This is a genomic window from Martinezella dioscoreae, from assembly GCF_009176305.1.
Lineage (GTDB): Bacteria > Pseudomonadota > Alphaproteobacteria > Rhizobiales > Rhizobiaceae > Rhizobium > Rhizobium dioscoreae.
This window is the reverse complement of sequence record NZ_BLAJ01000016.1, coordinates 1-54808: the sequence shown is the minus strand read 5'-3', so window position 1 is coordinate 54808 and position 54808 is coordinate 1. Positions and strand designations below refer to the sequence as shown.

General features: G+C 60.7%; 60 protein-coding genes (1 of these 60 cut by a window edge). 18 read left to right on the top strand and 42 right to left on the bottom strand.

The genetic code is table 11. From position 1 onward, the window contains the following. From GDN47_RS29395 to sdhC, 19 genes are all read right to left on the bottom strand, one after another. On the bottom strand, positions 1-1191 hold the beginning of the coding sequence (locus tag GDN47_RS29395; RefSeq protein ID WP_152094810.1) for a M16 family metallopeptidase. Its footprint begins 1671 nt before the window's first position; 1191 of the gene's 2862 nt are visible here — the first part of the coding sequence; it begins with the start codon at positions 1189-1191; its stop codon lies beyond the left edge, outside the window. Between the two features lie 112 nt (positions 1192-1303). Then, on the bottom strand, positions 1304-2710 hold the full coding sequence (gene lpdA, locus GDN47_RS29390) for a dihydrolipoyl dehydrogenase (protein ID WP_145636105.1): 1407 nt from the start codon (positions 2708-2710) through the stop codon (positions 1304-1306). 27 nt (positions 2711-2737) lie between these two features. After that, on the bottom strand, positions 2738-3376 hold the full coding sequence (locus GDN47_RS29385; protein WP_145636103.1) for a LysE family translocator: 639 nt from the start codon (positions 3374-3376) through the stop codon (positions 2738-2740). A 17-nt stretch (positions 3377-3393) separates the two neighbouring features. Then, positions 3394-4149, bottom strand: coding sequence for an SDR family oxidoreductase (locus GDN47_RS29380; RefSeq protein ID WP_145636101.1), 756 nt, complete (start codon positions 4147-4149; stop codon positions 3394-3396). Next, positions 4146-4673, bottom strand: coding sequence for a hypothetical protein (locus GDN47_RS29375; protein WP_233790188.1), 528 nt, complete (start codon positions 4671-4673; stop codon positions 4146-4148). Before GDN47_RS29375 ends, GDN47_RS29380 begins: the two co-directional genes overlap by 4 nt. Further along, positions 4670-5419, bottom strand: coding sequence for a DUF4241 domain-containing protein (locus GDN47_RS29370; RefSeq protein WP_145636099.1), 750 nt, complete (start codon positions 5417-5419; stop codon positions 4670-4672). Before GDN47_RS29370 ends, GDN47_RS29375 begins: the two co-directional genes overlap by 4 nt. A gap of 15 nt (positions 5420-5434) precedes the next feature. Next, complete coding sequence (gene odhB / locus GDN47_RS29365) at positions 5435-6670, bottom strand: 2-oxoglutarate dehydrogenase complex dihydrolipoyllysine-residue succinyltransferase (RefSeq protein ID WP_152094809.1); 1236 nt, start codon at positions 6668-6670, stop codon at positions 5435-5437. Positions 6671-6694: 24 nt separating this feature from the next. Beyond that, entirely contained in the window at positions 6695-7021 is a 327-nt protein-coding gene (locus GDN47_RS29360) for a YciI family protein (RefSeq protein ID WP_113330699.1), read from the bottom strand. A gap of 11 nt (positions 7022-7032) precedes the next feature. Next, positions 7033-10017 carry a 2-oxoglutarate dehydrogenase E1 component gene (locus tag GDN47_RS29355; RefSeq protein ID WP_145636094.1) on the bottom strand — a complete coding sequence of 995 codons (2985 nt, stop codon included), beginning with the start codon at positions 10015-10017 and terminating at the stop codon, positions 7033-7035. 175 nt (positions 10018-10192) lie between these two features. Further along, the gene (sucD, locus tag GDN47_RS29350) at positions 10193-11095 is read right to left on the bottom strand and encodes a succinate--CoA ligase subunit alpha (protein ID WP_095432963.1); all 903 of its coding nucleotides are present in this window, start codon (positions 11093-11095) and stop codon (positions 10193-10195) included. A 12-nt stretch (positions 11096-11107) separates the two neighbouring features. Beyond that, entirely contained in the window at positions 11108-11599 is a 492-nt protein-coding gene (locus GDN47_RS29345; RefSeq protein WP_113330701.1) for a DUF1579 family protein, read from the bottom strand. A gap of 5 nt (positions 11600-11604) precedes the next feature. After that, positions 11605-12798, bottom strand: coding sequence for an ADP-forming succinate--CoA ligase subunit beta (gene sucC / locus GDN47_RS29340; protein WP_113330702.1), 1194 nt, complete (start codon positions 12796-12798; stop codon positions 11605-11607). Between the two features lie 27 nt (positions 12799-12825). Continuing rightward, complete coding sequence (gene mdh, locus GDN47_RS29335; RefSeq protein ID WP_069613384.1) at positions 12826-13788, bottom strand: malate dehydrogenase; 963 nt, start codon at positions 13786-13788, stop codon at positions 12826-12828. A 180-nt stretch (positions 13789-13968) separates the two neighbouring features. Next, positions 13969-15132, bottom strand: a complete 1164-nt coding sequence (gene zapE, locus GDN47_RS29330) for a cell division protein ZapE (protein WP_152094808.1) — start codon at positions 15130-15132, stop codon at positions 13969-13971. A gap of 66 nt (positions 15133-15198) precedes the next feature. Next, a complete protein-coding gene (locus GDN47_RS29325) occupies positions 15199-15726 on the bottom strand; it encodes a protease inhibitor Inh/omp19 family protein (protein WP_069613433.1) in 528 nt (175 codons plus the stop codon). Positions 15727-16062: 336 nt separating this feature from the next. Beyond that, positions 16063-16842, bottom strand: a complete 780-nt coding sequence (locus GDN47_RS29320; RefSeq protein ID WP_075853671.1) for a succinate dehydrogenase iron-sulfur subunit — start codon at positions 16840-16842, stop codon at positions 16063-16065. 17 nt (positions 16843-16859) lie between these two features. Then, entirely contained in the window at positions 16860-18716 is a 1857-nt protein-coding gene (gene sdhA / locus GDN47_RS29315) for a succinate dehydrogenase flavoprotein subunit (protein ID WP_112341366.1), read from the bottom strand. A 7-nt stretch (positions 18717-18723) separates the two neighbouring features. Next, entirely contained in the window at positions 18724-19104 is a 381-nt protein-coding gene (sdhD, locus tag GDN47_RS29310; protein ID WP_113330705.1) for a succinate dehydrogenase, hydrophobic membrane anchor protein, read from the bottom strand. A 65-nt stretch (positions 19105-19169) separates the two neighbouring features. Then, positions 19170-19568 carry a succinate dehydrogenase, cytochrome b556 subunit gene (gene sdhC / locus GDN47_RS29305; RefSeq protein WP_113354319.1) on the bottom strand — a complete coding sequence of 133 codons (399 nt, stop codon included), beginning with the start codon at positions 19566-19568 and terminating at the stop codon, positions 19170-19172. 302 nt (positions 19569-19870) lie between these two features. Here sdhC and GDN47_RS29300 point away from each other — a divergent pair, with 302 nt between their 5' ends. Next, the gene (locus tag GDN47_RS29300) at positions 19871-20266 is read left to right on the top strand and encodes a hypothetical protein (protein WP_145636090.1); all 396 of its coding nucleotides are present in this window, start codon (positions 19871-19873) and stop codon (positions 20264-20266) included. Positions 20267-20272: 6 nt separating this feature from the next. On the opposite strand, the gene GDN47_RS29295 is transcribed toward GDN47_RS29300, so the two are convergent. The 5 genes from GDN47_RS29295 to tsaD are packed head-to-tail and all read right to left on the bottom strand — an operon-like array spanning position 20273 to position 23807. After that, the gene (locus GDN47_RS29295; protein WP_145636088.1) at positions 20273-20923 is read right to left on the bottom strand and encodes a class I SAM-dependent methyltransferase; all 651 of its coding nucleotides are present in this window, start codon (positions 20921-20923) and stop codon (positions 20273-20275) included. Positions 20924-20953: 30 nt separating this feature from the next. Further along, positions 20954-21385 (bottom strand): EVE domain-containing protein, encoded by a 432-nt coding sequence (locus tag GDN47_RS29290; RefSeq protein WP_145636086.1) that lies wholly within the window; start codon positions 21383-21385, stop codon positions 20954-20956. 3 nt (positions 21386-21388) lie between these two features. Continuing rightward, positions 21389-21682, bottom strand: coding sequence for a YciI-like protein (locus GDN47_RS29285; RefSeq protein ID WP_145636084.1), 294 nt, complete (start codon positions 21680-21682; stop codon positions 21389-21391). Between the two features lie 41 nt (positions 21683-21723). Further along, a complete protein-coding gene (locus GDN47_RS29280) occupies positions 21724-22713 on the bottom strand; it encodes an NAD(P)H-dependent glycerol-3-phosphate dehydrogenase (protein WP_145636081.1) in 990 nt (329 codons plus the stop codon). Beyond that, on the bottom strand, positions 22710-23807 hold the full coding sequence (tsaD, locus tag GDN47_RS29275; RefSeq protein ID WP_145636079.1) for a tRNA (adenosine(37)-N6)-threonylcarbamoyltransferase complex transferase subunit TsaD: 1098 nt from the start codon (positions 23805-23807) through the stop codon (positions 22710-22712). Before tsaD ends, GDN47_RS29280 begins: the two co-directional genes overlap by 4 nt. Before the next feature lie 84 nt (positions 23808-23891). Here tsaD and hemC point away from each other — a divergent pair, with 84 nt between their 5' ends. The 6 genes from hemC to GDN47_RS29245 all read left to right on the top strand — a co-directional run bounded on the left by hemC (position 23892) and on the right by GDN47_RS29245 (position 29858). Further along, positions 23892-24821 (top strand): hydroxymethylbilane synthase, encoded by a 930-nt coding sequence (gene hemC, locus GDN47_RS29270; RefSeq protein ID WP_145636077.1) that lies wholly within the window; start codon positions 23892-23894, stop codon positions 24819-24821. A 6-nt stretch (positions 24822-24827) separates the two neighbouring features. Further along, a complete protein-coding gene (locus GDN47_RS29265) occupies positions 24828-25556 on the top strand; it encodes a uroporphyrinogen-III synthase (protein WP_145636075.1) in 729 nt (242 codons plus the stop codon). An 80-nt stretch (positions 25557-25636) separates the two neighbouring features. Then, entirely contained in the window at positions 25637-26917 is a 1281-nt protein-coding gene (locus tag GDN47_RS29260; RefSeq protein WP_145636073.1) for a COG4223 family protein, read from the top strand. A 15-nt stretch (positions 26918-26932) separates the two neighbouring features. Then, positions 26933-28540 carry a heme biosynthesis protein HemY gene (locus GDN47_RS29255; RefSeq protein WP_145636071.1) on the top strand — a complete coding sequence of 536 codons (1608 nt, stop codon included), beginning with the start codon at positions 26933-26935 and terminating at the stop codon, positions 28538-28540. 114 nt (positions 28541-28654) lie between these two features. Continuing rightward, positions 28655-29140 (top strand): tellurite resistance TerB family protein, encoded by a 486-nt coding sequence (locus tag GDN47_RS29250; protein WP_069613367.1) that lies wholly within the window; start codon positions 28655-28657, stop codon positions 29138-29140. Beyond that, on the top strand, positions 29133-29858 hold the full coding sequence (locus tag GDN47_RS29245; protein WP_152094813.1) for a glutamine amidotransferase: 726 nt from the start codon (positions 29133-29135) through the stop codon (positions 29856-29858). Before GDN47_RS29250 ends, GDN47_RS29245 begins: the two co-directional genes overlap by 8 nt. Here the strand turns inward: GDN47_RS29245 and GDN47_RS29240 are convergent. Together GDN47_RS29240 and GDN47_RS29235 are read right to left on the bottom strand one after the other, a co-directional pair. Further along, on the bottom strand, positions 29855-30484 hold the full coding sequence (locus GDN47_RS29240; protein WP_145636068.1) for a poly-gamma-glutamate hydrolase family protein: 630 nt from the start codon (positions 30482-30484) through the stop codon (positions 29855-29857). The genes GDN47_RS29245 and GDN47_RS29240 overlap by 4 nt on opposite strands. Positions 30485-30494: 10 nt before the next feature. Next, positions 30495-31751, bottom strand: coding sequence for an MFS transporter (locus GDN47_RS29235; protein WP_145636066.1), 1257 nt, complete (start codon positions 31749-31751; stop codon positions 30495-30497). Positions 31752-31857: 106 nt separating this feature from the next. On the opposite strand from GDN47_RS29235, the gene GDN47_RS29230 reads away from it, so the two are divergent. Continuing rightward, the gene (locus GDN47_RS29230) at positions 31858-32181 is read left to right on the top strand and encodes a YggT family protein (protein WP_113330717.1); all 324 of its coding nucleotides are present in this window, start codon (positions 31858-31860) and stop codon (positions 32179-32181) included. After that, the gene (locus GDN47_RS29225) at positions 32178-32495 is read left to right on the top strand and encodes a DUF167 domain-containing protein (RefSeq protein ID WP_145636064.1); all 318 of its coding nucleotides are present in this window, start codon (positions 32178-32180) and stop codon (positions 32493-32495) included. Before GDN47_RS29230 ends, GDN47_RS29225 begins: the two co-directional genes overlap by 4 nt. Before the next feature lie 5 nt (positions 32496-32500). On the opposite strand, the gene ppa is transcribed toward GDN47_RS29225, so the two are convergent. From ppa to GDN47_RS29205, 4 genes are all read right to left on the bottom strand, one after another. Next, entirely contained in the window at positions 32501-33037 is a 537-nt protein-coding gene (gene ppa / locus GDN47_RS29220) for an inorganic diphosphatase (protein ID WP_069613363.1), read from the bottom strand. Between the two features lie 133 nt (positions 33038-33170). After that, positions 33171-33677, bottom strand: coding sequence for a GNAT family N-acetyltransferase (locus GDN47_RS29215; RefSeq protein WP_069613362.1), 507 nt, complete (start codon positions 33675-33677; stop codon positions 33171-33173). Positions 33678-33877: 200 nt separating this feature from the next. Beyond that, a complete protein-coding gene (typA, locus tag GDN47_RS29210; RefSeq protein WP_069613361.1) occupies positions 33878-35695 on the bottom strand; it encodes a translational GTPase TypA in 1818 nt (605 codons plus the stop codon). A gap of 233 nt (positions 35696-35928) precedes the next feature. Beyond that, positions 35929-36612, bottom strand: a complete 684-nt coding sequence (locus GDN47_RS29205; protein ID WP_152094807.1) for a glutathione S-transferase family protein — start codon at positions 36610-36612, stop codon at positions 35929-35931. A 90-nt stretch (positions 36613-36702) separates the two neighbouring features. Here GDN47_RS29205 and GDN47_RS29200 point away from each other — a divergent pair, with 90 nt between their 5' ends. Then, positions 36703-37167: a MarR family winged helix-turn-helix transcriptional regulator gene (locus GDN47_RS29200; protein WP_152094812.1), complete on the top strand. Its 465-nt coding sequence runs from the start codon at positions 36703-36705 to the stop codon at positions 37165-37167. A gap of 74 nt (positions 37168-37241) precedes the next feature. Here the strand turns inward: GDN47_RS29200 and GDN47_RS29195 are convergent, their stop codons facing one another. Together GDN47_RS29195 and GDN47_RS29190 are read right to left on the bottom strand one after the other, a co-directional pair. Continuing rightward, positions 37242-39305, bottom strand: coding sequence for a M3 family metallopeptidase (locus GDN47_RS29195; RefSeq protein WP_152094806.1), 2064 nt, complete (start codon positions 39303-39305; stop codon positions 37242-37244). A 97-nt stretch (positions 39306-39402) separates the two neighbouring features. Continuing rightward, entirely contained in the window at positions 39403-40044 is a 642-nt protein-coding gene (locus tag GDN47_RS29190; RefSeq protein WP_113330723.1) for a LysE family translocator, read from the bottom strand. 160 nt (positions 40045-40204) lie between these two features. Between GDN47_RS29190 and GDN47_RS29185 the strand changes: the two genes are divergently transcribed. Beyond that, on the top strand, positions 40205-40687 hold the full coding sequence (locus GDN47_RS29185) for a MarR family winged helix-turn-helix transcriptional regulator (protein WP_113354335.1): 483 nt from the start codon (positions 40205-40207) through the stop codon (positions 40685-40687). A 73-nt stretch (positions 40688-40760) separates the two neighbouring features. Here GDN47_RS29185 and GDN47_RS29180 read toward each other — a convergent pair whose 3' ends face one another. The 3 genes from GDN47_RS29180 to GDN47_RS29170 form a co-directional block, all read right to left on the bottom strand. After that, positions 40761-41984, bottom strand: a complete 1224-nt coding sequence (locus GDN47_RS29180) for an argininosuccinate synthase (RefSeq protein ID WP_152094805.1) — start codon at positions 41982-41984, stop codon at positions 40761-40763. A 109-nt stretch (positions 41985-42093) separates the two neighbouring features. After that, the gene (locus tag GDN47_RS29175) at positions 42094-42384 is read right to left on the bottom strand and encodes a type II toxin-antitoxin system RelE/ParE family toxin (protein ID WP_152094804.1); all 291 of its coding nucleotides are present in this window, start codon (positions 42382-42384) and stop codon (positions 42094-42096) included. Beyond that, entirely contained in the window at positions 42381-42614 is a 234-nt protein-coding gene (locus GDN47_RS29170; RefSeq protein ID WP_233790187.1) for a type II toxin-antitoxin system ParD family antitoxin, read from the bottom strand. The genes GDN47_RS29175 and GDN47_RS29170 overlap by 4 nt, the downstream gene beginning before the upstream one ends. A 97-nt stretch (positions 42615-42711) precedes the next feature. On the opposite strand from GDN47_RS29170, the gene GDN47_RS29165 reads away from it, so the two are divergent. Further along, positions 42712-43566: an SDR family NAD(P)-dependent oxidoreductase gene (locus GDN47_RS29165; protein WP_145636051.1), complete on the top strand. Its 855-nt coding sequence runs from the start codon at positions 42712-42714 to the stop codon at positions 43564-43566. 68 nt (positions 43567-43634) lie between these two features. After that, on the top strand, positions 43635-44276 hold the full coding sequence (locus tag GDN47_RS29160; RefSeq protein WP_113330727.1) for a LysE family translocator: 642 nt from the start codon (positions 43635-43637) through the stop codon (positions 44274-44276). Here GDN47_RS29160 and GDN47_RS29155 read toward each other — a convergent pair. The 5 genes from GDN47_RS29155 to GDN47_RS29135 all read right to left on the bottom strand — a co-directional run bounded on the left by GDN47_RS29155 (position 44260) and on the right by GDN47_RS29135 (position 47858). After that, positions 44260-44688, bottom strand: a complete 429-nt coding sequence (locus tag GDN47_RS29155; RefSeq protein ID WP_152094802.1) for a hypothetical protein — start codon at positions 44686-44688, stop codon at positions 44260-44262. The two genes, GDN47_RS29160 and GDN47_RS29155, sit on opposite strands and share 17 nt — an antisense overlap. A gap of 5 nt (positions 44689-44693) precedes the next feature. Next, positions 44694-45929 carry a dual-specificity RNA methyltransferase RlmN gene (rlmN, locus tag GDN47_RS29150; protein WP_152094801.1) on the bottom strand — a complete coding sequence of 412 codons (1236 nt, stop codon included), beginning with the start codon at positions 45927-45929 and terminating at the stop codon, positions 44694-44696. Between the two features lie 286 nt (positions 45930-46215). Then, positions 46216-46764 carry an invasion associated locus B family protein gene (locus tag GDN47_RS29145; protein WP_095432995.1) on the bottom strand — a complete coding sequence of 183 codons (549 nt, stop codon included), beginning with the start codon at positions 46762-46764 and terminating at the stop codon, positions 46216-46218. A gap of 332 nt (positions 46765-47096) precedes the next feature. Beyond that, positions 47097-47486: a YkvA family protein gene (locus GDN47_RS29140; RefSeq protein ID WP_145636042.1), complete on the bottom strand. Its 390-nt coding sequence runs from the start codon at positions 47484-47486 to the stop codon at positions 47097-47099. Between the two features lie 66 nt (positions 47487-47552). Continuing rightward, a complete protein-coding gene (locus tag GDN47_RS29135; protein ID WP_145636040.1) occupies positions 47553-47858 on the bottom strand; it encodes a 4a-hydroxytetrahydrobiopterin dehydratase in 306 nt (101 codons plus the stop codon). A gap of 137 nt (positions 47859-47995) precedes the next feature. On the opposite strand from GDN47_RS29135, the gene GDN47_RS29130 reads away from it, so the two are divergent. After that, complete coding sequence (locus GDN47_RS29130) at positions 47996-48478, top strand: low molecular weight protein-tyrosine-phosphatase (protein WP_145636038.1); 483 nt, start codon at positions 47996-47998, stop codon at positions 48476-48478. Here the strand turns inward: GDN47_RS29130 and thpR are convergent. Then, positions 48409-49005 carry an RNA 2',3'-cyclic phosphodiesterase gene (thpR, locus tag GDN47_RS29125; protein WP_069613347.1) on the bottom strand — a complete coding sequence of 199 codons (597 nt, stop codon included), beginning with the start codon at positions 49003-49005 and terminating at the stop codon, positions 48409-48411. The two genes, GDN47_RS29130 and thpR, sit on opposite strands and share 70 nt — an antisense overlap. A 68-nt stretch (positions 49006-49073) precedes the next feature. Beyond that, positions 49074-49724: an arylesterase gene (locus GDN47_RS29120; protein WP_152094800.1), complete on the bottom strand. Its 651-nt coding sequence runs from the start codon at positions 49722-49724 to the stop codon at positions 49074-49076. An 82-nt stretch (positions 49725-49806) separates the two neighbouring features. On the opposite strand from GDN47_RS29120, the gene GDN47_RS29115 reads away from it, so the two are divergent. The 4 genes from GDN47_RS29115 (at position 49807) to GDN47_RS29100 (ending at position 54672) form a co-directional block, all read left to right on the top strand. Continuing rightward, complete coding sequence (locus GDN47_RS29115) at positions 49807-50517, top strand: ABC transporter ATP-binding protein (RefSeq protein WP_145636036.1); 711 nt, start codon at positions 49807-49809, stop codon at positions 50515-50517. Further along, the gene (locus GDN47_RS29110; protein WP_152094799.1) at positions 50514-53060 is read left to right on the top strand and encodes an ABC transporter permease; all 2547 of its coding nucleotides are present in this window, start codon (positions 50514-50516) and stop codon (positions 53058-53060) included. Before GDN47_RS29115 ends, GDN47_RS29110 begins: the two co-directional genes overlap by 4 nt. Positions 53061-53255: 195 nt before the next feature. Next, entirely contained in the window at positions 53256-53996 is a 741-nt protein-coding gene (locus GDN47_RS29105) for a Bax inhibitor-1/YccA family protein (RefSeq protein ID WP_113330736.1), read from the top strand. Positions 53997-54114: 118 nt separating this feature from the next. Continuing rightward, positions 54115-54672: a GNAT family N-acetyltransferase gene (locus GDN47_RS29100; protein WP_145636033.1), complete on the top strand. Its 558-nt coding sequence runs from the start codon at positions 54115-54117 to the stop codon at positions 54670-54672. Positions 54673-54808 lie beyond the last annotated feature (136 nt).

Here is a 54808-nt window from a genome sequence, read left to right as displayed (position 1 = left end):
CTCGCTCTGGTTGGCACCGAACTGCGCAATGCGGCGCTGCTCCTGATCGATAGCGGCCAGGGCAGCCTGCCACTTCGCGGGATCGCTATCGGCGGAAACCATCGCCACATGGGCCGATTTCAGCAGATCCTGCGCACCGGCCTGCGCGCTGACGAAGGGCGGATTGGGCTGCTGTGCCAAAACTGACAGGCGCCGGTTGAGAACGGCGAGGCCGATATCCTCCACCAGCTGCGAGCGGCGCTTGGCAGCCGTATCCGGCGATGCGTCGTAGGCCCGTGTCCAGGCAAGCTGCACGCGGGTCGCGCCACCCGGCACGATGACCGTCCCGACGCGCTCTCCATGGCTTTGGAGAGTGCCGAGATCAGGGTCTGCGGGTGCAGGTGCGGCGGGGACCCAATTGCCGAAGCGGTTACGGATATCGGCTTCGATGGCGGCCGCATCGATATCGCCGACGACAATTAGGGTGGCGCGATCGGGGCGATAATAGCTGCGGTAGAAATCCCGCAGCAGATCGACCGGAGCGTTGCTGATAATATCGGTCTTGCCGATGGGCGGACGCTGCGGCACACGCTGCCCTGGCAGCAGCTGCGCAAGCAAACCGGTCCCGCCACGGTATTGCGGCGTGTCGCGCAGCTTCTCTTCCGAAAGGATGACGCCGCGCTCGCGGTCGAAGGCGCCGGCATCGAGCGTCAGTTCGCTCGCCGTCTCGCGCATCAGCATCAGGCCGGTCGAAACCGTCTCCGGATTGGCTTCCGGCAGATCCAGCGCATAAACAGTTTCGCCATAGCTCGTCGACGCATTGGTATCCGCGCCGAAGGCAAGACCGAGACGCTGAAGGGTGCGCACCATTTCGCCTTCCGGCACATGGGTCGAGCCCTTGAAGGCCATATGCTCGAGGAAGTGCGCCAGACCCTGCTGGTCGTCGCGCTCCTGCAACGAGCCGGCACCGATGCGGAAGCGGATCGCCACCTGGCCGGCGGGTGTCGCATTGTGCATGACGGCATAGCGCATGCCGTTCGGCAAAGTCCCAAAGCGAATCCCCTGCTCCGCCGGCAGATCGCTTGCCGCCTGAGGCCAGCTGGCGACAGGCGTTTCCGCATAGGCGGGAGCCGCAACGGTAACGAGGAGTGCGAGCGCTGTCGCAACGAAAAGTTTCAGGGATAGGCGGCCGGCTGGGTTTTGACGTGACATGCTTGCTTTGTTGGTGAGAACGTTTGGATGATGCGATGCACGGGAGCCCGTACATCGCATCATCAGGCAAGCATTGCAATCCCGGCGCTTGTCACGCCGGGACGGTCCAATCTTACATATGGATCGGCTTGAAGAAGGTCGCGAGCGCGGCTTCCTTGACAGCTTCCGACATTGTGGGATGCGCGTGGCAGGTGCGGCCGAGATCCTCCGACGAGCCGCCGAATTCCATCAGCACGGCGATCTCGTGGATCATCTCGCCGGCGCCGAAGCCGACGATATGGCCGCCGAGCACGCGATCGGTTTCCTTGTCGGCGAGGATCTTGACGAAACCGTCCGTCGCCAGCATGGCGCGGGCGCGGCCGTTGGCGGAGAACGGGAACTTGCCGACCTTGTAGGCGATGCCTGCAGCCTTCAGCTCTTCCTCGGTCTTGCCGACGGAGGCGACTTCCGGCTGCGTATAGACGACGCTCGGGATGACGTCGTAGTTCACATGGCCGGCCTGGCCAGCGAGGATTTCCGCAAGCGCCACGCCCTCATCTTCCGCCTTGTGGGCGAGCATCGGACCCTTTACGACGTCGCCGATAGCATAGATGCCGGCGACGTTGGTCTTGAAGTGACCGTCGATCTCGACGCGGCCGCGATTATCGAGCGCCACGCCTGCTTCTTCGAGGCCGAGGCCTGCCGTGTAGGGCTTGCGGCCGGTGGCGACGAGAACGACATCGGCATCGAGCACGACCTTGTCGCCGCCCTTGACCGGCTCGAAGGTGACCTTCGCGCCATTGCCGGTTTTTTCCACGCCGACGACCTTGGCGCCGAGATGGAACTCAAGACCCTGCTTGGCAAGCATGCGCTGGAACTGCTTGGAGACTTCGCCGTCCATGCCGCCGAGGATGGTGTCGAGATATTCGACGACGGTGACCTTGGCGCCGAGGCGCGACCAGACCGAGCCGAGCTCGAGGCCGATGACGCCGCCGCCGACCACGATCATCTTGCCCGGCACCTTGTCGAGCGCGATGCCACCGGTCGAGGAGATGATGACCTTCTCGTCGATCTCAAGCGGAACGCCCGGAATGCCGGCAACGTCGGAGCCGGTGGCGATGACGATATTCTTGCCTTCGATCTCGGTCACCTTGCCGTCTTCGGCCGTGACGGAAACCTTGCCGGCCGAAACGATCTTGCCGGTGCCCTGGAAGGCATCGATCTTGTTCTTCTTGAAGAGGAAGGCGACGCCGTCGACGTTCGACTTAACCGTTGCATCCTTGTGCGCCAGCATCTTTTCAAGATTGAGCTTCGGAGCGGCGACTTCGACGCCGAGGGTATCCATGCCATGGCCGGCATGATGGAACACTTCGGAAGCGTGCAGCAGCGCCTTGGACGGGATGCAGCCGACATTGAGGCAGGTGCCGCCATAGGTCGCGCGCTTTTCGACGACCGCGACCTTCAGGCCGAGCTGCGCTGCCTTGACTGCGCAGACATAGCCGCCGGGGCCGGTTCCGATAATGATCACATCGTAGGACATGTTTTAATTTCCTTGTTTGTATCTTTGTTAGTCAGTCGCCCGTGCCAAGGCGAGGCGGATGCCGAAGCCGACAAGCGCCGCTCCGGTGATGCGGTTGAACCATTTGCCTGAGGCGATGAAACGATCGCGCACCGGCTTGACGGTGAAGAAGGTGGAAACGCCGGCAAACCAGGCAACGAGCGCTGCCGCCATGCCGATGCCGTAGCTGAACTGGATGAGCGCCGGCGTATCGTGATGGACGAGCGTCGAAAACAGCGACAGGAAGAACAGCACCGGCTTCGGGTTCAACGCATTGGTGATGAAGCCCGTGGCCAGGCAGCGCCAGACGGAAACCGGCTTGCAATCTTCCTCGGTGATCTCGACATCCTTCACCTGAAAGCCGGATTGGCGGAAGGACTTGAAGCCGAGATAGACGAGATAGGCCACGCCTGCCCATTTGATCAGGCTGAACAGCATTAGCGACTGCGACACGATCAGGCCCAGGCCGAGAATGGTGTAGCTGATGTGGAAGAGCAGCGAGAAGCCCATGCCAAGGCCCGTCATCATGGCCGCGCGGCGGCCATGCACGATGCTCTGGCGCAGGATCACGGCAAAATCGGCGCCCGGAATAACGATGAAGATCGAGAACACCGCCATCAGGCCGAGGAATTCGAGAATATATGGCATCTATCGTCCCTTTCCGATCAGCGACCGCCGCTCACGTCGAGCACGGCACCGGTTATATAGGATGCATGCGGGCTCAGCAGGTAGAGGATGGCATCCGCGACCTCATCAGCCGTTCCCGAGCGCTTCATCGGCAATTGCGGCGCGATATCGCGCGCCCGATCCGGCAGTCCGGCGGCCGCGTGGATATCGGTATCGATGATGCCGGGCCGCACCGCATTCACCCGAATGCCTTCCGCCGCCACCTCGCGTGCAAGCCCGACAGTGAACGTATCGATCGCGCCCTTGGAAGCGGCATAGTCGACATATTGCCCGCCACCGCCAAGCGTCGCCGCCATGGAGGAGACGTTGACGATCACTCCGCCCTTGCCGCCATGCCGGGTCGACATGCGGCGCACGGCTTCGGCCGCCGCCAGCATCGAACCGGTGACATTGATGCGAAACATGCGGTCGATCCGCTCCGGCGTCATTTCATCCAGGCGCTGGATGACATCGACGATGCCGGCATTGTTGACGAGCCCGTCGATGCGGCCGAAATGCGCGTCGACCTTGGCGAAGATGGCTTTGATATCCTCGGGCTTGCCGACATCGCCGGCAACTGCGGTCGCCTGGCCGCCGGCGTCAACGATCGTCCCCACCACAGCCTCGGCCGCATCCTTGTTGGATGCATAATTGACCGCAACGGCCCAGCCATGCTGAGCGGCTGCCAGACAAACCGCGGCACCGATGCCGCGGCTGCCGCCGGTCACGAGAAGAACAGGTGCATCGTCGGTCATTGATTGCATCCTTTCAGACTAAGGACATCCCACGGCGCGATAGTTGCCTTACCCTTGCCCCAGAGGGACGACTTCTGGATCGAGGGGCCGAGCGCCGGCAGGAACAGCCGATCCGCCGCGCTCTCGCCTTCTCCCGGCAATGCGCGGATATGGCCTTTCAGATCCGAGGCATAGACCATGCCCTGCCACACGGTGCAGGCCCTGAGGTCGGCTCCCGTTACATCCCCTTCAGGACATTCGAACATGATCCGCCCATCGGCGCGCAGATGGTCGTCTGTGCGCATCACGATCCCATCGGCCACGATATTGGTGTTGCGCACTGCGAGCTTGAATCTGTTGCTGACGGATGATTCCGAGCCCATGGGCTCGAAGCGCAGCTCATAGGCATTGTCCATATCGACATAGACAGCCTTTTCCTGCACGCATTCTTCCGCATAGGCAGGCACGGGATTGACCGCGCAGGCCAGCATTATCCAAGGCATCGAGGCCAGTCGGTTCATCGTGGTTGCGATCGGCATCATCATTGCCCTCCCGGCTCGCGCCGGCCGTCGGCATTTTCCATGACGCCGAAATCGGTGAACAGAACCAGCGGCCTGCCAGCGGCATCCAGCCCCCAGAACACCGGATAGAAGCCATCACCCCAGCCGCTCGAAAAAACGGCGACATTCCCGCGTTTGCCCGATACGGGCCGATGCAGGGCATAGTCGTCGTTATTCGGCTGCAGCTCGGACGCCAGAACGTCATCATAGTAGTTGATATCCGAGGACGCCTTCTCTTCCTGGACCTGCTTTTCGCGCTCCTGGATCAGCGCATAAGTCTCGGCATCCATGTAGCAACCGAAGCCGGCATCGACGGGATAACCGAAGAACTCATCATTCTTCAGCGAATTGATATCCTGACCGGGGACCACCGCCAATTCCCAGCGCACCGGCTTGCCCTCGGCAAAACGCATGCTGGCGGCAGCGATACGGCCGAAGGCTTGATACAAGGTAACGGGATAATCGCCGGGAGAAACAGTGCGGGTAAATGCCGCTCGGTCAGGCCCGACGAGCGGGTCGCTGGCGACGATGCGCCCGGAGGTCAGTTCCACCTTGCCGATGCGCAGTATGTTGATCGAGCGGGCGGCAAGATCGGCGTCGCCAAGCGACGCCAGATCGAGATTGCTGCTGAGCTTGGAAATGTCGAACTCCGCCGCGCCGGCGGAGGATGGCACCCATGCGGCGACGGCGCATAGCAATCCGCGCAGCGTCCGCATGGGCCATGTCGACATGATCCAACGCTCCCCTTAGAGATCGAGAACGAGACGTTCCGGATCTTCCAGGCTTTCCTTGACGCGTACGAGGAAGGTAACCGCTTCCTTGCCGTCGACGATGCGGTGATCGTAGGAGAGCGCCAGATACATCATCGGACGGATGACGACCTGGCCGCCGATGGCGACCGGACGCTCCTGGATCTTGTGCATGCCGAGAATGCCCGACTGCGGCGCATTGAGGATCGGCGATGACATCAGCGAACCATAGACGCCGCCATTGGTAATGGTGAAGGTGCCGCCCTGCATGTCGGCCATCGCCAGCGTACCATCGCGAGCGGCCTTCGCCAGACGGCCAAGCTCCTTCTCGACTTCCGCGATCGACATCTGATCTGCATCGCGGATGACGGGAACGACAAGACCCTTGTCGGTGCCGACGGCCATGCCGACGTGGCAGTAGTTCTTGTAGATGATGTCGGTGCCGTCGATCTCGGCGTTGACAGCAGGCAGTTCCTTCAGCGCATGCGTGACGGCCTTGGTGAAGAAGCCCATGAAGCCGAGCTTCACGCCATGCTTCTTCTCGAAGATGTCCTTGTACTTGTTGCGCAGGTCCATGACGGCCTTCATGTCCACCTCGTTGTAGGTGGTAAGCATGGCAGCGGTATTCTGCGCATCCTTGAGGCGCTTGGCGATCGTCTGACGCAGGCGCGTCATCTTCACGCGCTCTTCGCGGTTGACGTCCTCGACAGCGGTCGGCGCGCGGGCGGCAACAGGTGCTGCCGGTGCGGCGGCGGGAGCCGATGCAGCCTTGGCAACGGCAGCGATCACGTCACCCTTCAGGACCTGGCCGCGCTTGCCGCTGCCTTCGACCTGATCGGCGGAAAGGTTGTGTTCGGCAAGCAGCTTGCCGGCAGCAGGCGCCGGCGGCATGGAGGAAGCCGGAGCGGAAACGGCGGGAGCGGCAACCGGTGCAGCGGCGGCGGGTGCCGGAGCAGCAGCAGCGGCAGCCTGTGCCGGAGCGGCAGCAGCGCCGTTGCCGGCGGAGATCTGGCCGAGCAGCGCACCGAGACCCACGGTTTCGCCGGCCTGGGCAACGATTTCGGAAAGCGTGCCGGCAGCAGGCGCCGGAACTTCGATCGTCACCTTGTCGGTTTCAAGTTCGAGAAGCGGCTCATCGGCCTTGATGGCATCGCCGACCTTCTTGAACCAGGTACCGACGGTCGCTTCGCTGACGGATTCGCCGAGGGTAGGAACGCGGATTTCAGTGGCCATTGTTCAAATCCTGATTTTTCGTCTTTATGAGTTGGATGGAATTCCGGCGACAGAGGACCGGAGAATGAGTGAGGGCATCGGCGAGATTTCGATACGGAAACCGAGCCCGGCGAGTAGGACGGGATCGGCATCGCCAAGCGACTTGGCCGCATCGGCATTCTCGACGTCGACGACAGCCACGCCGAAAGCACCATCGGCCGCGAAGACCGGGCCGACGACAATTGCCGTCCCGGCATTCGCATGTTCTCGCCAATAGGCGGCGTGTTGCTGCATGGCGGCCATCTCCTCCTCCGTGGCGTCATGCGGGAAGCTGGGGCGCGGCGGCACAAGTTTCAGATGAAAATAGGCCATCGCGCAACCCCTCAACCGCCAAGCGCGTCCTCAAGGAACGCCGCAAGCTGCGACAGATGCTTGGACATCAGGCCCGTCGCCGGAGAGGCGGCGGCCGGACGGCCGGTGTAGCGAACGCGCTGGTACTTCGCATCGATATGGGCAAGCACCCATTCCAGATACGGATCGATGAAGGACCATGCGCCCATGTTCTTCGGCTCTTCCTGGCACCAGACCATTTCCGCATTGCGGAAGCGGCTGAGCTCGTTGATGAGCGCCTTGGCCGGGAACGGATAGAGCTGTTCGATGCGCAGCAGGTAGATATCGTCGATGCCGCGCTTCTCACGCTCTTCCAGCAGATCGTAATAGACCTTGCCCGAGCAGATGACGACGCGACGGATCTTGTTGTCCTTCTGCAGCTTGATCGGGCTGTCCTTGATCAGCTCCGCATCATCCCAGAGCAGGCGATGGAAGGAGCTTTCGCCGGCCATCTCCGCAAGGGTCGATACGGCGCGCTTGTGGCGCAGCAGCGACTTCGGCGTCATCAGGATCAGCGGCTTGCGGAAGTCGCGCTTCAGCTGACGGCGCAGAATGTGGAAGTAGTTCGCCGGCGTTGTGACGTTGGCGACCTGCATGTTGTCTTCGGCGCAGAGCTGCAGATAGCGTTCCAGGCGAGCCGAGGAGTGTTCCGGACCCTGGCCTTCATAGCCATGCGGCAGCAGGCAGACCAGACCCGACATGCGCAGCCACTTGCGTTCACCCGACGAGATGAACTGGTCGAACACGACCTGCGCACCATTGGCGAAGTCGCCGAACTGGGCTTCCCAGAGGGTCAGCGCGTTCGGACGGGCAAGCGAGTAGCCGTATTCGAAGCCGAGAACCGCCTCTTCCGAGAGCATCGAGTTGATGACTTCGTAGCGGGCCTGGGTCGGCGAGAGATTGGCGAGCGGAATGTAGCGCTCTTCGGTCTCCTGATCGTAGAGAACCGAGTGGCGCTGCGAGAAGGTGCCGCGTTCGCAGTCCTGACCGGACAGGCGGATCTTGTGGCCTTCGACGACGAGAGAACCGAAGGCCAGAGCCTCCGCCATCGCCCAATCGATGCCCTCGCCGGTCTGCACCATGTTAGCGCGGTTTTCCATGAAGCGCTGGATGGTGCGGTGCGCATGGAAGCCGGCCGGGATTTCCGACAGCTTGCGGCCGATTTCCTTCAGCGACTTCATCGGCACGGCGGTCTTGCCGCGGCGCTGCTCGTCGGCATTGTCGGCCGTGTGCAGGCCGGACCACTCGCCATCGAGCCAGTCGGCCTTGTTCGGCTTGTAGGACTGGCCGGCCTCGAACTCCTGCTCGAGATGGGCGCGCCAGTCGGCCTTCATCTTCTCGACTTCGCCTTCGGTCAGCACGCCTTCGCTGATCAGCCGCTGCGAATAGATCTGCAGTACCGTCTTGTGGGCGCGGATGACCTTGTACATGTTCGGCTGCGTGAAGGACGGCTCATCGCCTTCATTGTGGCCGTAACGGCGGTAGCAGAACAGGTCGACCACGACCGGCTTGTGGAACTTCATGCGGAATTCGGTCGCGATCTTGGCGGCATAAACAACCGCTTCCGGGTCGTCGCCGTTGACGTGGAAGATCGGTGCCTCGATCATCTTGGCGACGTCGGACGGATAGGGCGATGAGCGCGAGAAGGCCGGATTGGTGGTGAAACCGATCTGGTTGTTGATGATGACGTGCATCGTGCCGGCAACGCGGTGGCCGCGCAGACCGGAGAGACCGAGGATTTCGGCAACGACGCCCTGGCCGGCGAAAGCCGCGTCACCATGGATGAGCAGCGGCACGACCTTGGCGCGCTCGGACAGCGGGATGATATCGCCGTCCCATTGGGTGGCGCCCATATCCTGCTTGGCGCGGGCCTTGCCCATGACCACGGGATTGACGATTTCGAGGTGCGACGGGTTTGCCGTCAGCGACACGTGCACCTTGGCGCCGTCGAAATCACGGTCCGAGGAGGCCCCGAGATGGTACTTCACGTCACCCGAGCCTTCGACTTCGTCCGGCGCGTAGGAGCCGCCCTTGAACTCGTGGAAGATGGCGCGATGCGGCTTGCCCATGACCTGGGAGAGCACGTTCAAACGGCCGCGATGGGCCATGCCGAACACGGCTTCGCGAAGACCGAGCTGGCTGCCGCTCTTGAGGATCTGTTCGAGCGCCGGGATCAGCGACTCACCGCCGTCGAGGCCGAAGCGCTTGGTACCCTTGAATTTGACGTCGAGGAACTGCTCATAGCCCTCGGCTTCGATAATCTTCTGAAGGATGGCCTTCTTGCGCTCGGGATTGAAGGCGATGCCCTTGTCCGGACCTTCGATGCGCTCCTGAATCCAGGCCTTTTCCTCCGGATTGGAGATGTGCATGAATTCGACGCCGAGGGTGGAGCAGTAGGTGCGCTCAAGGATCTCGATCATCTCGCGAATGGTCGCGAATTCGAGGCCGAGCACGTTGTCGATGAAGATCTTACGGTCGAGGTCGGCCTCGGTGAAGCCGTAAGCTTCCGGCGACAGTTCCTTGTAGTCTTCGACCGGGGCCGCAATGCCGAGCGGATCGAGCTTGGCATGCAGATGACCGCGCATGCGATAGGCGCGGATCATCATGATGGCGCGGACGGAATCGCGCGTCGCCTGCAGGACGTCGGTCGCGCTCGCCGGCGCTCCGGCGGTTTCGGCCTTGGCCTTCAGCTTGGTTTCGATGACCTTTTCGACAACGCCCCAGTCGCCATCGAGCGCGGAGACGAGATCGCCCTTTGCCGGGATCGGCCAGTTCTTGCGCTGCCAGGAAGCGCCCTTGGCCGCCTTCTTCACATCGTCGGGACTATCCTCGAGCGCCTTGAAGAACGACCGCCACTCGTCGGAGACCGATGAAGGATTGTCCTCGTAGCGCGCGTAGAGCTGCTCGATATAGGCAGCATTGGCGCCATCCAGGAACGAGGTGATCTGAAATTGCTCGTTGGCTTCTTGCCTTGCCATGGTGAATCTGCGGGCGCTCTCGCCCGTCTCCCAACTTGTTTGCATTGCCGGTTTTCGGGTTCCCGGCGACCGTATTTCGTCTGAGGCCATCAAGGCCGTCGGTATGCACTTGTGAATTCTGAAACCGGACGGGACAAGGCGACTGCCGCCCCGTCCGGCCTTGCTATAGGTAGGCTCAGCCCTTCAGGACTTCCACCAACGTCTTGCCGAGACGCGCCGGCGACGGCGACACGCGGATGCCTGCCGATTCCATCGCTGCGATCTTGTCTTCCGCGCCACCCTTGCCGCCGGAAATGACGGCGCCAGCATGGCCCATCGTGCGGCCGGGAGGTGCCGTGCGGCCGGCGATGAAGCCGACCATCGGCTTCTTGCGGCCCTTCTTGGCTTCGTCCTTGAGGAACTGTGCGGCGTCTTCTTCAGCCGAACCGCCGATTTCGCCGATCATGATGATCGACTTGGTTTCGTCGTCGGCGAGGAACATCTCGAGGACGTCGATGAATTCGGTACCCTTGACCGGATCGCCGCCGATGCCGACAGCCGTCGTCTGGCCGAGGCCTTCATTGGTGGTCTGGAACACAGCTTCGTAGGTCAGAGTGCCGGAACGCGAGAGAACGCCGACGGAGCCCTTCTTGAAGATGGAGCCCGGCATGATGCCGATCTTGCATTCGTTCGGAGTGAGCACGCCCGGGCAGTTCGGACCGATCAGGCGCGACTTCGACTTGATCAGACGATCCTTGACCTTGACCATGTCGGCAACCGGAATGCCTTCCGTGATGCAGACGATGAGCGGGATCTCGGCGTCGATCGCTTCGAGGATCGCGGCTGCGGCGCCTGCCGGCGGCACGTAGATGACCGAGGCGTTAGCGCCGGTCGCATCCTTGCCTTCGGCGACGGACTTGAAGATCGGCAGCTTTTCGCCGTCCTTGCCGGTCCAGGTTTCACCGCCCTTGGAAGGGTGGATACCGCCGACCATCTTCGTGCCGTGATAGGCGAGCGCCTGTTCAGTGTGGAAAGTGCCGGTCTTGCCGGTCAGGCCCTGAACCAGAACCTTGGTGTCTTTGTTGATGAGAATAGACATGCGAGGCCTTTGTTACGAGAGGTTGGAAGACGCGGAGGCAACGCGACGGTACAAGCCGCTGACGACCTCCTGCCATGTATCGCTGCCGGCGGGCGAGAACGTGACGCCCATGCGGTAGCAGTCTTCATTTTCGAACTGGAAGAGAGTGCGTTGCGCACCGCGCGGCGAAACTCGGGTCAGGACAAGCTTGTCGTCGATCCATTCGCCGGAAGCCGGCGCGGCGGGCACAAAGCCCACCGTATCGAACTGATAGAGCTTGTAGGCCTGATCCGCTCCGTCGAAGCCGAGAATATTCCGGGCTTCGAACGAGGTTTCGCCATCGCGCGTCTGCACGTAGCGCTGTTCGACGAAAAATCCGCCGAACAGACACTCGGCCGTGAGCCGCGCGGTTGCCGTGCCTTCCTTCGTCCAGGCCGAGGCCGCGACATGCTCTTCCCCTTCCCAGGTGCCGGCAAAGGCACCGAGGCGGAGATGAGCAGCCGTTGGAGCGAAGGAAGCAGCCATCCCGATCAGCCCTTGACTGCCTTCACGATCTTCTGGGCGGCATCGTCCAGGTCATCTGCGGAGATGACGTTGAGACCGGATTCGTTGATGATCTTCTTGCCGAGCTCGACATTGGTGCCTTCGAGGCGAACGACGAGAGGAACCTTCAGACCGACTTCCTTGACGGCTGCGAGCACGCCTTCGGCAATGACGTCGCACTTCATGATGCCGCCGAAGATGTTGACCAGAATGCCCTGGACAGCCGGATCGGCAGTGATGATCTTGAAGGCGGCCGTGACCTTTTCCTTGGAAGCGCCGCCGCCGACATCGAGGAAATTCGCCGGCTCAGCGCCGTAGAGCTTGATGATGTCCATGGTTGCCATGGCGAGACCGGCGCCGTTGACCATGCAGCCGATGTTGCCGTCGAGGGCGACATAGGCGAGATCGTATTCGTGGGCCTGGATTTCCTTCTCGTCTTCTTCGGTCGTATCGCGCAGCGCGCGGATGTCTTCATGACGGAAGAGCGCGTTGCCGTCGAAGGAAACCTTGGCGTCGAGAACGCGAAGGCGGCCGTTGGTCATGACGATCAGCGGGTTGACTTCGAGGAGCGCCATGTCCTTCTCGACGAAGGCCTTGTAGAGGATCGGGAAGAGCTTGGCGGCATCTTCGCGGGCAGCGCCCTCAAGCTTCAGCGCGTCGGAAAGAGCAGCCGTGTTGGCAGCCGTCACACCCGTCGACGGGTCGATAGCGACGGTGATGATCTTTTCCGGCGTGTCATGCGCAACGGTCTCGATGTCCATGCCTCCTTCGGTCGAAACGACGAAGGCAACCTGACCGACGGAACGGTCGACCAGGATCGAGAGGTAAAGTTCGCGGTCGATGTCGGCGCCGTCTTCGATGTAGAGGCGGTTGACCTGCTTGCCGGCCGGGCCGGTCTGCTTGGTCACCAGCGTATTGCCGAGCATGTCCTTGGCGTTGGCGACAACGTCGTCAACGGACTTGGCGAGGCGAACGCCGCCCTTGGCGTCTGGGCCGAGTTCCTTGAACTTGCCCTTGCCGCGGCCGCCAGCGTGAATCTGGCTCTTGACGACGTAAAGTGGGCCTGGAAGCTGTTTGGCAGCAGCAGCGGCTTCATCGGCGGAGAAGATGGCAACGCCGTCCGCGACGGGTGCGCCATAGCTCTTCAGCAGCGCCTTAGCCTGGTATTCATGAATGTTCATGGGTCTATCCCTGTTGGAACGCGGAAATTACTTCAGCGACGGCGCGATCGTGGCGCAGGCTTCGCAAAGACCCGCAACGGCTGCGACCGACTTGTCGAAGGCTTCCTTTTCAGCCTTGTTCAGGTCGATTTCGATGACGCGCTCGATGCCGCCGGCACCGATGACGGTGGGAACGCCGACATACATGTCCTTGACGCCGTACTGGCCATCGAGGTGCGCGGCGCAGGGCAGGACGCGCTTCTTGTCCTTGAGGTAGGACTCGGCCATGGCGATGGCGGACGCGGCCGGAGCGTAGTAAGCGGAACCGGTCTTGAGCAGGCCGACGATCTCGGCGCCGCCGTCACGGGTGCGCTGGATGATTTCTTCGAGGCGCTCGGCGGTCAGCCAGCCCATGTTGACGAGATCCGTCAGCGGGATGCCGGCAACGGTGGAGTAGCGGGCGAGCGGAACCATCGAGTCGCCGTGGCCGCCGAGAACGAAAGCCGTGACGTCTTCGACCGATACGTTGAATTCCTTGGCGAGGAAGAGGCGGAAGCGCGAGCTATCGAGCACGCCAGCCATGCCCACGACCTTGTTGGTCGGCAGGCCTGAGAATTTCTGCAGCGCCCAGACCATGGCGTCGAGCGGATTGGTGATGCAGATCACGAAAGCATTCGGGGCATACTTCTTGATGCCGGCGCCGACCTGTTCCATGACCTTGAGGTTGATGCCGAGAAGATCGTCGCGGCTCATGCCCGGCTTGCGGGGAACGCCTGCCGTGACGATGCAGACGTCAGCGCCTTCGATCGCGGAATAGTCGCTGGCGCCCGTGAGATTGGCGTCGAAGCCTTCGACCGGAGAAGACTGGGCAATGTCGAGACCCTTGCCCTGAGGAATGCCGTCCGCGATGTCGAACAGGACGATGTCGCCCAGTTCCTTCAGGCCGGCGAGATGCGCCAGCGTGCCACCAATCATGCCAGAACCAATAAGTGCGATCTTGTTGCGCGCCATTTCGGTGTATCCTTTGCGATCAAAATCCGTGGCAGGACACCGTGACAGGCATCCACAATAGCCGCCAATCGCATAGACCCAAAGGCCGAAATTGGCAATTGATTATTTTGAGATCAGGAATTTCAATCGGTTAGATCGAAAAATTCTTACGTAAACGTAAGACACTCTGTCACCGAATTGTTACTCGGCGGCACGCCTGGCCGGAGTCTGAGCCAGATATTCGGCGCTCCGCATCTCGAAAAGCCGCGATGCCGTGCGGTCGAATTCGAAGCCTTCTGTCCCCCGCCGCTCCTCGAGCAGATCTTCCGGCATGGCAGCCGCGGAGATGTAGAGACGGATATTATGATCGTAGAGCGTGTCGATCAGAATGATAAAACGCTTCGTCTGGTTGCGCTTGTCCGGCCCGAGCTTCGGCACGCGATCGAGGAAGATCGTATCGAACCGTTCGGCGATGGCGAGGAAATCGGCAGGCCCGAGCGGCGCGTCGCAGAGATCGGCAAAGGAGAACCGCGCCATGCGGTCGACGGCCAGAGGCACATAGATGGAGCGCCCCTTCATCTGGATCTCCATCGGCTGCGCCTTGCGCCCATGCAGCGCCTGCATCCAGGAGGCATCCATCGCCATGTCGGTGCGCTGGTCCAGCGGCGTCAGATAGACGGGCTGGCTGTTCAGCTTCTCCATGCGATAGTCGGTCGGCGAGTCCAGCGTCACCACATCGACATGCTTCTTGAGGAGATCGATGAAGGGCAGAAAGAGGCCGCGATTGAGCCCGTCGCGATAGAGATTATCGGGTTCGACATTCGAGGTGGCGATCAGCACGCAGCCGAGCGAGAACAGTTCGGAAAACAGCCGCGACAGGATCATCGCGTCGGCAATGTCGGTCACAGTGAATTCGTCGAAGCAAAGCAGTTCGGCTTCGGCATAGAGATCGGCGGCGACAGGTGGTATGGGATCGGCCTGCTTGGTCTCGCCATTCTTGAATTTCAGCCGCTGCGCCGCGATGCGATTGTGCACATCGGTCATGAACTCGAAGAAATGCGCCCGGCGTTTCTTCTGGCAGGGCGCCATCGAGAAGAACATGTCCATCAACATGGTCTTGCCGCGCCCGACGCTGCCGTGAATATAGAGGCCCTTGATCGTCTCGACCGACTTCTTGCGGGCAGCAAACATCCAGCCGAGCGCGCTGGATTTTGCGGCGGGCCGCTTGCGCTTGAGATCGGCAAGCACCCGGTCCAGCATTTTCGCCACATCCATCTGTGCCGAATCCACCTGAAGGGATCCGGACGCCGTCAGCGCCTTCAGCTGTTCGCAGACGCTGATCGAATAATCTGGCATGGGCTGCATGGGGAAATATCCGCCTGTGCAAAATAAGGGCGCACCCGAAGGATTGCTGCCCCTTTCAAAATAAGCTTATCGGCTGAGGCTGAGCGGCTGGCCGGAGGCGGTCGAACCGTCAAAACGCGAATCGGCCGTCTTGTAGACCGTACCGATCGTCGAGCCGTCACGATTCTTCAGGAGAACCTGCTTGCCAGAGACTTCCCACGAGCCCATCGAGGTCAGTTCGCCCGCGCAACCGCGCGTACCGCCGCGCGAACCGCTGCCGAGGTTGGTCAATGTCAGGAACATATCGCAGCTCGATCCGCCATTGCTCACCTTCCAGCTGCCGACCATCGATTCTTTCGTGACATCCATGGCCGAAGCCGCCATCGCCTGCTGCTGCGCCGGATTGGCTGCATTCGGTGCGCTCGCCGGCGCCGCTGGGAATTGCGAGCCGTTACCGGCGCCGGGAGGCGGAAGCTGGCTGGATTGGACGGAAGGAACAGGCTGAGCCTGCAGTGGCGCCGGAGACGAATAACTGTCGTTATTGTATGCCGTGCGCTGGCAACCGGCAAGCGACAGGCCAATCGCCGCAGCCGTCACTGCATATCTAAACTGCATCATCACACTCCTAAATGATTGTCCACTGCTGACATCGACAAAGTGATATTTAATGATGTCCGAATTATCGTATTTCACTTTGGTTAATCAAGTCGATACCGCCACAAATTGCCGAAGGCCATAGCTGGACAAGAATCGGGTGGTTTCAAGGCTGATCCACCGCGCCTCACTCAAAATGAACGCAGGCGGAGAATTTCGGCATTCTCTCCCACCAATGCTCTCTTGAATACCTATGCGCGACGATAGCGATATCGCATGTCATCTAGAGGATTATGCGAGCGCTTCGGCAAAAAACCTGCCGAAGCATTCTTTCATCATTTGTAGTCAAAAGGCGGGTCAGACCCGCCGCTCGACCATCATCTTCTTGATTTCGGCGATCGCCTTGGCCGGGTTCAGACCCTTCGGGCAGGTCTGGGCGCAGTTCATGATCGTATGGCAGCGATAGAGGCGGAAGGGATCCTCGAGGTTATCGAGGCGCTCGCCCTTGGCTTCGTCTCTGGAATCGATCAGCCAGCGATAGGCCTGCAGCAGCACAGCCGGGCCGAGGTAGCGGTCGCCGTTCCACCAGTAGCTCGGACAGGAGGTGGAGCAGCAGGCGCAGAGAATGCATTCGTAGAGGCCGTCGAGTTTGAGGCGGTCCTCATGGCTCTGCTTCCATTCCTTGGCCGGCGGCGGCGAGACCGTCTTCAGCCAAGGCTCGATCGAGCGATGCTGGGCATAGAAGTTCGTCAGGTCAGGCACGAGGTCCTTGACGACGGGCATATGCGGCAGCGGATAGATCTTCACGGTGCCCTTGATCTCATCCAGACCCTTGGTGCAGGCGAGCGTGTTGGTGCCGTCGATGTTCATCGCGCAGGAGCCGCAAATGCCTTCGCGACAGGAGCGGCGCAGCGTCAGCGTCGGGTCGATCTTGTTCTTGATGTAAAGCAGACCGTCGAGCACCATCGGGCCGCAATCGTCGACATCGATGTAATAGGTATCGATGCTCGGGTTCTGGCCGTCATCCGGGCTCCAGCGATAGACGCGGAATTCGCGCGTGTTCTTGGCGCCGACCGGCTTCGGCCAGACCTTGCCTTCGCGCATCTGAGAGTTCTTGGGGAGAGCGAGTTCAACCATGGTCAGTTCCTCTCAGATCAATACACGCGTGCCTTCGGCTCGATCTTGTGCGGATCGATGCCTTCGGCGATCAGGTCGGTGTGAACCGGACGATAGTCGAGCTTCACGTCGCCTGCCTCGTTGACCCAGGCAAGCGTATGCTTGCGCCAGTTCTCGTCGTCGCGGCCGGCAAACTTGCCCTCGGTATAGTCCTCGCGGGCATGCGAGCCGCGGCTTTCCTTGCGAGCCTCGGCGCCATAGATGGTCGTGATGGCATTGGCCATCAGATTGTGCAGCTCCAGCGTCTCGACAAGGTCGGAATTCCAGATCAGCGAGCGGTCGGTGACCTTGATATCGGGCAATTCCTTCCAGATCTCCGACAGGCGGCGGCAGCCGGATTCCAGCGATTCCTGGGTACGGAACACGGCGGCATCTTCCTGCATGGCGCGCTGCATCTTCTCGCGCAGTGCCGCCGTCGGCGTCGAGCCGCTGGCATGGCGCAGGCGATCGAAGCGCTCCATGATCTTGTCGCAGGCGGCGACATTCACAGGGGGAACCGGGCTGTTGCGGTCGATGACCTGGCCGGCGCGGATGGCCGCAGCACGGCCGAAGACCACGAGGTCGATCAGCGAGTTGGAGCCGAGGCGATTGGCGCCGTGCACCGATGCGCAGCCGGCTTCGCCGACGGCCATCAGGCCCGGCAGCACGCGCTCGGGATTGCTGCTGTCGGCATTCAGCACTTCGCCCCAATAGTTCGTGGGAATGCCGCCCATATTGTAGTGAACGGTCGGCAGGACCGGGATCGGATCGCGGGTCACATCGACGCCAGCGAAGATGCGCGCGCTCTCGGAGATGCCCGGCAGGCGCTCGTGCAGCACGGCCGGATCGAGATGGTCGAGATGTAGGAAGATGTGATCCTTGTTCTTGCCGACGCCGCGGCCCTCGCGGATCTCAAGCGTCATGCAGCGCGAAACGACGTCACGCGAGGCAAGGTCCTTCGCCGACGGCGCATAGCGTTCCATGAAGCGCTCGCCCTCGGAATTGACGAGATAACCGCCTTCGCCGCGTGCGCCTTCGGTGATCAGGCAGCCCGAACCGTAGATACCGGTCGGATGGAACTGAACGAATTCCATATCCTGCAGCGGCAGGCCGGCGCGGGCCACCATGCCGCCACCGTCGCCGGTGCAGGTATGGGCGGAGGTCGCCGAGAAATAGGCGCGGCCATAGCCGCCGGTCGCCAGCACCACCATCTTGGCGGCGAAGCGATGGATCGTGCCGTCATCGAGGCACCAGGCGACGACGCCGGTGCAACGGCTGCCGTCATCGGACATGATGAGGTCGAGTGCAAAATACTCGATGAAGAATTCCGCATTGTTGCGCAGCGACTGGCCGTAGAGCGTGTGCAGGATGGCGTGGCCCGTACGGTCGGCGGCGGCACAGGTGCGCTGCACCGGCGGTCCCTCGCCGAAATTCTGCATGTGGCCGCCGAACGGGCGCTGATAGATCTTGCCTTCTTCGTTGCGCGAGAAGGGCACGCCGTAATGCTCGAGTTCGTAGACGGCCTTCGGCGCTTCCATGACCATGTACTGCATGGCGTCGACGTCGCCGAGCCAGTCGGAGCCCTTGACGGTGTCGTATAGATGCCACTGCCAGCTGTCCGGCGTCATGTTCTGCAGCGAGGCGGCAATGCCGCCCTGGGCTGCGACGGTGTGCGAACGGGTGGGGAAGACCTTGGTGATGCAGGCGGTGCGGAAGCCCTGTTCGGCCATGCCGAGCGTGGCGCGCAGGCCGGCGCCGCCGGCGCCGACGACGATCACGTCATAGGAGTGGTCGATATACTTGTAGGCTTTCCCGTTCTGGGCGGGCCCATTCTGAGCGGATGAGTTCGGTGCCATGATGCAATTATCCTACGAACGCGATCTTCAGAATGGCGAAAAGACAGAGCCCCGCCACGACGATCGCGAAGAACGTGTTGAGCATGAGAAGGACGATCTTGGCGAATTCGCCATGAACATAGTCCTCGATGATGACCTGCATGCCGATCTTCATATGAATGAGGGCGGAGATCACCATCAGGGCGAAGATGACGGCGACGATCGGATTCGAGATCGCATGCACGACTTCAGCGTAGGGCGCGCCGGCATAGATCATCAGGAAGATGACGAAGAAGAGGAAAAGTGGAACATTGGCAACGGCGGTCAGGCGCTGGCGCCAGAAATGATCGGTACCTTCCTTGGCGGAACCGAGACCGCGGACTTTGCCCAGAGGAGTGCGCATATCCATGAGAAATATCCTTTAAAGCATGATCCCGAAATGTGCCCAGGCGCTTCCGGGAGCGATCATGCCAATCAACCCAGCCGGATGACGATGCCGATGATCCAGACCAGCGCGGTCAGACAGATCGAGCCGATGAGCGTGAACTTGGCCATCTTCGTCGAGACGGCGGGATCGAAACCATGCCCGAGATCCCAGATGAAATGACGAAAGCCACCCAGCATATGGTGCAGCAGCGCCCAGGTGTAGCCGAGCAGGATGATGCGGCCGATGATCGTACCCATGATCCAATTGACCAGATCGAAATAGCCCTGACCCGTCGCCGCGGCGATCAGCCACCAGGCGACCAGCACCGTGCCGAAGTAGAGCGCGCCACCGGTGATGCGGTGGACGATCGACATGACCATGGTGGGGATAGGTTTGTAGATTTGCAGATGCGGCGACAGAGGCCGGTTTTGTGTGACGTTCGCCATCAGAACCTCGCGGCGTTACGATACGCTTAGAACCCGGATATCCGGGGCAACGCGCGCGCGGGGATGCGCAGTGTGCGTTGCATCATTGCGACCATTAATCACACAGACGGCCATCGACAAGCACAATTGATGCCTGCATCGAATTTAATCGATTCGGATCGCTCTGCACTTTAGCGAGCATGCAGAGAAGAGCCTCCCATTCCGGCCCATTTACCATTTCGGCAAGCCTGACATGGACTTCGCTGCGGTCTTCGGGCAATCTGCCGTTAAGATTTCATTAACGAACCGAAGCGGATCGAATCATGGCCCCGCATCTTTTCAAGGCAGCAGCGCTCGTTTTAGCGGCAGCCGCTCTTTCCTCGACGCCGACTTCAGCCGGCGACTATCGCCACTGGCACCATCACAACCGCTCCGGCATCGTGCGCCTCAACCAGATATCCCAACCGCAGGGTTCAGGGCAGCAACCCGCCCGGATCGTGATCATGGAACGACGCGATGCGGCAAGCGCCGGCAGCTATGCCGGTTCGGCCGACGTCTATCGGGCTGATGGCGGCACCTATGTTATCGGCTATGGCGGCTACAATCCCTATGCCCGGACCGCTGCGGCGCAGCTGCGACCGAAGGCGAAGGTCATCGATGTTCGCTATGCCGACAATCCCTGCTCATACGAAGCGGGCGTCTGCGTCATCCGGCATTGATGATTCTCAATCGGCGAGAAACCGCCAGACCGTCGTTTTCTTGACTTCGCTGTCCTCAAGCGCCCGCGTCACCGGCACTTGATAGGTCGCCTGCTCTTGCAGACGATCCTTGGGAAGATAGGCCCTGCCGGGATCGCCGACCAGAACCGTCTTCCCGTCGCCGGCCAATCGCCTTAGCCAGGGAACGAGGCTCGCGGCAAAATCGCGATCATAGAAGACATCGCCGGCGAGAATGATGCCCTCATCCACGGCCTGCCCGATCATATTGTCGCCGGAAAAATCCAGGGCCACACCGTTTTCAGCAGCATTGAGCCGGATCGCCGTGCCCGCCCACGGATCGATATCGACCGCGATCACCTGGACCGCACCTGCTCGCTTGGCGGCAATCGCGACAAGTCCGGAGCCGCTGGCAAAATCCAGCACCGTTTTGCCGGCAACGATCTCCGGATGATCGAGTATATAGCGCGCCAAGCCCTGGCCACCCGCCCAGGCAAAGGCCCAGAAGGGCGGCGGCAGGCCGATCTCTTGCAGCTCCTCTTCCGTCTTCAGCCACAGCTCATGCGCTTCGCTTGCCAGATGCAGCCGGATTTCCGGCACATGCGGCGGCGCCATCAGGCTGGTATTGGCGCGGATGAAGCTTTCCGGATCGGTTTTCAATGAATCTCCCACCTGCCGAACAAGGCGGAATCAGGCCGGCGGGTTTTCCAGCCCGCCCATGCGGCAGACTTCCAACCATTCATCATCCGTCACCGGCTGCACCGAAAGCCGCATGGAGGTGACGAGCGCCATCTGCGCAAGCTTCGGATTGGCCTTGATGTCTTTGAGAGTCACGGGATTCGGCATGTCGCGGACGGCGCGGATATCGACGCATTCCCAGCGCGGATCATCCTTCGCGGTCGAATCCGGATGCGCCAGCGCGCAGACCTCGACGATACCGACGACCTCTAGCCCGTCATTGGAATGATAGAAGAAGCCCTTGTCGCCGATCTGCATGGCCCGCATGTTGTTGCGGGCGAGATAGTTGCGCACGCCGGTCCATTCCGTTCCCTTGTCGCCGGCATCCTTCTGCTGTTGCCAGGACCAGGAGGACGGCTCGGATTTATAAAGCCAATGCGCCATCTCTTATGCCTCCGGCTTGTTGAAGACCCAGTTGAACGGCTTGATCTCGACGCTCTCGAACAAGCCGGCCTTCGTATAGGGATCCGCATCGGCAATCGCGACTGCCGCTTCGATGCTTTCCGCCTCGACGATCACGAGGCTGCCATTCGGCTTGCCTTCCGCGTCGAGGAACGGACCCGCCATCTTCAGCGTGCCCTCGGCATTGAGCTTATTCAGATGTTCCAAATGCGCCGGGCGCGTCTCCATGCGGACATTCAGGTGACCGGGCTTGTCCTTGCAGACAAAGGCAAACAGCATTGCTTGGCTCCTTCAGATATTCAGAAAATATTCCCCAGAAACTATTCCGTGGTGATCGGCCGTGTCATCAATTGCCCGATGGCTGCGCCTATGTCGAGTTTGCCGTCGATGATGGCGGACACCGCGTCGGTGATCGGCATGTCAACGCCGAGTTCGTGGGCAAGCCGCGCGGCAATGGATGCGGCATAGGCGCCTTCGACCAGCGTGCCACGCGTTGGGTCAACCGTTTCTCCTTTACCAAGGGCAATGCCGAAACGCAGATTGCGGGATTGATGGCTGGTCGCCGTCAGCACGAGGTCGCCAAGGCCAGATAGGCCGCGGACGGTTTCCGCCTTGCCGCCCTTGGCCGCGACGAAGCGCGACATCTCGGCAAGGCCGCGGCTGATCAGCGCCGCACGGGCGGAATCGCCGATACCCCGACCCTCGACGATACCGCAGGCAATCGCGAGGACATTCTTCAGCGCCCCCCCGAGCTGCACGCCGATACGGTCGTCCGAGGCGTAAAGACGGAAGGTCGGACCGGAAATCGCCTGTGCAAGCCGTTCCGCCACCGCCATGTCTGTAGCGGCGATCGCCATGGCAGTCGGCAGGCCTTTGGCGATGTCGGAGGCAAAGCCCGGCCCGGAGAGAACGGCGATGACATGCTCCGGCAGTTCGCGCTCCAGCATGTCGGTCAACAGATCGCCGGAAACCTTGTCGATACCCTTGGCGCAGGTGACGACGACGGCATCCTTGGCAAGATAAGGCCCATAATGTTTGGCAGCATCGGCCTGCGCCTGCGAAGGCATGGCAAAGAGGACGATGCCCGCATCGGAAACGGCATCCGCCTCGGCCGAGAACTTCAAAGAATCCGGAAGCGCAATCCCCGGCAGGACGGCATCATGCATGCGATCGGCTGCAAGATCCGCCATCAGGCCGGCTTTTCGCCCGACGAGGGTGACGTCGCTGCGGCCGGTCAATGCAATGACGGCTGCGAGCGCCGTGCCGAAAGCGCCGGCGCCGATGACTGCGATCCTCTCGTTGCCGCTCATGCCTTTGCTCCTCGTTTGCCGTGCCCGAGCAGGGTTTCCGCCTTCTGATCCAGCGGCCAGCGCGAGCGCGGCTGCACATCGAGATCATCAGGCGCCGCACCCGTTGCCATCCGCTCCAATCCAGCCCAGGCGATCATGACGGCATTGTCCGTACACAGTCTCAATGGCGGCGCGATGAAACGGAAACCATTGGCATCGCAAAGCTCCTGCAGCGTGCGGCGCAGTTCGAGATTGGCGGCGACACCACCGGCCACGACAAGCGACGGCTGTTCCGCCGTCTTCGGAAACTCCGCCTTGAAGCGCTGCAGGCCTCGGCCAATGCGATCCTTCAGCGTGCGCGAGATTGCCTTCTGGAAGGAGGCGCAAATATCGGCGATATCCTGCTCGGTGACAGGCGCGATCGCCGTCGCCGCCTGCCGCACCGCCGTCTTCAGGCCGGAAAAGGAAAAATCGAGGCGCGTCTCGCCGACCAGCGGCCGTGGCAGATCGAAGCGGTCCGGATTGCCATTCTTGGCGGCTGCCTCCACGGCCGGGCCGCCGGGATAAGGCAACCCCAAAAGCTTGGCCGTTTTGTCGAAAGCTTCGCCCAGCGCATCGTCGATGGTCGTGCCCCAGCGCTCATATTGGCCAACGCCGCGCACCAGGATCAGCTGGGTATGGCCGCCGGAAACGAGCAGCATGAGATAGGGAAAGGCAAGTCCGTCCGTCAGCCGCGCGGTCAGGGCATGGCCTTCCAGATGGTTGATGGCGTATAATGGTTTGCCTGTCGCACGTGAGATCGCCTTGCCGGTCATCAGACCGACGAGCAGGCCGCCGATGAGGCCGGGACCGGATGTGGCGGCAATGGCATCGACGTCTAAGAGCGACACATTGGCGCGTTTCAATGCTTCGTCGATCAGCGTATCGAGCGCCTCGACATGCGCACGCGCGGCAATTTCCGGCACGACGCCGCCATAGGCGCTATGCTCGTCCAATTGGCTGAGGACGACATCGGAACAGACATTGGGCGTGCCGTCATCCCGACGCTCGACAATGGCCGCGGCGGTTTCGTCGCAGCTTGTTTCGATGCCGAGAATACGAAGAACGGATGCCATGGAGAAAGTTCGTTGCCTACAGGTCGATTGCGATAAAGCGGAAATATGGTTACGGGAACTGTCGGTAACAACGGATCAAAGCGGATGCAAACAAAACCTTTCCGGATCGGCACGCGGGGCAGCCCGCTGGCGCTCGCCCAAGCGCGAGAAGCGCGCGACCGCCTGATGGCGGCCCATGGCCTTCCGGAGGAGATGTTCGAAATCGTCGTTCTCACCACCAAGGGCGACCGCATCACCGACCGGTCGCTGGCGGCAATCGGCGGCAAAGGCCTGTTCACCGAGGAACTGGAAGAAAAGCTGACGTCGGGCGAACTCGACTTCGCCGTGCACTCGGCCAAGGATATGGCGACGAAACTGCCCCAAGGCTTGGCGCTCACCGCCTATCTGCCGCGCGAAGATATCCGCGATTCTGTCATCGGCCGCACCGCGCCGAAACTAATCGAGCTACCGCACGGCGCCACCGTCGGCTCTGCGTCGCTGCGCCGCCAGGCACTGATCCGCCGTCTGCGCCCTGATATCAATGTCATCACCTTCCGCGGCTCCGTCCAGACGCGCCTGCGCAAGCTGGAAGAGGGGCAGGCCGACGCGACCTTGCTGGCGCTTGCCGGCCTGAAGCGGCTCGGCATGGTCGAGGTCATCACCGATATTCTCGACCCGGACGAATTCCCTCCAGCGCCCGCGCAAGGCGCGATCACAATCGAAAGCCGCATCGACGACGCGCGGATGAATGATCTGCTCGCCGCCGTCAATGACGCGCCGACCTTCGATGCCGTATCCTGCGAACGCGCCTTCCTGGCCGCACTCGACGGCTCCTGCCGCACGCCGATAGCCGGCTACGCAATTTGCGAAGGCGATCATCTGCGCTTCTTCGGCATGATCCTCACCCCGGATGGCAAGCAGGTACACACGACCACGATCGAGGGCCACCGCCGCGATGCCGAGGCGCTCGGAATCAATGCCGGCCAGGCGATCCGCGCCGAAGCCGGCAGCACCTTCTTCGAAGACTGGACCTGACAAAGGATGCGCGTCGTCGTCACCCGCCCTCAGCATTCGGGTGAGCGCACCATGCGGCGGCTGGCGCAGATGGGACATGAACCCCTGCTGCTGCCGCTGGCCAAACCTGTCCACGATGTCGAGGAGGCGAGACGAGCGCTCCTTGCCACGCAGGGCGCCGTCGCCGTTACCAGCGCCGAGGCGATCCGGGCGCTTTCGTTGTTGGATTCCGATCTTGCGCCTCATCTTGGTCGTCGCCTCTTTGCCGTGGGAAAGGCGACAGCCAAAGAAGCGGCTGATCTCGGATTCAGCAATATCGCCATATCCGAAGGCGGCGGCACAGAGCTTGCCGTCATGATCTCCGGCCATCCTTCATGCCTGCACGACGGCCCCCTTCTCTATCTTGCGGGGTCTCCGCGAGCGGCTGGCTTCGAAGCCGGACTGGCTGAGCGACACCTGCCTTTCCTGACCATCGAATGCTACCGGATGCAGAATATCGTCCCAGACGACAACATTCTTCGCCGGCTTTTCGCCGACACCCGTGCGGACGCCGTACTGCTCTATTCCCAGGAGACGGCGAAACGCTTTTTCAGCCTGCCATTCGTTCGGCACAACCCCGGCATCCTTGCTGAAACACGATTTCTCTGCCTGAGCGAAACCATCGCCAGCGCAGTTCCGGAGCCGATGCGATCCCATGTCGATATTGCCGACATGCCGAATGAAGACCGGCTTATGGCGCTTCTGATCCACGCGTAAGGTCGCAATTTTGATGTAAGGCCTTTCCATAATCGCCTTGTCTGTCTAACTTCGTTGCAGCGCATGATAAAGAGGACCTCATGGTATCGCGAAAAACGCCTAACCATTCGAAGCCCAACGACGAACCGGTCACGATTGATCTGGAAGCCGAAAAAACTGCGCAGGACGCAGCTCCCGAAGATTTGACTGAGCGCAGCCATGGCGAGCTTGGCGGCTCCTCGGCTGATGAAGTGGAAATGCCGCTGGAAGCGGAGAAGGAGCCATTTCGCGAAGAAGCTCAGGAGTCGATCTTCGGCGCCGCACCGCAAGAGCCGCAAACGGCCGCTGCGCAGCAGGCCGATCCTCCACCGTCCCATGCCGACCATCCGCCTCATACCGAGCGTCCGCCGTCGCGCGAGGGTTCGACATCAGGCCTTATCGCGGCCGGCATCACCGGCGGCTTGATCGCCCTCATTTGCGCCGGCGCCTTGCAATATGCGGGCTTCCTGCCTGGCGGCCGCACAGGCAAGGACAGCGCAACCGAGATCGCCGCACTGAATGCGGAGATCGACGGTCTCAAGCAGAGCATCGCCAATCTCGCCGCCGCACCAACCGCAAAGCCGGACGAAGCACTGACGGCCCGCGTCGCAGCACTTGAGGCGAGCGCTGCCAACGGCGCTTCGGCAAATGGCTCGGCTGGCATCCCTAATCCCGCCTCCGACCAGAAGATCGCTTCGCTCACCAGCGAGGTGGAGCAGCTGAAATCGGATCTCAGCAAGGCAACGCAGAGCCAGGCAACCTCAGATGCCGAAGTCAGCAAGCGTCTTGACGACGCTGAAAAGAAGTTGAGCGGACCGAGCCAGGAAAGCGCGGTTGCCCGCGCCATCGCAGCTGCAGCGTTGAAGGCGGCAATCGACCGCGGCGGCCCCTTCCAGCCTGAGCTCGACACCTTTGCCAATGTTGCGCCGGACGATCCAGCCGTTGCAGATCTCAAGAATTTCGCCCAGACCGGCGTGCCCTCCCGTGCCGACCTGATCCGCCAGGTTTCCGATGTCGCGACCGCAATCGTCGCCACCGCGCAGACCGACGATCCGAACCAGAGCTGGAGCAGCCGGCTGATGTCGGGAGCGAAATCGCTGGTGCAGGTCCGCCCCGTCGGCAATGTGCCCGGCGACAGCATCGATGCCATCGCCGCGCGTTTCGAGGACAAGGTCAGGAACGGCGATCTGCCGGGCGCGGTGACCGAGTGGAACATCCTGCCCGATGCCGGAAAATCCGCATCGGCCGCCTTCAAGCAATCTCTGGAAGCCCGCATCCGCGTTGAGGACCTGGTAAGCGATGCCCTGTCGAAGGCGATCGCCAATACCGGGAAACAGAACTAAGGACGGAGTGTAGCAATGATCAGACTGCTTATCTTCGCCATTCTCGTTCTGGCTCTCGGCTATGGCTTTTCGTGGCTCGCGGATCGCCCCGGCGATCTCTCGCTGGTTTGGGAAGGGCAGCTTTACCAGACGAAACTGATCGTGGCCGCCGCGATCCTGATTGCGATCGTGGCCGCCGTCATGATCGTCTGGTGGTTCGTGCGGTTGATCTGGACTTCGCCCTATTCCGTTACTCGCTATTTCCGCGCCCGCAAGCGCGATCGCGGCTATCAAGCGTTGTCGACGGGCCTGATCGCCGCCGGTGCCGGCAATGCGCTGCTCGCCCGCAAGATGGCGGCCCGCAGCCGTGGCCTCATCCGCGCCGATCAGGAGCCGCTCATCAACCTGCTTGAAGCCCAGGCTGCCCTGATCGAAGGCAAGCATGACGAGGCCCGTCAGAAGTTCGAACAGATGGCCAATGATCCGGAAACGCGCGAGCTTGGCCTGCGAGGCCTCTATCTCGAAGCCAAGCGCCTCGGCGCGCATGAAGCAGCGCGGCAATATGCCGAAAAGGCCGCCGACCAGGCGCCCTACCTGCCTTGGGCGGCGCAGGCGACATTGGAATATCGCAGCCAGGCCGGCCGCTGGGATGATGCCATCAAGCTGCTGGACCAGCAAAAGGTTGCCCATGTCGTCGACAAGGCCACGGCCAACCGTCAACGCGCCGTGCTGCTGACGGCCCGCGCCAACGACAAGCTGGAGAGCGATCCGACAGGCGCGCGCGACGATGCTTTGGCGGCGTTGAAGCTTGTGGACGATTTCGTGCCCGCAGCGCTGATCGCGGCCAAGGCCTTGTTCCGTGAAGACAAGGTGCGCAAGGCTGCCTCCATCCTCGAGCAGGTCTGGAAGGCGCAGCCGCATCCCGAAGTCGGCAGGGCATATGTGCGAGCTCGCAGTGGCGATTCCGTTCTTGACCGTTTGAAGCGCGCCGAGCGGCTGGAGGCGATCCGCCCGAACAATGTCGAAGCTCTGCTGTTGACCGCAAAGGCGGCGATGGATGCCGGCGATTTTGCCAAGGCTCGTGCCAAGGCAGAAGCAGCCGCAAGGATCGATGCGCGCGAAGGCGCTTTCCTGCTTCTTGCCGATATCGAAGAGGCCGAAACCGGCGATCAGGGCCGCATCCGCCACTGGATGGCGCAGGCGCTGCGCGCGCCGCGCGATCCGGCCTGGGTTGCCGATGGCTTCGTCTCGGAAAAATGGCTGCCGCTGTCGCCGATCACGGGCCGTCTCGATGCCTTCGAATGGAAGGCGCCTTTCGGCCAGATCGATGGGCCGGTGGAAGAAGGCTCCACGGTATCGGTCGATGCGGCGCTGAAATCGCTGCCGCCGGTGCGCGAGGCCGCCACCGCAACCACGGCGGCAAAGCCAAGTTCACCGAAAGTTGCATCGCCGGCCGCCGATACCTATGTCATGGAATTGGAACCTGCCGTGGCGAAACCCGCTTCAAGCCCCTCCGAGGCTGCGCCAAAGCCGGCACAGCAGGGTGAGGAGCCCCGGCCCTTTTTCGGCGGCGCGCCGGATGATCCGGGCGTGAAGGATCGGAAACTTGAACCGGAGCCCAAGACACGGCTCAAGTTGTTTTAGAGCAATTCCGGCAAAACTGCGCGGCGGTTTTGCGTCCGGAATTGCGGGAAGACAAAAAGAATTGAGCATGGTGCCCCAAGAACCTTGCTCTGCCTGCTTTAAGAATGGAAACGGATGTTCGAACGCTTTCAGGAATTCCTTCATAACCTGACCCAGGACCACCCCAGATCCGGCTTCGCACCCGACGACCCGCGTGTCGCGGTGGCGGCCCTGTGCATCCAGGTCATGGAGGCGGACGGCAAGATCGAGAACAGCGAAAAGAAACGGCTGCGCAAGCTCCTGAAGGACCAATATGGTCTCGATGGGCGCCAGCTCGACCAGCTGATCGCTGCCGGCGAGGAAGCGGAAAGCGAGGCGGTCGATTATTATCGTTTTACCTCGGATCTGAAGCGTCATCTCGACAGCACCCAGCGGCTCGAACTGCTCGGCATCCTCTGGGACATCGTCTATGCCGACGGCGAGCGCAGCGAGATGGAAGATCATGCAATCTGGCGGATCGCCGACCTCATGGGCATTTCCGATCGCGAGCGCATCATGAAGCGCCAGGAAGCAGCCGCACGCGCACCCGGCCCGAGGGTGGAGACAGGCAATGATGATTGAAGCGCCGAAGAGCGCCGGCCGCCCTATATTGATCGTCCTGCATCAGGAGCGCTCCAGCCCCGGCCGCGTCGGCCAGATGCTGCTGGAGAAAGGCTACGATCTCGATATCCGCCATCCGGTCCTCGGCGATCCCCTGCCCTCGACGCTCGAAGCACATGCTGGCGCCGTCATCTTCGGCGGCCCGATGAGCGCCAACGACCCGGATGACTTCATCAGGGCTGAGACCGACTGGCTGAAAGTACCGCTCAAGGAAAACCGCCCCTATCTCGGCATCTGCCTCGGGGCACAGCTGCTCGCCCGCCATCTCGGCGCCAAGGTGAAGCCGCGCGACGACGGCAAGACCGAAATAGGCTGGTATGCGCTGCAGCCGACGGAAAAAGGCCGGTTGCTGATGCGTTGGCCGCAAATGGTCTATCATTTCCATCGCGAAGGCTTCGAGCTGCCGCACGGCGCCGATCTGCTCGCGACAGCGGAGACCTATCCCAACCAGGCCTATCGCTATGGCGCCAATGCCTGGGGTCTGCAGTTTCATGCCGAGCTCACGCGCGCCATGATGCAGCGCTGGGTCGTGCATGGCGAGCATCGCTTCTGCATGCCGAACGCCCAGCAGGGCCGCGAGCATCTCGAAGGCCGCATGATCTTCGACGCCGCGCTGAAGGCCTGGCTATCGGAATTCCTCGATCTCGTCTTCGAGGGCAAGCAGGCAATGGTGGCCTAAAGGCCCTCGCCTGACGAAAGCACGCGATCGAATTCATCGATCGCGCTACGGATCGCAGACGCATATCGCTCCATCTTTTGTGCATCTTTCATGAGAATATCCCTGACGCCTCTCGGAATTTCGAGCTGGACGCCGGCCTGCCGCTTGCCGCGATTGCAGATATTGCCGGTGGAAGCTCCGGCAAGCGCCTCCCCTTTCACTCTCGCGGCCGCAGCAAAACCATTGAGCCCCAATGCTTCGACGATCCGGTCGCGAAGCGATGTGTCGAGACCGCCGATCCAGCTCGTCAGCGAATCATCCCGATCCGTTCGCCCATGAACGGCGACGACGATCGACGAACTGGCCACCAAGCCGTTTGCTATCGGTTCATCGAAATTTTCGGCGGTGATGTGCAGCTCATGATGAAGCCTCGCCGCATCGAGCCCTTCGAAACGATAAAGTGAGTACCTCTCATCGGCGATCGCCAGAGCGATCTCGGATGTGGCGGGCTCAATGAAACCGCCATGGGGAGCGATGACGGCGACATGCGATGATCGATCCTCGAGATGGATACGATAGCCGAAGCCCTCGATTTCATGCTCACGAAGCGCCGAAAACGAATTGTATCGATCCGGCTTCCTTGTCATCGCGCAATCCTCAAGCCGGCTGCGGCTCGCCGTCACGATCAGGCGCGTTCAGGCTGTCGATGCGGCGCAGCTGCGGGAAACCTGTGGCCCAAAGGATGGCGACGGTCAGCGTGCCAAGTCCTCCGATGACAACGGCGGGAATCGCACCGAAATAATGCGCCATGGTGCCGGCGCGGAATTCGCCGAGCTCGTTCGACGCACCGACGAAGACCATGTTGACGGCATTGACGCGGCCGCGCACGTGATCCGGCGTCCAGAGCGTAATCAGCGTTTCGCGGACATAGACGGAGATCAGGTCGGATGCGCCCATGATGGCCAGAGCTGTTATCGACAGCCACGGCGTATGCGAGATGCCGAAGATCAGGGTTCCCAAGCCGAACATGGCAACGCCGGCAAACATGCAGATGCCGGCGCGATTGCGGATAGGATAGGTTGCCAGGAAAAGGCCCATGGCGATCGCGCCGAAGCTTGGCGCCGCGCGCAGCATGCCGAGACCCCAAGGCCCGAGCGTCAGGATATCGCGCGCATAGATGGGCATCAGCGCGACCGCGCCGCCGAGCAGCACGGCGAAAAGATCGAGCGAGACCGCACCGAGCACCACTTTTTCCGACCAGATGAAACGGAAACCGGCGAGCATTTCATTGAGGCTTCGCCGCTCATGCGCAACCCGCTGCTGCGGTTTCGGGATCAGAAAGGTCAGCACCGAGCCGGCCGCAAAGAAAAGCACGGCAACGGTATAGGCGACATTGGCGCCGACGCCGTAAAGCAGGCCGCCGGCAACAGGACCGAGGATGGCGGCCGCATCCCACGACATCGAGTTCCAGGTGATCGCGTTCGTCAGGTCTTCGGGCGGGATCAGATTGGGCGCAAGCGACTGCATGGCCGGCGTCATGAAGGCACGTTCTATGCCGAAGACCGTGAGGATCAGAAATACCGGCAGCGGCGCGAAGGTGCCAGATACGGTCAGGAACAGCAGGGCAGCCGCACAAAGGGTGCCGACGAAAATGCAGATCGCGGAAATCCGCCGCCTGTTGTAGCGGTCCGCAACCGTGCCCGTCACCAGGATCAGCAACAGCGACGGCAGGAACTGCACGAGACCGATCAGACCGAGATAGATCGGTTGGCCGGTATGCTCATACATCTGCCAGCCGACGGAGACGCTGACGACCTGCGTGGCAAATGCTGTCAAAAACCGCGCGAAGAAGAAATAAATATAGGCAACGTGCCTGAAGGCGGCAAACCGGTCTCCGCTGACAGCGAACGACATGGAACGAGACTTTCCGACGTGGCCGCTAGCGCAAATGCCGGCCTTTTAAACATGATTCAACATGCTTCGGAGCATGGGACTTGCCCGTTTAGTCGCCAATGTCTACATGTCTGTCAACCGCGAATTGGAGACGGATATGCTCGCCTTATTTCAAACCATTGATCTGGCTTTGAATCTTTATACCTGGATCTTGATCGCCAGCGCCATCTTTTCCTGGCTCTATGCGTTCAACGTCATCAATTCGAGCAATCAATTCGTCAACTCCGTCGGCAACTTCCTTTATGCGGTTACCGAGCCGGCCCTGCGCCCGATCCGCCGCATTCTGCCTGACCTCGGCGGCATCGATATCTCGCCGGTCATCCTGCTGCTCATCATCTTCTTCATCCGCTCGCTGATGTGGAATTCGATCGTCCCCATGTTCCTGCGGTGAGCAAAGCCTGGCAGACCTTTCCGGATCACGTCAGGCTTTCCGTGCGGCTCACGCCCAATGGCGGGCGTGATGCGATCGATGGGTTGGAAACGGGCGCTGACGGTGGATGCTATTTGAAGGCGCGCGTTTCGGTAGCACCCGAAAAAGGCAAGGCCAACAGGGCGCTGATCGCCCTGCTTTCAAAGAGCCTCGGCATTCCCAAATCCACGCTTGCCCTTATCGGCGGCGACACCGCACGCAAAAAAATCCTCCGGATCGAGGGCGAACCGGAGGATTTGATAAAGAGGCTTTGCGCCGTAACCGAAGGCGGTTGATCAGATCAAGCCTTGGTGTTCTTGGCGCGCTCGATGGCTTCGACGATGAGTTCGCCAGCTTCCTTCGAACCCTTCCAGCCGAAGATCTTGACCCACTTGCCGGGCTCCAGATCCTTGTAGTGCTCGAAGAAGTGCTCGATCTGCTTCAGCGTGATCTCGGGCAGGTCGGTATATTCCTTGACCTTGTCATAGCGCATGGTCAGCTTCGGCGCGGGAACGGCGATAATCTTCTCGTCCTTGCCGGAATTGTCTTCCATCATCAGCACGCCGATCGGGCGAACGTTGATGACGCAGCCCGGAACCAGCGGGCGGGTGTTGGCGATCAGCACGTCGATCGGGTCGCCGTCGTCGGAGAGCGTATGCGGAACGAAGCCGTAATTGCCCGGATAGGTCATCGGCGTGTAGAGGAAACGGTCGACGACCAGCGTGCCGGCCTCCTTGTCCATTTCATACTTGATCGGATGACCGCCGACCGGCACTTCAACAATGACGTTGACGTCTTCGGGCGGGTTCTTGCCAATGGAAATCGCGTCGATACGCATGCTTGTCCCCTAGATAAGGATGGTTGCCGCCAGCCAAATAATCGGTTTCATGCCGCAACGCAACAACGCATCGGGAAAGAGGCGGATTTACTGCATGATTCCTTAAATCGGAATCGATGCGCTACAGCGCCGCTCAAGGCCAGACGAAGCCGATCTTGCGCAGCTGCCTGTGATCGAAGGTTTCGATGCCCTCACAGAAATCCGCACCGCCCTGCCCGCGATAGAAGCGGTAGGCGTTCTCGTTTTCCTCGAGGCACCAGACGACCAGCCCCTTGCAGCCAAGCGACTTCAACAGCCTGCGCGCCTCGCCGAACAGCATGCGCCCGAGGCCGAGGCCCTGATATTGCGGGCGCAGATAGAGTTCGTAGATCTCGCCTTCCTGGGGCAGTGCGCGGGCGCGATTGAGGCCGAGCGTGGCATAGCCTGCGATCTCACCGGCGACATCCAGAACCAGCAGCGTCGCGGGGCCACTTGTCGCCTTGCGCCACCAGGCTTCGCCACGACGCTCGATCATCTGGCCAAGGGCGCGATGCGGAATGATGCCGGCATAGGTGTACTGCCACGACTGGCGGTGCACCTCTGAAATGGCTCGGGCATCATGGGGTTCTGCCCGCCGAACATCAATCGACAACGTCTTCATAACGTCTACTCTGGTCTTACCGATGCGAATTAACCATCCTCATTCATAAAGATGGCAGACTTGCCCACAGGCTTTATCCGTGGATCGTCAACAAAAATTAACGGTTTTTTAACCTTTAGGACAAGGGCTCAAAAACCGAACATACAAATAAAAACCCCGGCATGAAGGCCGGGGTCGAATGCATTGCTCGGTTAGGATGATCAGGCCAGACGGGCCTTCTCGTAACGCTTGCGCTCGTTCGGATCGAGATACATCTTGCGGAGGCGGATCGACTTCGGCGTCACTTCCACCAGCTCGTCGTCCTGGATCCAGGAAAGCGCGCGGTCGAGCGTCATGCGGATCGGCGGCGTCAGCTTCACGGCTTCGTCCTTGCCGGCGGCGCGGATGTTGGTGAGCTTCTTGCCCTTCAGCACGTTGACTTCAAGGTCGTTGTCGCGCGAGTGGATGCCGATGATCATACCGGCATAGACCTTCTCGCCGGCGTCGATGATCATCGGGCCGCGGTCTTCCAGGTTGAACAGGGCGTAGGCCACGGCTTCGCCGGCTTCATTGGCGAGCAGCACGCCGTTCACGCGGCCGCCGATCTCACCCTTGTAGGGCTGGTAGTCGTGGAACAGGCGGTTCATGACGGCCGTGCCGCGCGTGTCGGTCAGGAGTTCCGACTGATAGCCGATGAGGCCGCGGGTCGGCGCCAGGAAGACGAGACGGACGCGATTGCCGCCAGAAGGCCGCAGCTCGGACATTTCAGCCTTACGCTCGGACATCTTCTGCACGACAATGCCGGAATGCTCTTCATCGACGTCGATGACGACTTCTTCGATCGGCTCGAGCAGCTGGCCGTTCTCATCCTTATGCATGACGACGCGTGGACGCGACACGGCAAGCTCGAAGCCTTCGCGGCGCATGGTTTCGATCAGAACTGCGAGCTGCAATTCGCCGCGGCCCGAAACGTAGAATGAATCCTTGCCTTCGGCTTCCTCGATCTTCAGCGCGACGTTGCCTTCTGCTTCCTTGAAAAGGCGATCGCGGATGACGCGCGAGGTGACCTTGTCGCCTTCGGTGCCCGCATAGGGGCTATCGTTGACGATGAAGGACATGGTGACGGTCGGCGGGTCGATCGGCTGCGCGACCAGCGGCTCGCTGACCTGCGGGTCGCAGAAGGTGTCGGCAACCGTGCCCTTGGAAAGGCCGGCGATAGCGACGATGTCGCCTGCCTGCGCTTCTTCGATTGGCTGACGCTCGATGCCGCGGAAGGCGAGGATCTTCGAGATACGGCCGGTTTCGATGAGGTTGCCGTCGGCACCCAGAACCTTGACAGCCTGGTTCGGCTTGATCGAGCCTGAATGAATGCGGCCGGTGATGATGCGGCCGAGGAAGGGGTTGGCTTCCAGGATCGTGCCGATCATGCGGAACGGGCCTTCGCCGACGGTCGGCTCGGGAACGTGCTTGACAACGAGATCAAGAAGAGGGCCGAGGCCCTCTTCCTTGGGGCCATCAGGCGAATAGTTCATCCAGCCGTTACGGCCGGAACCGTAGAGGATCGGGAAATCGAGCTGTTCGTCGGTGGCGTCGAGATTGGCGAAGAGGTCGAAGACTTCGTTGATGACTTCGTCTGCGCGGGCATCCGGGCGGTCGATCTTGTTGATCGCAACGATCGGACGCAGGCCGACCTTGAGCGCCTTGCCGACGACGAACTTGGTCTGCGGCATCGGGCCTTCGGCAGCATCGACGAGAACGATCGCGCCGTCCACCATCGAGAGGATGCGCTCGACTTCACCGCCGAAGTCGGCGTGACCGGGGGTGTCGACGATGTTGATGCGCGTGTCCTTCCAGACGACCGAGGTCGCCTTGGCGAGAATGGTGATGCCGCGCTCCTTTTCCAGATCGTTCGAGTCCATGACGCGTTCGGCAACGCGCTGGTTCTCGCGGAACGAGCCGGATTGCTTCAGGAGCTCGTCGACGAGGGTGGTTTTCCCATGGTCAACGTGCGCGATGATCGCGATGTTGCGAAGTGCCATATGTCTTAATCTCTGAGGCTGGGGCGCAGTGTTTCAGTAACACGCCAATTGCATTTGGCGCGCTCATACCCTTTTTTTCGCGAATGCGAAAGGGGGGAGGCAAGAAAGGGGCTGAATGCCGGCTTTTCGTGCCTCACACATCAGTCTTACACGCTCAGACAGGCGCACTCTCTTCTACCACGTCGCCAGTTCAGATGCACGCAATCGCCTCGATCGGGATTTGCGCAATCCCGTCAGGCGGCATGTTTCAGTAAGAACGCATCATGATTGAGCAGGAAAGCCTTCAGGCGCTCGGGATAGTCGTGCGTCACTGCACCTCGCACGCTTTGCCGCGATGCCAGCTCTGTGCGCCATGCCTTGACACGCGGTAGGCCGTCAAAAACGCCAGTCGATGTGATGGTATCGAACACATCGAAGTAACGGAAGATCGGCGCAAAAACTGCATCGACGAGGCTGAATGCCTGTCCGGCAAAAAAGGGACCGTTTCCCACTTCCGCCTCGACACGGGCAAATTTATCGATCAGCGCCTTGCGCTTGGCCTCATAGGTCCCTTCGTCCTTCGCAGTCTCGAATCCCCACAAATCTGAAAGAATGGAAGAGCCGAATTCCATCCAGCCGCGATGGCGGGCACGCGTGAGCGGATCGGTCGGGTGAAGCCGAGCGCCGGGTTGGGTTTCCTCGAGATATTCGCAGATCACCGCGCTTTCGAACAAAACCGTTTCCACTCCGTCCTCCTGCCGCACGATCAGCAGCGGAACTTTGCCGAGCGGGGAAATAGCCAGAAACCAGTCGGGCTTTGCCGACAGGTCGACATAGCGGATCTCAAATGGCACGGCCTTTTCAGCAAGTGTGATGGCTGCTCGCTGGACGTAGGGGCAAAGGTAATGGCTGATAAGGACCAGTTTTGCGTCGGACACGATCAAATCTCCTGGGTCGAGTTCAAGATAGATGTAATTGCATCTATATCCAGGCTTGCCAGCCCGGTCAACATAGATGTAATTGCATCCATGTCCGATTGTTCAGATGCTACCCCTTTAAAGCCCTCCGCCGCAGTGACGCGAGCATGGGTACGCCTCATGCGCACCCAACAGATCGTCCTTGCGGCGATCGAGCAGGATTTGAAGTTAGCCGGCCTGCCACCACTCGGCTGGTACGACGTTCTATGGGAGCTGACGCAGGCCACCGAAGGAAAGTTGCGCCCCTACGAGATCGAGGACCGTACGCTCCTCGCCCAGCATAATCTCTCCCGCCTTCTCGACCGGATGGAAAAGGCCGGTCTTGTTCATCGCGAAATATTTTCCGAGGACGGCCGAGGCCGCTGGGTCGTTATCACCGAAGCGGGAAGTGCCATGCGCAGCCGCATGTGGGCAGTCTATGCCTCGGCACTTCAACGTCATGTGGGCGATAAGCTGGATAATGCGCAAGCCGATCAGCTGGCCGAGCTGCTAGCCATGCTTTCGCGCAAATCCTGATTAACGGGGAAGATCAGCTCAGTCGCCAAAGTGAGCCTTGGCGACTGACTTTTGCTGCGTACCGAACGCAAAGATCAGGCCGCCAGCCCCTTCTTCTTCAGCATCGCATCCGGGCTCGGCAGCTTACCGCGGAAAGCCTTATAGGCATCTTCCGGATCGATCGAGCCGCCGATGGAATAGATGTTGGCCTTCAATTTTTCCGCCATATCCGGATTGAAGGCATCGCCGGTTTCCTCGAAGGCGGCGAAGGCATCGGCGTCGAGCACTTCCGACCACATGTAGGAATAGTAGCCGGCCGAATAGCCGTCGCCGGAAAACACATGCTGAAAGTGCGGCGTCGCATGGCGCATGACGATGGATTTCGGCATGCCGATCTCCGCAAGCACCCGCGCTTGTACCGCCATCGGATCCTCAATTGCGCCCCGCGTATGGAATGCCATGTCGACCAATGCCGAAGAGGTGAATTCGACCGTATTGAAGCCGGCATTGAAGGTGCGGGCCGCCAGAACCTTGTCGAGCAGTGCCTGCGGGATCGGCGCGCCGGTCTCGTAGTGGACGGCATATTCCTTGAGGATTGCTGGCACAGTCAGCCAGTGTTCGTAGAGCTGCGATGGCAGTTCGACGAAATCGCGGGAAACCCCGGTGCCCGAAACGGAGGGATAGGTGACGTTGGACAGCATGCCGTGCAGGGCATGGCCGAACTCGTGGAACAGCGTGCGGGCATCGTCGAGCGACAGCAGCGCCGGCCGGCCTTCCGCCGGCTTGGCGAAGTTGCAGACATTATAGATGATCGGCAGCTCGCCGACATGGCCGTTCTTCAGCGGCAGCTTGTGCTGCGACTGGAAGGAGCTCATCCAGGCGCCGGAGCGCTTCGAGCTGCGGGCGAAGTAATCGCCGAGAAAGAGGGCGACGAGCTTGTCGGAGCTGTCGCGGATTTCGAAGACGCGCACATCGGGATGGTAGGCAGGAACGCCCTTCTGCTCGACAGCTTTGATGCCGAACAAGCGGCCGGCGACATCGAAGCAAGCGGCAATGATCTTTTCGAGCTGCAGATAGGGCTTCAGCTCGGTTTCAGAGAAATCGAACTTCCGGGTCCGGATCTTCTCGGCATAGTGCCGCCAATCCCAGGGCATGACCTCATGGTTGCGGCCTTCCTCGGCGATCAGCGCCGCAATATCCCTTTCTTCCTCTGCTGCGCGTGCTGCCGCCTTGCCCCAAACGGTCATCAGAAGATCGTTCACCGCATCAGGCGTCTTCGCCATGGTATTATCAAGCTTGAGTTCGGCGAAATTGGCATAGCCAAGCAGCTTCGCCTTTTCTGCTCTCAGTGCCAGAGTCTCGCGAATGATCTCACGATTGTCGGTTTTGCCGCCATTGGCGCCCCGCGCCACCCAGGCGTTGAAGGCCTGCTCGCGCAGATCGCGGCGCTCGGAAGACGTCAGGAACGGTTCGATGATCGAGCGCGACAGGGTGACGGCATATTTGCCCTCCTCGCCGCGTTCGCGCGCAGCCGCTGCCATTGCCTCGCGCAGATAGTCGGGAAGACCGGCAAGATCGGCCTCTTCCGACAAAAGCAGCGCCCAGCTCTTTTCATCCGCCAGAACGTTCTGTCCGAATTGCGCGCCGAGGCCGGCAAGCTTCTCGTTGATGGCGGACAGGCGCTCCTGCTCAGGCTTCGGCAGCTTGGCACCGGCCTTGACGAAGCCCTTCCAGTGCCGCTCCAGCACGCGGGTTTCTTCCAGCGTCAGTCCGAGGGTTTCGCGACTTTCCCAAAGCGCATCCAGACGGGCAAAAAGCGCCGCGTTCGTGCCTATCTTGGAATAATGCCGCGCCATCTTCGGCGCGATCTCGCGCTCCAGCGCCTGGATGGTCTCGTTCGTATGCGCACCCGCCTTGTTCCAGAAGAGCGCCGAGATGCGCGACAGCTCGTCGCCGGCGGTCTCCAGCGCCGTCACCGTATTGGCGAAGGTCGGCGCCTCGCTATTGCCGGCAATCGCGTCGATCTCGGCCTCATGCGATATAAGTGCCGCATCGAAGGCGGGAGCAAAATCCGTATCCTTTACCGCATCGAAACGCGGCAGCCCCTGATGGCCGGTCCATTCGGTGAGCGCGGGATTGACGGCGGTAAGGGAAGACATGCGGGGCATCCTTTCGACAGACATCTGACCGAAGCACGATATAAGGCTAGCCCGGCCGAATTGGTATGGCGAGGGGCGAACAAATTGATGAGCGGGATCAGGCCTTGCGCCAGCCGAGCAGGCCGGGTGTGGCATGCCAGAGCGCCTGTGCCGCAAAACCCATGAAAAGCACGCCGGAGCAGCGCACGATCAGCCGCTCATGCGCGCGATAGAAGCGCCGAACAGCGCCTGCGCCGATAATGCTGATGAGAATAATGTCGGCTGTTATGAACCCAGCAAAGGATACTGTCAGCAGCAGCGGCAGGGCACTGAAGGTCAATGCGCCGGCAGAGCCCGCGACAAGCGCCGTAAAGGTCGCCAGCGCAACGGGATATCCCTTCGGATTGGTGACGCCGAAGATCAGGCCGCGACGGAACGGGCGGTCGACATTGACGAGCGCCTTGCCGTCACCCTTCGGCTTGGCGGTCACGGCACTCCAGCCAATCCAAGCGAGATAGAAGCCGCACAGCAAACCGAGCAGATCGAAGACGAAGGTGCCGATGGTCTTGGCGCCGACGATGGCGACCAAAGCCAGCGTCGACCAGACGAGATCGCCGAGCAGATGGCCGCTGACGAAGAATGCACCCGCCTTGCGGCCTTGGCCGGCACCTATGCCGAGGAGTGCCAGAAAGGCAGGACCGGGAATAAGCACATAGAAAAGCGCGGCGAGGAAGGCGCCGACAACGAGCGATTGCGTCATGATGAGTGATCCCGCTGGTGATCGCGCGAGAGTAGCAATCTGTGGAAGCCGGTCAAGCAGCTGGCCGTTTTAAGTTCCAGGAAGCCGTTGTGTTCGTGGGATGAAATCAATAAGAACGTAGTGGGGCCCAAAAACAAAGAGCGTAGGTAGGGAAGCGCTTATGAACAGCAGGATTAATACGGATTCGCTCGCCTTTCTTGTGAGCGATTGCGCCCGACTGATCAGGGCGGCCTTCGAGCGACGCATTCTTGTCGCCGGGCTCGGGCTGACGGCGGGTGAAGCACGGACGCTGATGCAGGTCGCCGCCATCAATGGCAGCCGCCAACTCGACATCGCCTCCCGGATGGGGCTGGAGCCGATGACGGTCAGCGCCTTTCTGGACAAGCTGCAGGCACGCGGCTTGATCGAACGCCAGCCGGACCCGCTCGATCGCCGCGCCAAGCGGATCGTGCTTTCGGAATCTGCCGACGCGAAGCTCCGGCAGATCGACCGTGAAGTCTGCGAAGTCGAGCGCAATGCGACGCAGGGCTTTGGCGAGGATCTTCAAATGCAACTACATGATGCGCTCTGCGCTTTCCGCAGCAATCTTCAGAAGGCCGAAGCACCTGCAGAAGTCGAACGGGAATTGAGGCCGGTGGATTAATTCCAGACCGCCATCCTGGAAAAAGGAAGCCCGCCTCCGGCGATCGGAAGCGGGCCATTTCTCATTTCATACCTTACTTCGACAGGTTGCGCTTGGCGAGCGTGCGCAGGCGCAGCGCGTTCAACTTGATGAAGCCGGCCGCATCCTTTTGGTCGTAGGCGCCCTGGTCGTCTTCGAAGGTGACCAGCTTGTCGGAATAAAGCGATTTCGGGCTTTCGCGGCCGATGACCATGACATTGCCCTTGTAGAGCTTCAGCGTCACTTCGCCTTCGACATGTTCCTGGCTCTTGTCGATGAGGGCCTGCAGCATCTCACGCTCCGGCGAGAACCAGAAGCCGTAATAGATCAGCTCGGCATAGCGCGGCATCAGCTCGTCCTTCAGGTGTGCGGCACCGCGATCGAGCGTGATGGATTCGATGGCGCGATGGGCCGCGAGCAGGATCGTGCCGCCGGGAGTCTCGTAGACGCCACGGGACTTTATGCCGACGAAACGGTTCTCGACGAGATCAAGACGGCCGATGCCGTTGTCGCGGCCATACTCGTTCAGCTTCGCAAGCAAGGTCGCCGGGCTCAGGCGCTCGCCATTGATCGAAACGGCATCACCCTTTTCGAAGCCGATCTTGATGATGGTGGCCTTGTCGGGAGCGGCTTCCGGCGAGATCGTGCGCATGTGCACATATTCAGGCGCTTCCTGGGCCGGGTTTTCCAGAACCTTGCCTTCGGACGAGGAGTGCAGCAGGTTGGCGTCGACGGAGAACGGCGCTTCGCCCTTCTTGTCCTTGGCAACTGGGATCTGATGCTTCTCGGCGAATTCCAGCAGGTCGGTACGGCTCTTGAACGACCAGTCGCGCCAGGGCGCAATGATCTTGATATCCGGGTTCAGCGCATAGGCCGAAAGCTCGAAACGAACCTGGTCATTGCCCTTGCCGGTCGCCCCATGCGCGATGGCATCGGCGCCGGTTTTCCTGGCGATCTCGATAAGGTGCTTCGATATAAGCGGACGGGCGATCGAGGTGCCGAGCAGATAGACGCCTTCATAGACGGCATTGGCGCGGAACATCGGGAAGACAAAATCGCGCACGAATTCTTCGCGCACGTCCTCGATATAGATTTCCTTGATACCGAGCATTTCGGCCTTCTTGCGCGCCGGCTCCAGCTCTTCGCCCTGGCCGAGATCGGCGGTGAAGGTGACCACTTCGGCGCCGAGCTCCGTCTGCAGCCACTTCAGGATAATCGAGGTGTCGAGACCGCCGGAATAGGCAAGAACGACTTTCTTCACGTCTTTATGTGATGCCATGATGAGTTCCGTTTCGAGGCGGGCCAGGGGAAAGGCCCGCAAAGCTGTATCGCGGAACTTTTAGCGAGATTATCGTGCGGCGCAAGGGGAGGCGCGAGCGGGACGTTTCTCAGAGATGAGCGCCGATGTTCATTCGCTGATGCAGGATGCGGATGATCGTGACCATTTGAGCGACATCTTTATAGATGATAAAATGTGAGCCGGAGGCGAGAGCGAGACAGTCTGGTTTGATACCGCTGATCTTGCGGCCGCATGCGATGCCCTTCACCAAAGCATGACAACAATCACGCAGAGCGAAGACATAATCTTCCGCTTGCTCGTAACCCCATTTTTCCTCGGTATAGTCGTAGATTTGATCGATGTCGGACGTTGCTTTCGGCGAGAAGACCAATTTCTTCATCGCTGATTGCGCAACTTTCTCTTTCCTTCGATAAATCCATTGAAATCAAACTCTTCCGGCTCGCCCGAGGTTTCGCCCTCGGCGATTGCCGCCGCAATCGCCTCTATTTCCGCCCGGCTGCGCAATAATTTAAGCGCGGCGTCAATGACCTCGCTCGGCGAATCGTAATTGCCGTGGCTGATCTGCTCGCCGATGAACGCATCCATCTGCTCGTCGATCTCTACGGACACATGCTTTGTCACTGGCGTGACCTCCGGCGGTTTGACTTGATTGCCGAAAGTACCATATTCGGCGGCGACCGAACAATGCCTGAGGAGGGCGCCGCTCGTGACCGATATTCAAGACATTTTCAAGAAATCCAATGTTGCCGTCATCACCGGAGGTGCATCCGGCATCGGCTTTGCCGCAGCAAAACATTTCGCCTCGCTGGGCATGAGCGTCGTTATCGCCGACCTCGGGGGCGACCGACTGGCGGAGGCGAGCGCTGAACTCAAGATGAGTGCAGGCGAAGAGCATGTCATGGCCATCGAGACCGATGTCGCCAGCAAAGACGCGCTGGAAGCTCTGGAACGCGCTGTTCTGCAGCGCTTCGGCCGCGTGCATGTGCTGATGAACAATGCCGGCATCGGCCCGCAAACCTCTGTTTTCAGCGCCCAGGCAGAATGGGATGCGATCCTCGGCGTCAATCTGCTTGGCGTCATCAACGGCACGCGCGTCTTCGGGCCAGGCATGATTGCGCATGGGGAACCGGGCCTCATCATCAACACCGGCTCGAAGCAGGGCATTACCACGCCTCCCGGCAACCCCGCCTACAATGTCTCGAAGGCCGGCGTGAAGGTCTTTACCGAAGCGCTGCAGCACGAACTGCGTAATACTGAAGGCGCGAAGATTTCGGCCCATCTCCTCATCCCCGGCTTCGTCTTCACTGGTCTCACCAAGGGCGAACGCACGGAAAAGCCGGCCGGCGCCTGGACGCCCGAGCAGACGGTCGAGTTCATGATGGAAAGCCTAAAACGCGGCGATTTCTACATTCTCTGCCCGGACAATGACGTCGCCCGCCCGGTCGATGAACGCCGCATGCTCTGGGCGGCCGGCGATATCGTCGAGAACCGTCCGCCGCTGTCGCGCTGGCATCCCGACTATGCCGATCAATTCAGGGCATTCCTTGAAAAGAAGGATTGATTTGCTTTCCCCCGAAAGCCGGATAAGAAAACCCCGAGCACCATCATCCGGCTTTCGGAGCGACTTTCATGGATTTCATACCCAGCCTGCCGACCCTTCTTGCCTTTTCGGCAGCGAGCCTTTTGCTGGCGATGACGCCCGGTCCCGACATGACGCTGTCGATCAGCCGCGCTCTCGCACAGGGAAAGAAGGCGGCGCTGTTCGTCGTGCTCGGCACCACCCTCGGCGTCGTCGTCCATACCTGCCTGGTGGCTTTCGGCATTTCGGCGCTGATTACGGCTTCGCCCGTTGCCTTCACTGTGCTGAAGACTGGAGGCGCTGCCTATCTGCTGTGGCTGGCAATCCAGGCGATCCGTTTCGGTTCCAGCCTATCGGTCAAGAAGGTCGATACCATCGGCGGAACACCGCTTGCAAACATCTCCAACGGCTTTTGGGTCAACCTGCTGAACCCGAAGGTCATCATCTTCTTCATGACCTTTCTGCCGCAGTTCGTTACATCAGGCGATCCTGCCGTCACGCACAAGCTGCTCTTCCTCGGCTTCTTCTTCATCGTCATCGGCATGCCGGTCAACATGCTCGTCGTTCTTGCCGCGGACGGCCTGTCGTCCTGGCTGCAACGGAATCGCGGCGTAATGCGCGGCCTGGACTACACCTTCGCCAGCGTCTTCTCGATTTTCGCGGTGAAAATCTTCTTCACTCAGGCTCGTTGAGATCGGACCACTGCCCCGCAAACCTGCCGGCAATCCACCAGTAAACCGTGGCGCTGGCCATGCCCAGGAATGCGAAACAGACCGCAACGGTGATCAGATTAAGGGTCTGCGGCCTTTCCGTGCCGCCCGAAATCAGGACGGACGCGACTGCCGATAGGGTCGCGCCGAAAATTGCATAGCCATACCATTGACGCATGCCGCGCCATTCGAGAATGGGGATAACCACCAGAGACGGCAGGATGCTGACGACCATCGCAACCTTGGTGAGCGCAATGGTCAGAACGAAAAGCTCGGGCGCCGCGGTCTCCGGCACCGTCCAGACGGCAGCGCAGGCGAGCACGAAGCCCATGAGAGCGCAAGCGGCGAGATAGCCCCACAAGAGGCGTATCGGCTTGCGCAGTCCAAGGAGCATCGATCTCAGTCCTCGCCGTGATTGGCGATCATCATGGCTTCGAAGGCTAATCGCTCCGTCTTGCGCATACGCTCGGATTCCGACTTCAGCTGACCGCAGGCGGCGAGAATATCGCGCCCGCGCGGCGTGCGGATCGGCGAGGCATAGCCGGCTGAATTGATGAAATCGGCGAACTTCTCGATCTGCTCCCAATCGGAACACTGATAGTTGGTGCCGGGCCACGGGTTGAAGGGGATCAGGTTGATCTTGGCTGGAATGCCCTTCAGAAGCTGGATCAGACCCTTCGCATCCTCGAGGCTGTCGTTGACGCCCTTCAGCATCACATATTCGAAGGTGATGCGCCGCGCATTCGACAGGCCCGGATAGGCCCGGCAGGCGTCCATCAGTTCCTTCAGTGGATACTTCTTGTTGATCGGCACCAGCATGTCGCGCAGGTCGTCGCGTACGGCATGCAGCGAGATCGCCAGCATGACGCCGATCTCTTCGCCGGTGCGGTAGATTTCCGGCACGACGCCGGAGGTCGAAAGGGTGATGCGGCGCTTGGAGAGCGACAGGCCATCGCCGTCGGAGGCGATCAGCAGTGCCGTCTTGACGCTGTCGAAATTGTAGAGCGGCTCGCCCATGCCCATCATGACGATATTGCTGACCTTTCGGCCTTCGGCGGGCATGATCGTCCCTTGCGGCGCTTCGCGGTCCGGGAAATCGCCGAGCCGGTCGCGCGCCAGGAGCAGCTGCGACAGGATCTCTTCCGCTGTCAGATTGCGCACCAGGCGCTGCGTACCGGTATGACAGAAGGAACAGGTGAGCGAACAGCCGACCTGGCTGGAAATGCAGAGCGTGCCGCGCCCCTCTTCCGGAATATAGACGCTCTCGACCTCGACGGGACGGCCGGCGCCGCGCGGCGGGAAGCGCAGCAGCCATTTCCGGGTGCCGTCATTGGAAACCTGCTCCTCGACGATCTCGGGACGCGCGATGGTGAAATGCGCCTTCAGCATTTCGCGCATGTCCTTCGACACATTGGCCATAGCATCGAAATCGGAGACGCCACGCACATAGATCCAGTTCCAGAGCTGGCTGACACGCATCTTGATCTGCTTGTCGGCAACGCCCTTTTCCTTGAGCGCCGCGCCCATCTCTTCGCGTGTCATGCCGATCAGCGACGGCTTCGGCGAAAGCTCGACGGGCTGCGATACCGGCATCGGCTTGAGCCTGGAGGGGGTTATGACATCGGTGGCGGACATAGGATCGTTCCAACGGTTCACATCGGCGATGCCGCAAAAGCTGACGAAAGCTGCGGATGCGGGCAAGGCACGGAAATCTGAAGATTCATGCGGTGGCGGGGCAAGCTATCTGCCGCACACCTATCGTTGGCGCGGCCTTTAGCATTAATTTCCGCCCGCGTCATCCCTTTCCCTCAAAAGCAAGGGTTGGCCTTCAAAAACAAAGGCCGGTCGACTTGACCGGCCTTGCTCATTGCGGTCGCGGCAGCAGGAAGATCACATTTGCGTGATCCTTGGACCCTCGATCTTATTTGCAGTTTTCGATCTGCTTCAGCGCAGCCGTCACACCCTTCAATGAATAGGTGTAGGAAGTGGCAGTACCCTTCTTCGAGGTCGCCGAAACCTTCAACGAGTGGCCGGATTTCAGCGCGGCGACCAGTGCCGGCTCCTGCGCAGCGTTCTCCACCCACGCGGCCTTGTCCTTGGTGAACATCACGAAGGTCTTGTTGTCGATGGTGACGTTGACCTTTGAGTTGTCCTTGAGGGGATAGCCCATCATCGCCTGCGGTTCATAAGAGATGTTCTGGCCCGGACGCTGCGACACGATGAAGAAATTGTCGCCATGGTCGATGCCCGTCGGCGGCGCCTTGGCCGTCGGCACGGAAAGAACGTAACATACCTTACCGCCGGCGGATTGGTAGGAATAGGCACCCCAGGCGTCGAACTGCTGAATGCGCGTCGGAGCCGCCGGCGCTGCTGGCGCCGCTGCCTGCGTCTGCTTCTTGGTCTGCGCGGACGCTATGCCGGTTCCGGCCAGAACGAGCGAGAGGGCGATTGCGAAGCTTTTTACAAACATGGTTTCCTGCCGATTTCTTGCGGTCCAGAGCTCATGGCGATTCGTTTGACGCACGCCTGTGCTCGTGAGCTGCCTTATTTTGACTTTATTCAGGTTACCAAACCGTCAACGGAGCGCTGCCGCCACCGGCTCCGTGCCATTTCAATCCAGTTATCGCGCAAAGCTTGAAACGCATCAGAAGGAATTGGAAAACCCGGATGATGAAGTACCACCCTGCAGCTTCGATTTAAGACAGAAAGATTCGGGCAAGAATTTGACCTCGCTAAAATCAGGGAGGTCTCATAAATCTCTGGAAACCCGAGAGGATTCAGATCGGCTCCGCAAAACAAGCATCAGGCGGTCTTCATAGACTCGGGCCCGTTCTCCAGCGCGCGATCGGCGGCGTCGTAATGTTCCTGGCGGATATGGCCCCTGATCATGCTGAAGGCGAGCGTCAGCACCGCGACATCATCGGAAAAGCCGATGACGGCAAAGAAATCGGGGATAATATCGACCGGCATGACGAAATAGCCGAGTGCCGCCAGCAATATGCCGCGAACACGCGTCGGCGTCTGTGGGTCGAACGCACAATAGAAGGCGGCCACGACATCGCGGGAAAAGGGAATATAGCGAGCTGCCTTCCGCAAGGTCGGCCAGAATTTTCTGCGCACCGATTTCTCCTGCTCTTTTTGGGTCTCTTCGTCACCAGGCATCAGGATTTCCCCGTACTTGATGTCATCCATTCCATTCACCTCAATCGAGGCCCGTCGGCCGGGCCGTGTAAACATATGGTGATCGTATCAGGCGATTCAATCGATCCGGCGCGCGGCCGCCTTCTCCATCGCCTTCGCCAGCTTCACGTCATGATCGGTCAGGCCGCCGGCATCGTGTGTCGTCAGCTTCACCTCGACGCGGGAATAGACGTTGAACCATTCCGGATGGTGGTTGAATTTTTCGGCGGCCAGGGCTGATTCCGTCATGAAGCCGAAGGCCTCGACGAAGTTGCGGAACTTGAAAGTCTTCGAGATCGAAAGGCCGTCATCCGCAAGCGCCCAGCCTCCAAGCTCCGCAAGATTTTCATCGATTGCCGCGCGGTCCAGTCTGTCGTATTTCATGGCAAGTCACTCCTCTCTAAAGCAGTTCCAGTAAAACTGCGTAGCGGTTTTCCGTCCGGAATTGCGTAAAAGCAAAAGGATAGAGCGTTTTCGCATTTCGAAGAAAAGCGGAAAAGTTCTAGCGGTTGAACGATAGCATGGATCGCCACAGAGTTCTTTTCGTCTGCGCCGGCAATATCTGCCGGTCGCCCCTCGCCGAAGGCATATTCAGGCATCTGGCGGACGAAGCCGGCCGCGGCGGTGAATTCGACATCGATTCGGCCGGCACCGGCAGCTGGCATCAGGGAGAGCGCCCCGATCGCCGCTCGATCGCGGTTGCAGCTGGCCACGGAATCGATATCTCAGACCAGCGTGCCCGGCGCATAGCATCAGCCGATTTCGGCAGGTTCGATCTGATACTGGCAATGGATCAAGACAATTTGAAGAACTTGCGCAAGGCGGCACCTGCCGATGCGCTCGGCAAGCTGCATCTCTTCAATGCCCTGGCGCTCGGAAGCAACAAGGACATCCCCGATCCCTACTACGGCGACCGCGAGGATTTCGAAGCCGTCTATACCATGCTTTTGGCAGGCTGCAGCGCGCTGTTACCCAAAGCCGGGAAAGTGCTGCGGGGCTCGTGAAGCGGGAATATCTCTTCAGTGAGATAGGGACCGCCGCCGACCGATTCGCGCGACGACAGAAGCACGAAGCGCCCGACCGTGAACGGTGCGGTGTAGAAATTGCCGCGGCCGGAGAGATAGTGCACCACGTCGTCAACCCGCGAGGACTTCAGCCTGGCGAGCGTTACATGCGGCGTGAACTTGCGGGGGTCCGGCTGCAGGCCGATCCGCTGGCAGATACGCTCGATCTCGCCTTGCAGCGCGAACATATCAGGCGTCTGCGAGACCCCGGCCCAAACCGAATGCGGTTTCTTGGAGCCGAAGGAACCGATGCCCTCCAGCCGAAGCTGGAATTCAGGCCGATCTATCCGGTCCAGACGGTCGACGATCTCATCCGCAGTGCGGCCATCGACATCGCCGATGAAGCGCAAGGTGATGTGATAATTTTCAACGTCGATCCACCTGGCTCCCGGGAGACCACCGCGCAACAATGACAGGCTCATGGCCGCATTGCGCGGAATTTCGAGGGCGGTAAAAAGTCTCGGCATGACGAGCACTCCCCGAATCTCTTGCAGGTATAGGTAGGGAATCACGCATTTGCAGTCGGTGCAAGCATCTATTTCGCACCTGCGTCAATCGTCCCTACAAAACTGATAACAGCCGGCAACATATGCTCGACCATCACATCGACCCCCTTGGAGTTCGGATGCATCCCGTCCGAAAGCTGCAAATCCGCATGCGTGGCGACGCCATCGAGGAAGAACGGATAGAGCGGAAGCTGATATTTGTCGGCCAGCCGCTTATAGATCGGGTTGAATTTATCGGCATAGTCCGGTCCCATGTTCGGCGGCGCCAGCATGCCGACGAGAAGCATCGGGATCTTTCTGTCCTTCAACCGTTCGATCATGGTCTCGAGGTTCTTTTCCGTCTGCTCCGGCGGAATGCCGCGCAGCGCATCGTTGGCGCCGAGTTCCAGGATCACGCCATCCGTGCCGTCCGGCACCGACCAGTCGATACGCAAAAGGCCGCCGGAGGTCGTATCTCCCGAAACACCGGCATCGGCAACCGCCACATCCAAACCCTTGGCCTTCAGCGCCGCCTCAAGCTTGGCGGGAAAGCCGTCGCCCGGCGGCAGCTGATAGCCCGCCATCAGGCTATCGCCGAAGCCGACCAGCTGAATGGTGCGTGCATCGGCGGCATGAACTACGCCAAACAAAAGACCGAAAGTGATGACAGCGAAGTGAAGCGCAGCAACTTTAAAACCCATGATCCATTTCCTAAATTCGCTGCTCGGGCCAAGTCGCGCCCGCCATTGTCTCTGATGTTCTCTGATATATAGGGCGTTCGCATTGGCAAAAACCATCATAGAGCTGAAGAAGGCGGATTTGACGCTCGGCAATGCCGCCGCCTCCGTCCACGTGCTGAAGGGCATCGATCTCACCGTCATGGAGGGTGAGGCCGTCGGCATCGTCGGCCCCTCCGGCTCCGGCAAGTCCACGCTGCTGATGGTGCTGGCCGGCCTCGAAAAGCTCGACAGCGGCGAACTTCTGATCCGCGACACACCGCTGCATAGCCTCAGCGAAGATCGCATCGCCGATTTCCGCGGACGCAATATCGGCATCGTCTTTCAGTCTTTCCATCTCATCGCCAACATGACGGCGCTCGAAAACGTCGCCGTGCCGCTGGAGCTTGCCAACGTCCGCGATGCGTTCGATATCGCCCGTCGCGAACTGGAAGCCGTTGGCTTGGGCGAGAGGCTCAATCACTATCCCGGCCAGCTTTCCGGCGGCGAGCAGCAGCGCGTCGCTATTGCCCGCGCGCTGGCGCCTTCGCCTGCCGTCCTGATTGCCGACGAACCGACGGGCAATCTCGACACCGATACCGGCCGGCAGATCGCCGATCTGCTCTTTGCCCAGCAGGCCGAGCGCGGCACGACCATGCTGCTCGTCACCCATGATCCCGCCCTTGCCGCCCGTTGCTCGCGCCAGATCCGCGTCCGTTCCGGCGAAATCGAGAACGACAGCATGCGCACGCGCGCCAACCAGGCGGCGATGGCATGAGCGCGGCGGGACTGCGCCTGCCGCTTGCCTTCCGCCTTGCCATGCGCGAATTGCGCGGCGGCCTTGGCGGTTTCTACATCTTCCTCGCCTGCATAGCGCTAGGTACCGGCGCAATTGCCGCCGTTAATTCCGTTTCCCGCTCGATTACCGACGCAATCTCGACGCAGGGCCAGTCACTGCTGGCGGGCGACGCCCGCTTCGAACTGCGCAACCGCGAGGCAACTCCAGAGGAATTCGCCTATCTCCAAAGCTTAGGGAAAGTTTCCCGTTCCACCGGCTTGCGCTCCATGTCGCGCCTGCCCGATGGCTCGGACCAGGCACTCGTCGAAGTCAAGGCGGTCGACGATGCCTATCCGCTCTACGGCAGATTCGAGGCGGAACCGGACCAGCCGCTCGCAACGCTGCTTACAGCCAAGGATGGCACCTATGGCGCTGTTGTCGCTCCCCTGCTGCTCGAACGCCTTAACCTCAAAATCGGCGATGCCCTGCTGCTGGGCAATGCCAGGCTCCGCATCACAGGCACCATTGAAAGCGAGCCGGATGCCGTTTCCGAAGGTTTCGGCTTCGCGCCGCGCCTGCTCACGAGCCGCAATGCCCTGATTGCTTCCGGCCTGATCACGACAGGCAGCCTGGTCGAACAGGCATACCGAATCCGCATGGACAATCCCGCGGCCAGCATCCGCAATCTCACCGAGCGCGCCAATGCCGCCTTCCCTCAGGCCGGCTGGTCGATCCGCAGCAGCGATCGCGCAGCACCCCAGCTTGCCGACAACGTCACCCGCTTCTCGCAGTTCCTGACGCTCGTCGGCCTCGCAGCGCTCATCGTCGGCGGCGTCGGCGTTGCCAATGCCGTGCGCGCCTTCCTCGACTCCAAGCGCACGACCATCGCCACCTTCAAGTGCCTGGGCGCTCCGGCCTTCGTCGTTGTGCTGATCTACCTCATCCAGATCGCCGTGATTGCACTCGCCGGCATAGCAATTGGCCTCGTCCTCGGCGCTATCGCGCCGATGATCGCTTCGCAATTCATGGCGGAATTCCTACCGATTTCGACCGCACCGAGGCTTTACCCCGGCGCATTGACGCTGGCTGCTCTCTTCGGCCTGCTGACGACACTGGCCTTTGCCATTCCGCCGCTCGGCCATGCCCGCGAAGTGCCGGCGACGGCGCTGTTTCGCGAGCAGGGCTTCGAAGCGCGACGCCTGCCCGGCTGGCCCTATCTCCTGGCTGCCGGCGTCCTAATGGCGGCACTTGCAGCCCTGGCGATCGTCACCGCCTATGACCGCTTCATCGCAGTCGTCTTCGTCGTCTCGATCGCTGGCGCTTTCGTCGTGCTGCGGCTGGTGGCAGCCCTGCTCTCCTGGCTTGCCCGCCGCAGCCCGCGCGTGCGCTCGCCCGCGCTGCGCCTGGCGATCGGCAACATTCATCGGCCGGGCGCGCTCACCTCGTCCGTCGTGCTGTCGCTCGGCCTTGGGCTGGCGCTGCTGGTGACCTTGACACTGATCGACGGGAATATGCGCCGCGAGCTGATGGGGCGCATGAGCGAACAGGCGCCGAACTTCTTCTTCGTCGATATTCAGGGGCCGGAACTGGAAGGCTTCCGCAAGATCGTCCTCGACATCGACCCCAAGGGCAAGCTTGTCGAGGCGCCAATGCTCCGCGGCCGGATCGTCGCCTTCAACGGCGAGGATGTCACCAAAATGAAGGTGCCGGCCGCAGGCCAATGGGTGCTCCGCGGTGACCGCGGCATCACCTATGCCGATACAGTGCCGGAAAACGCCTCGGTCACGGAAGGCAAATGGTGGGACAAGGATTATAGCGGCGAACCGCTGGTCTCCTTTTCCGAAGACGAAGGCAAGGCGCTCGGCCTGAAGCTCGGCGACAAGGTGACCGTCAACGTGCTTGGCCGCAACGTCACCGCCAGGATTGCCAGCTTCCGCAAGGTTCAATGGCAGTCGCTGTCGATCAATTTCGTGATGATCTTCTCGCCCAACACCTTCAGGGGCGCTCCGCACGCCTGGCTGGCGACATTGACCGACACTTCCGCCACCTCGGAACAAGAAGCGGCGATCCTGAGGAAAGTCACCAATACCTTCCCGACCATCACAAGCGTCCGCGTCAAGGATGCGCTCGATGTCGTCAACACGCTCGTGGGACAGCTGGCGACGGCCATTCGTTCCGCCGCATCTGTCGCACTCATCGCCTCGGTGCTGGTGCTGGCCGGTGCGCTCGCGGCCGGCAACCGCGCCCGCACGCATGACGCCGTCATCCTCAAGACGCTCGGCGCGACGCGGGCAACATTGATCCGTGCCTTCAGCTACGAATATCTGATCCTGGGCGCCGCAACCGCCATCTTCGCGCTGATCGCCGGCTCCACATCCGCCTGGTACATCGTCAGCCGTATCATGCGGCTCCCTTCTGCCTTTCTGCCCGATGTCGCTTTCTCCACGCTGGTTATCGCGCTGATTTTGACGGTCGGTATAGGCTTGATCGGTACTTGGCGGATTCTCGGGCAGAAAGCAGCGCCTGTTCTGCGCGAACTCTGATTCGTTACGGAGACGAACCGGAAGCCGGCAAAACGGCTCGATATTACATCGATTTAACATGCGCCGGATCGCTTGACCCTTGTGTATGAGGCCCGAAAGCCTCATATTCTGTGCAGGCATGCTGAGCTCCGCAGCGGCGCCTGGGCCTTGAAAGACCCGACACCGTAATCAAATCGGAGCTTGAAAGAGGAAAACATGGCTGACTTTCGCAATTACCAAAACCGGGCGCAGAGCGGTGCGCAATCCGGTGCGATGATAGACGAGGGCCTTCGAGCCTACATGCTCAAGGTCTATAACCTGATGGCGCTGGGTCTGGCGATCACGGGTGTTGCCGCCTATCTCTCCTTCTCGCTCGCTTTCGCAAACGGACAGATCACGGCCTTCGGCCAGGCGATCTATCTGAGCCCGCTGAAGTGGGTGGTCATTCTCGCCCCGCTCGCAATGGTCTTCTTCCTGAGCTTCAGGATCAACCGCATGAGCGTGGCCGCCGCGACGACGACCTTCTGGGTCTACGCCGCGCTGGTGGGCCTGTCGCTGTCGTCGATCTTCATCATCTACACCGGCCAGAGCGTCGTGCAGACCTTCTTCGTGACCGCCGCCTCCTTCGGCGCGCTGTCGCTCTACGGCTACACGGCCAAGCGTGACCTGTCGGCGATGGGTTCGTTCCTGATGATGGGTCTCTTCGGCCTGATCATTGCGACGCTCGTCAACATCTTCCTGGCTTCATCCGCGCTGCAGTTCGCCATCTCCGTGATCGGCGTCCTGATCTTCGCAGGCCTCACCGCCTACGATACGCAGCGGATCAAGGAAATGTACTACGAAGCCGACGACGTGACCGTGGCCGGCCGCAAGGCGATCATGGGCGCCCTGTCGCTCTACCTCGACTTCATCAACCTGTTCATGTTCCTGCTGCAGTTCCTCGGCAACCGCCGTTAATTGCAGCATGAAATGAGACACGAAAAGGCGGCTTCGGCCGCCTTTTTTATTTGCCTGGGCACAAGCGCTGCGATTTTATGGCAACCGTCGCAAATTCGCAGATCAGGCAATAGAAACAATGTCCGTCAGCCTCCGCAGTGCAACCTTAGACGACCTTCCCCACATCACCGCCATCTACAGAGATTCCGTTCTGAACGGCACGGCAAGCTATGAAATCACGCCGCCGAACCAGGAGGAAATGACGGCGAGGTTCGAGGCAATTCGTGACAAGGGCTATCCCTATCTGGTCGCCGAAGACGATACCGGCGCGTTTCTCGGCTATGCCTATGCCTCCGCTTTCCGCACGCGGCCGGCCTATCGCTGGATGGTGGAAGATTCGATCTATCTGGCGCCCGAGGCGCGCGGGCGCGGCATCGGCAGACTGCTGCTCCATGCCCTGGTGGAAAACTGCCAGACGCTCGGCTTCCGCCAGATGATCGCCGTCATCGGCGGCGCCCACCCAGCCTCCATCGCCGTACATCGCGCGGCAGGCTTTGCCGAAGTGGGGCTGCTCAAGGGTACCGGCTACAAGCACGGCCGCTGGTTGGATACCATGCTGATGCAGAAGGCGCTCGGGGACGGCGCGGAAACCGATCCGGATCCATCGGTCTATCCTGGGACATTGTTTGGGGAGTAGTGTCAGTATCGAACCTATGAGTCCGCGGAGCCTGTGATACCCCCTCTGTCACTTCGTGACATCTCCCCCACAAAGGGCAGGGCTATCGCATATGGAGGCGGATGAGCACCATAAGCTCCTTTGTAACTTCCCTTTA

Excerpts from the sequence above, each read along its gene's own strand:
- GDN47_RS29360 (WP_113330699.1), bottom strand. The coding sequence starts at position 7,021 with ATGGCCTATTTTCATCTGAAACTTGTGCCGCCGCGCCCCAGCTTCCCG.
- GDN47_RS29385 (WP_145636103.1), bottom strand. The coding sequence starts at position 3,376 with ATGCCATATATTCTCGAATTCCTCGGCCTGATGGCGGTGTTCTCGATC.
- sdhC (WP_113354319.1), bottom strand. The coding sequence starts at position 19,568 with ATGGCGAACGTCACACAAAACCGGCCTCTGTCGCCGCATCTGCAAATC.
- GDN47_RS29180 (WP_152094805.1), bottom strand. The coding sequence starts at position 41,984 with ATGGCATCACATAAAGACGTGAAGAAAGTCGTTCTTGCCTATTCCGGC.
- GDN47_RS29195 (WP_152094806.1), bottom strand. The coding sequence starts at position 39,305 with ATGTCTTCCCTTACCGCCGTCAATCCCGCGCTCACCGAATGGACCGGC.
- sucC (WP_113330702.1), bottom strand. The coding sequence starts at position 12,798 with ATGAACATTCATGAATACCAGGCTAAGGCGCTGCTGAAGAGCTATGGC.
- GDN47_RS29325 (WP_069613433.1), bottom strand. The coding sequence starts at position 15,726 with ATGCAGTTTAGATATGCAGTGACGGCTGCGGCGATTGGCCTGTCGCTT.
- GDN47_RS29190 (WP_113330723.1), bottom strand. The coding sequence starts at position 40,044 with ATGACGCAATCGCTCGTTGTCGGCGCCTTCCTCGCCGCGCTTTTCTAT.
- GDN47_RS29285 (WP_145636084.1), bottom strand. The coding sequence starts at position 21,682 with ATGCTGTTTGCCTTTGTCTGCAAGGACAAGCCCGGTCACCTGAATGTC.
- GDN47_RS29100 (WP_145636033.1), top strand. The coding sequence starts at position 54,115 with ATGTCCGTCAGCCTCCGCAGTGCAACCTTAGACGACCTTCCCCACATC.
- GDN47_RS29380 (WP_145636101.1), bottom strand. The coding sequence starts at position 4,149 with ATGACCGACGATGCACCTGTTCTTCTCGTGACCGGCGGCAGCCGCGGC.
- GDN47_RS29160 (WP_113330727.1), top strand. The coding sequence starts at position 43,635 with ATGGATTTCATACCCAGCCTGCCGACCCTTCTTGCCTTTTCGGCAGCG.
- GDN47_RS29235 (WP_145636066.1), bottom strand. The coding sequence starts at position 31,751 with ATGTCGTTCGCTGTCAGCGGAGACCGGTTTGCCGCCTTCAGGCACGTT.
- GDN47_RS29250 (WP_069613367.1), top strand. The coding sequence starts at position 28,655 with ATGTTCGAACGCTTTCAGGAATTCCTTCATAACCTGACCCAGGACCAC.
- GDN47_RS29130 (WP_145636038.1), top strand. The coding sequence starts at position 47,996 with ATGGATCGCCACAGAGTTCTTTTCGTCTGCGCCGGCAATATCTGCCGG.
- GDN47_RS29260 (WP_145636073.1), top strand. The coding sequence starts at position 25,637 with ATGGTATCGCGAAAAACGCCTAACCATTCGAAGCCCAACGACGAACCG.
- GDN47_RS29145 (WP_095432995.1), bottom strand. The coding sequence starts at position 46,764 with ATGTTTGTAAAAAGCTTCGCAATCGCCCTCTCGCTCGTTCTGGCCGGA.
- GDN47_RS29320 (WP_075853671.1), bottom strand. The coding sequence starts at position 16,842 with ATGGTTGAACTCGCTCTCCCCAAGAACTCTCAGATGCGCGAAGGCAAG.
- sdhD (WP_113330705.1), bottom strand. The coding sequence starts at position 19,104 with ATGGATATGCGCACTCCTCTGGGCAAAGTCCGCGGTCTCGGTTCCGCC.
- GDN47_RS29345 (WP_113330701.1), bottom strand. The coding sequence starts at position 11,599 with ATGGCTGCTTCCTTCGCTCCAACGGCTGCTCATCTCCGCCTCGGTGCC.
- GDN47_RS29140 (WP_145636042.1), bottom strand. The coding sequence starts at position 47,486 with ATGGATGACATCAAGTACGGGGAAATCCTGATGCCTGGTGACGAAGAG.
- GDN47_RS29105 (WP_113330736.1), top strand. The coding sequence starts at position 53,256 with ATGGCTGACTTTCGCAATTACCAAAACCGGGCGCAGAGCGGTGCGCAA.
- GDN47_RS29215 (WP_069613362.1), bottom strand. The coding sequence starts at position 33,677 with ATGAAGACGTTGTCGATTGATGTTCGGCGGGCAGAACCCCATGATGCC.
- odhB (WP_152094809.1), bottom strand. The coding sequence starts at position 6,670 with ATGGCCACTGAAATCCGCGTTCCTACCCTCGGCGAATCCGTCAGCGAA.
- tsaD (WP_145636079.1), bottom strand. The coding sequence starts at position 23,807 with ATGGCATCCGTTCTTCGTATTCTCGGCATCGAAACAAGCTGCGACGAA.
- sdhA (WP_112341366.1), bottom strand. The coding sequence starts at position 18,716 with ATGGCACCGAACTCATCCGCTCAGAATGGGCCCGCCCAGAACGGGAAA.
- lpdA (WP_145636105.1), bottom strand. The coding sequence starts at position 2,710 with ATGTCCTACGATGTGATCATTATCGGAACCGGCCCCGGCGGCTATGTC.
- GDN47_RS29175 (WP_152094804.1), bottom strand. The coding sequence starts at position 42,384 with ATGAAGAAATTGGTCTTCTCGCCGAAAGCAACGTCCGACATCGATCAA.
- GDN47_RS29120 (WP_152094800.1), bottom strand. The coding sequence starts at position 49,724 with ATGGGTTTTAAAGTTGCTGCGCTTCACTTCGCTGTCATCACTTTCGGT.
- typA (WP_069613361.1), bottom strand. The coding sequence starts at position 35,695 with ATGGCACTTCGCAACATCGCGATCATCGCGCACGTTGACCATGGGAAA.
- zapE (WP_152094808.1), bottom strand. The coding sequence starts at position 15,132 with ATGCAGCCCATGCCAGATTATTCGATCAGCGTCTGCGAACAGCTGAAG.
- ppa (WP_069613363.1), bottom strand. The coding sequence starts at position 33,037 with ATGCGTATCGACGCGATTTCCATTGGCAAGAACCCGCCCGAAGACGTC.
- mdh (WP_069613384.1), bottom strand. The coding sequence starts at position 13,788 with ATGGCGCGCAACAAGATCGCACTTATTGGTTCTGGCATGATTGGTGGC.
- GDN47_RS29240 (WP_145636068.1), bottom strand. The coding sequence starts at position 30,484 with ATGACAAGGAAGCCGGATCGATACAATTCGTTTTCGGCGCTTCGTGAG.
- GDN47_RS29155 (WP_152094802.1), bottom strand. The coding sequence starts at position 44,688 with ATGCTCCTTGGACTGCGCAAGCCGATACGCCTCTTGTGGGGCTATCTC.
- GDN47_RS29255 (WP_145636071.1), top strand. The coding sequence starts at position 26,933 with ATGATCAGACTGCTTATCTTCGCCATTCTCGTTCTGGCTCTCGGCTAT.
- GDN47_RS29245 (WP_152094813.1), top strand. The coding sequence starts at position 29,133 with ATGATTGAAGCGCCGAAGAGCGCCGGCCGCCCTATATTGATCGTCCTG.
- GDN47_RS29185 (WP_113354335.1), top strand. The coding sequence starts at position 40,205 with ATGAACAGCAGGATTAATACGGATTCGCTCGCCTTTCTTGTGAGCGAT.
- thpR (WP_069613347.1), bottom strand. The coding sequence starts at position 49,005 with ATGCCGAGACTTTTTACCGCCCTCGAAATTCCGCGCAATGCGGCCATG.
- GDN47_RS29355 (WP_145636094.1), bottom strand. The coding sequence starts at position 10,017 with ATGGCAAGGCAAGAAGCCAACGAGCAATTTCAGATCACCTCGTTCCTG.
- GDN47_RS29300 (WP_145636090.1), top strand. The coding sequence starts at position 19,871 with ATGGCCCCGCATCTTTTCAAGGCAGCAGCGCTCGTTTTAGCGGCAGCC.
- GDN47_RS29265 (WP_145636075.1), top strand. The coding sequence starts at position 24,828 with ATGCGCGTCGTCGTCACCCGCCCTCAGCATTCGGGTGAGCGCACCATG.
- sucD (WP_095432963.1), bottom strand. The coding sequence starts at position 11,095 with ATGTCTATTCTCATCAACAAAGACACCAAGGTTCTGGTTCAGGGCCTG.
- GDN47_RS29370 (WP_145636099.1), bottom strand. The coding sequence starts at position 5,419 with ATGTCGACATGGCCCATGCGGACGCTGCGCGGATTGCTATGCGCCGTC.
- GDN47_RS29290 (WP_145636086.1), bottom strand. The coding sequence starts at position 21,385 with ATGGCGCATTGGCTTTATAAATCCGAGCCGTCCTCCTGGTCCTGGCAA.
- GDN47_RS29280 (WP_145636081.1), bottom strand. The coding sequence starts at position 22,713 with ATGAGCGGCAACGAGAGGATCGCAGTCATCGGCGCCGGCGCTTTCGGC.
- rlmN (WP_152094801.1), bottom strand. The coding sequence starts at position 45,929 with ATGTCCGCCACCGATGTCATAACCCCCTCCAGGCTCAAGCCGATGCCG.
- GDN47_RS29230 (WP_113330717.1), top strand. The coding sequence starts at position 31,858 with ATGTCTGTCAACCGCGAATTGGAGACGGATATGCTCGCCTTATTTCAA.
- GDN47_RS29135 (WP_145636040.1), bottom strand. The coding sequence starts at position 47,858 with ATGAAATACGACAGACTGGACCGCGCGGCAATCGATGAAAATCTTGCG.
- GDN47_RS29200 (WP_152094812.1), top strand. The coding sequence starts at position 36,703 with ATGTCCGATTGTTCAGATGCTACCCCTTTAAAGCCCTCCGCCGCAGTG.
- hemC (WP_145636077.1), top strand. The coding sequence starts at position 23,892 with ATGCAAACAAAACCTTTCCGGATCGGCACGCGGGGCAGCCCGCTGGCG.
- GDN47_RS29375 (WP_233790188.1), bottom strand. The coding sequence starts at position 4,673 with ATGATGATGCCGATCGCAACCACGATGAACCGACTGGCCTCGATGCCT.
- GDN47_RS29110 (WP_152094799.1), top strand. The coding sequence starts at position 50,514 with ATGAGCGCGGCGGGACTGCGCCTGCCGCTTGCCTTCCGCCTTGCCATG.